50 protein-coding genes and 1 pseudogene (2 of these 51 cut by a window edge) are annotated in these 57,671 nt (G+C 66.4%); 35 read left to right on the top strand and 16 right to left on the bottom strand.

The genetic code is table 11. From position 1 onward, the window contains the following. The 3 genes from ACWDUM_RS26355 to ACWDUM_RS26345 form a co-directional block, all read left to right on the top strand. Window positions 1-791, top strand: partial view of an alpha-ketoacid dehydrogenase subunit beta gene (locus ACWDUM_RS26355; RefSeq protein WP_450136280.1) — the 3' portion only. It extends 187 nt beyond the left edge of the window; only the last 791 of its 978 coding nucleotides appear in the window; its start codon lies off the left edge, out of view; the stop codon is at window positions 789-791. Window positions 792-802: 11 nt separating this feature from the next. After that, window positions 803-2,074 (top strand): dihydrolipoamide acetyltransferase family protein, encoded by a 1,272-nt coding sequence (locus ACWDUM_RS26350; protein ID WP_450136279.1) that lies wholly within the window; start codon window positions 803-805, stop codon window positions 2,072-2,074. 156 nt (window positions 2,075-2,230) lie between these two features. Continuing rightward, window positions 2,231-3,406, top strand: coding sequence for an MFS transporter (locus tag ACWDUM_RS26345; protein WP_450136278.1), 1,176 nt, complete (start codon window positions 2,231-2,233; stop codon window positions 3,404-3,406). A gap of 162 nt (window positions 3,407-3,568) precedes the next feature. Here the strand turns inward: ACWDUM_RS26345 and ACWDUM_RS26340 are convergent, their stop codons facing one another. Genes ACWDUM_RS26340 through ACWDUM_RS26330 form a run of 3 tightly spaced genes read right to left on the bottom strand, consistent with a single transcriptional unit; the run spans window position 3,569 to window position 6,440 of the window. Continuing rightward, window positions 3,569-4,993: an NAD(P)(+) transhydrogenase (Re/Si-specific) subunit beta gene (locus ACWDUM_RS26340; protein WP_450114173.1), complete on the bottom strand. Its 1,425-nt coding sequence runs from the start codon at window positions 4,991-4,993 to the stop codon at window positions 3,569-3,571. Then, on the bottom strand, window positions 4,993-5,325 hold the full coding sequence (locus ACWDUM_RS26335) for an NAD(P) transhydrogenase subunit alpha (protein WP_378427185.1): 333 nt from the start codon (window positions 5,323-5,325) through the stop codon (window positions 4,993-4,995). The genes ACWDUM_RS26340 and ACWDUM_RS26335 overlap by 1 nt, the downstream gene beginning before the upstream one ends. Further along, on the bottom strand, window positions 5,325-6,440 hold the full coding sequence (locus tag ACWDUM_RS26330) for a Re/Si-specific NAD(P)(+) transhydrogenase subunit alpha (RefSeq protein ID WP_450114174.1): 1,116 nt from the start codon (window positions 6,438-6,440) through the stop codon (window positions 5,325-5,327). Before ACWDUM_RS26330 ends, ACWDUM_RS26335 begins: the two co-directional genes overlap by 1 nt. Window positions 6,441-6,821: 381 nt before the next feature. Here ACWDUM_RS26330 and ACWDUM_RS26325 point away from each other — a divergent pair, with 381 nt between their 5' ends. The 4 genes from ACWDUM_RS26325 (at window position 6,822) to ACWDUM_RS26310 (ending at window position 9,000) form a co-directional block, all read left to right on the top strand. Then, a complete protein-coding gene (locus tag ACWDUM_RS26325; protein WP_450114175.1) occupies window positions 6,822-7,196 on the top strand; it encodes a DUF488 domain-containing protein in 375 nt (124 codons plus the stop codon). Window positions 7,197-7,267: 71 nt separating this feature from the next. Beyond that, window positions 7,268-7,417: a hypothetical protein gene (locus tag ACWDUM_RS26320; RefSeq protein WP_450136277.1), complete on the top strand. Its 150-nt coding sequence runs from the start codon at window positions 7,268-7,270 to the stop codon at window positions 7,415-7,417. 45 nt (window positions 7,418-7,462) lie between these two features. After that, window positions 7,463-8,359, top strand: coding sequence for a maleylpyruvate isomerase family mycothiol-dependent enzyme (locus tag ACWDUM_RS26315; protein ID WP_450136276.1), 897 nt, complete (start codon window positions 7,463-7,465; stop codon window positions 8,357-8,359). Next, window positions 8,359-9,000: a Type 1 glutamine amidotransferase-like domain-containing protein gene (locus tag ACWDUM_RS26310; RefSeq protein WP_450136275.1), complete on the top strand. Its 642-nt coding sequence runs from the start codon at window positions 8,359-8,361 to the stop codon at window positions 8,998-9,000. The genes ACWDUM_RS26315 and ACWDUM_RS26310 overlap by 1 nt, the downstream gene beginning before the upstream one ends. Before the next feature lie 53 nt (window positions 9,001-9,053). Here the strand turns inward: ACWDUM_RS26310 and ACWDUM_RS26305 are convergent, their stop codons facing one another. Beyond that, window positions 9,054-9,377: a hypothetical protein gene (locus ACWDUM_RS26305; protein WP_450136274.1), complete on the bottom strand. Its 324-nt coding sequence runs from the start codon at window positions 9,375-9,377 to the stop codon at window positions 9,054-9,056. Window positions 9,378-9,593: 216 nt separating this feature from the next. After that, window positions 9,594-9,908, bottom strand: a complete 315-nt coding sequence (locus ACWDUM_RS26300) for a hypothetical protein (RefSeq protein WP_450114180.1) — start codon at window positions 9,906-9,908, stop codon at window positions 9,594-9,596. A gap of 425 nt (window positions 9,909-10,333) precedes the next feature. Here ACWDUM_RS26300 and ACWDUM_RS26295 point away from each other — a divergent pair, with 425 nt between their 5' ends. From ACWDUM_RS26295 to ACWDUM_RS26275, 5 genes are read left to right on the top strand one after another with little or no spacing between them, the layout of a single operon-like run. Further along, a complete protein-coding gene (locus tag ACWDUM_RS26295) occupies window positions 10,334-11,815 on the top strand; it encodes a wax ester/triacylglycerol synthase domain-containing protein (protein WP_450136273.1) in 1,482 nt (493 codons plus the stop codon). A gap of 40 nt (window positions 11,816-11,855) precedes the next feature. Further along, window positions 11,856-14,141: a glycerol-3-phosphate 1-O-acyltransferase gene (locus tag ACWDUM_RS26290; protein ID WP_450136272.1), complete on the top strand. Its 2,286-nt coding sequence runs from the start codon at window positions 11,856-11,858 to the stop codon at window positions 14,139-14,141. Then, a complete protein-coding gene (locus tag ACWDUM_RS26285) occupies window positions 14,138-15,571 on the top strand; it encodes an HAD-IB family hydrolase (protein ID WP_450136271.1) in 1,434 nt (477 codons plus the stop codon). The genes ACWDUM_RS26290 and ACWDUM_RS26285 overlap by 4 nt, the downstream gene beginning before the upstream one ends. After that, window positions 15,568-16,185 (top strand): DUF4232 domain-containing protein, encoded by a 618-nt coding sequence (locus tag ACWDUM_RS26280; protein ID WP_450136270.1) that lies wholly within the window; start codon window positions 15,568-15,570, stop codon window positions 16,183-16,185. The genes ACWDUM_RS26285 and ACWDUM_RS26280 overlap by 4 nt, the downstream gene beginning before the upstream one ends. A gap of 10 nt (window positions 16,186-16,195) precedes the next feature. Beyond that, window positions 16,196-16,546 carry an iron chaperone gene (locus tag ACWDUM_RS26275; RefSeq protein ID WP_450136269.1) on the top strand — a complete coding sequence of 117 codons (351 nt, stop codon included), beginning with the start codon at window positions 16,196-16,198 and terminating at the stop codon, window positions 16,544-16,546. Between the two features lie 235 nt (window positions 16,547-16,781). Here the strand turns inward: ACWDUM_RS26275 and pip are convergent, their stop codons facing one another. From pip to ACWDUM_RS26260, 3 genes are all read right to left on the bottom strand, one after another. After that, complete coding sequence (gene pip, locus ACWDUM_RS26270) at window positions 16,782-17,792, bottom strand: prolyl aminopeptidase (RefSeq protein WP_450136268.1); 1,011 nt, start codon at window positions 17,790-17,792, stop codon at window positions 16,782-16,784. A 378-nt stretch (window positions 17,793-18,170) separates the two neighbouring features. Beyond that, the gene (gene thrS, locus ACWDUM_RS26265) at window positions 18,171-19,406 is read right to left on the bottom strand and encodes a threonine--tRNA ligase (RefSeq protein ID WP_450136267.1); all 1,236 of its coding nucleotides are present in this window, start codon (window positions 19,404-19,406) and stop codon (window positions 18,171-18,173) included. 320 nt (window positions 19,407-19,726) lie between these two features. Beyond that, a complete protein-coding gene (locus ACWDUM_RS26260; RefSeq protein WP_450136324.1) occupies window positions 19,727-21,265 on the bottom strand; it encodes a DUF222 domain-containing protein in 1,539 nt (512 codons plus the stop codon). 368 nt (window positions 21,266-21,633) lie between these two features. Between ACWDUM_RS26260 and ACWDUM_RS26255 the strand changes: the two genes are divergently transcribed. Continuing rightward, a complete protein-coding gene (locus ACWDUM_RS26255; RefSeq protein ID WP_450136266.1) occupies window positions 21,634-21,948 on the top strand; it encodes a hypothetical protein in 315 nt (104 codons plus the stop codon). Window positions 21,949-22,174: 226 nt separating this feature from the next. Next, window positions 22,175-23,026, top strand: a complete 852-nt coding sequence (locus ACWDUM_RS26250; protein ID WP_450136265.1) for a PHP domain-containing protein — start codon at window positions 22,175-22,177, stop codon at window positions 23,024-23,026. Window positions 23,027-23,412: 386 nt separating this feature from the next. Here the strand turns inward: ACWDUM_RS26250 and ACWDUM_RS26245 are convergent, their stop codons facing one another. Further along, window positions 23,413-24,159, bottom strand: a complete 747-nt coding sequence (locus ACWDUM_RS26245) for a DUF429 domain-containing protein (RefSeq protein WP_450136264.1) — start codon at window positions 24,157-24,159, stop codon at window positions 23,413-23,415. Between the two features lie 61 nt (window positions 24,160-24,220). On the opposite strand from ACWDUM_RS26245, the gene ACWDUM_RS26240 reads away from it, so the two are divergent. After that, the gene (locus tag ACWDUM_RS26240) at window positions 24,221-25,615 is read left to right on the top strand and encodes an FAD-binding oxidoreductase (RefSeq protein ID WP_450136263.1); all 1,395 of its coding nucleotides are present in this window, start codon (window positions 24,221-24,223) and stop codon (window positions 25,613-25,615) included. A 3-nt stretch (window positions 25,616-25,618) separates the two neighbouring features. Here ACWDUM_RS26240 and ACWDUM_RS26235 read toward each other — a convergent pair whose 3' ends face one another. The 5 genes from ACWDUM_RS26235 to ACWDUM_RS26215 all read right to left on the bottom strand — a co-directional run bounded on the left by ACWDUM_RS26235 (window position 25,619) and on the right by ACWDUM_RS26215 (window position 29,159). After that, on the bottom strand, window positions 25,619-27,124 hold the full coding sequence (locus tag ACWDUM_RS26235; RefSeq protein ID WP_450136262.1) for a hypothetical protein: 1,506 nt from the start codon (window positions 27,122-27,124) through the stop codon (window positions 25,619-25,621). 185 nt (window positions 27,125-27,309) lie between these two features. After that, a complete protein-coding gene (locus ACWDUM_RS26230) occupies window positions 27,310-27,696 on the bottom strand; it encodes a hypothetical protein (protein ID WP_450136261.1) in 387 nt (128 codons plus the stop codon). 11 nt (window positions 27,697-27,707) lie between these two features. After that, complete coding sequence (locus ACWDUM_RS26225; protein ID WP_450136260.1) at window positions 27,708-28,235, bottom strand: DUF3558 domain-containing protein; 528 nt, start codon at window positions 28,233-28,235, stop codon at window positions 27,708-27,710. Window positions 28,236-28,249: 14 nt separating this feature from the next. Then, window positions 28,250-28,627, bottom strand: coding sequence for a hypothetical protein (locus ACWDUM_RS26220; protein ID WP_450136259.1), 378 nt, complete (start codon window positions 28,625-28,627; stop codon window positions 28,250-28,252). A 7-nt stretch (window positions 28,628-28,634) separates the two neighbouring features. Next, a complete protein-coding gene (locus ACWDUM_RS26215) occupies window positions 28,635-29,159 on the bottom strand; it encodes a DUF3558 domain-containing protein (protein ID WP_450136258.1) in 525 nt (174 codons plus the stop codon). 166 nt (window positions 29,160-29,325) lie between these two features. On the opposite strand from ACWDUM_RS26215, the gene ACWDUM_RS26210 reads away from it, so the two are divergent. From ACWDUM_RS26210 to ACWDUM_RS26185, 6 genes are all read left to right on the top strand, one after another. After that, the gene (locus ACWDUM_RS26210; RefSeq protein WP_450136257.1) at window positions 29,326-30,396 is read left to right on the top strand and encodes a TY-Chap domain-containing protein; all 1,071 of its coding nucleotides are present in this window, start codon (window positions 29,326-29,328) and stop codon (window positions 30,394-30,396) included. 34 nt (window positions 30,397-30,430) lie between these two features. Then, on the top strand, window positions 30,431-31,369 hold the full coding sequence (locus ACWDUM_RS26205) for a GTP pyrophosphokinase (RefSeq protein ID WP_450136256.1): 939 nt from the start codon (window positions 30,431-30,433) through the stop codon (window positions 31,367-31,369). A 136-nt stretch (window positions 31,370-31,505) separates the two neighbouring features. Then, window positions 31,506-34,736, top strand: a complete 3,231-nt coding sequence (locus ACWDUM_RS26200; RefSeq protein WP_450136255.1) for a DEAD/DEAH box helicase — start codon at window positions 31,506-31,508, stop codon at window positions 34,734-34,736. 375 nt (window positions 34,737-35,111) lie between these two features. Continuing rightward, window positions 35,112-35,243, top strand: a complete 132-nt coding sequence (locus ACWDUM_RS26195) for a hypothetical protein (RefSeq protein ID WP_450114201.1) — start codon at window positions 35,112-35,114, stop codon at window positions 35,241-35,243. 463 nt (window positions 35,244-35,706) lie between these two features. Then, window positions 35,707-35,985 (top strand): GNAT family N-acetyltransferase, encoded by a 279-nt coding sequence (locus ACWDUM_RS26190; protein ID WP_450136254.1) that lies wholly within the window; start codon window positions 35,707-35,709, stop codon window positions 35,983-35,985. A 78-nt stretch (window positions 35,986-36,063) separates the two neighbouring features. Next, window positions 36,064-36,633 carry a DUF4334 domain-containing protein gene (locus ACWDUM_RS26185; RefSeq protein WP_450136253.1) on the top strand — a complete coding sequence of 190 codons (570 nt, stop codon included), beginning with the start codon at window positions 36,064-36,066 and terminating at the stop codon, window positions 36,631-36,633. Window positions 36,634-36,722: 89 nt separating this feature from the next. Here the strand turns inward: ACWDUM_RS26185 and ACWDUM_RS26180 are convergent, their stop codons facing one another. Together ACWDUM_RS26180 and pnuC are read right to left on the bottom strand one after the other, a co-directional pair. Next, window positions 36,723-37,796: an AAA family ATPase gene (locus ACWDUM_RS26180; protein WP_450136252.1), complete on the bottom strand. Its 1,074-nt coding sequence runs from the start codon at window positions 37,794-37,796 to the stop codon at window positions 36,723-36,725. Next, window positions 37,796-38,425 (bottom strand): nicotinamide riboside transporter PnuC, encoded by a 630-nt coding sequence (gene pnuC / locus ACWDUM_RS26175; protein WP_450136251.1) that lies wholly within the window; start codon window positions 38,423-38,425, stop codon window positions 37,796-37,798. Before pnuC ends, ACWDUM_RS26180 begins: the two co-directional genes overlap by 1 nt. A gap of 180 nt (window positions 38,426-38,605) precedes the next feature. Here pnuC and ACWDUM_RS26170 point away from each other — a divergent pair, with 180 nt between their 5' ends. The 14 genes and pseudogenes from ACWDUM_RS26170 to ACWDUM_RS26105 all read left to right on the top strand — a co-directional run. Next, the gene (locus tag ACWDUM_RS26170; RefSeq protein WP_450136250.1) at window positions 38,606-39,310 is read left to right on the top strand and encodes an SIMPL domain-containing protein; all 705 of its coding nucleotides are present in this window, start codon (window positions 38,606-38,608) and stop codon (window positions 39,308-39,310) included. 61 nt (window positions 39,311-39,371) lie between these two features. Further along, entirely contained in the window at window positions 39,372-40,142 is a 771-nt protein-coding gene (locus ACWDUM_RS26165; RefSeq protein WP_450136249.1) for an 8-oxoguanine DNA glycosylase OGG fold protein, read from the top strand. Between the two features lie 231 nt (window positions 40,143-40,373). After that, window positions 40,374-40,670: a WXG100 family type VII secretion target gene (locus ACWDUM_RS26160; protein ID WP_450136248.1), complete on the top strand. Its 297-nt coding sequence runs from the start codon at window positions 40,374-40,376 to the stop codon at window positions 40,668-40,670. Window positions 40,671-40,674: 4 nt separating this feature from the next. Further along, window positions 40,675-41,070, top strand: coding sequence for a hypothetical protein (locus ACWDUM_RS26155; protein ID WP_450136247.1), 396 nt, complete (start codon window positions 40,675-40,677; stop codon window positions 41,068-41,070). A 298-nt stretch (window positions 41,071-41,368) separates the two neighbouring features. Beyond that, window positions 41,369-43,000, top strand: a complete 1,632-nt coding sequence (locus ACWDUM_RS26150) for a DUF5677 domain-containing protein (RefSeq protein WP_450136246.1) — start codon at window positions 41,369-41,371, stop codon at window positions 42,998-43,000. A 150-nt stretch (window positions 43,001-43,150) separates the two neighbouring features. After that, a complete protein-coding gene (locus ACWDUM_RS26145) occupies window positions 43,151-43,783 on the top strand; it encodes a DUF1819 family protein (protein ID WP_450136245.1) in 633 nt (210 codons plus the stop codon). Further along, window positions 43,780-44,403, top strand: a complete 624-nt coding sequence (locus ACWDUM_RS26140) for a DUF1788 domain-containing protein (protein WP_450136244.1) — start codon at window positions 43,780-43,782, stop codon at window positions 44,401-44,403. The genes ACWDUM_RS26145 and ACWDUM_RS26140 overlap by 4 nt, the downstream gene beginning before the upstream one ends. A 2-nt stretch (window positions 44,404-44,405) precedes the next feature. After that, window positions 44,406-47,930 (top strand): BREX system P-loop protein BrxC, encoded by a 3,525-nt coding sequence (gene brxC / locus ACWDUM_RS26135; RefSeq protein ID WP_450136243.1) that lies wholly within the window; start codon window positions 44,406-44,408, stop codon window positions 47,928-47,930. Between the two features lie 43 nt (window positions 47,931-47,973). Continuing rightward, window positions 47,974-51,528 carry a BREX-1 system adenine-specific DNA-methyltransferase PglX gene (gene pglX, locus ACWDUM_RS26130; RefSeq protein WP_450136242.1) on the top strand — a complete coding sequence of 1,185 codons (3,555 nt, stop codon included), beginning with the start codon at window positions 47,974-47,976 and terminating at the stop codon, window positions 51,526-51,528. Between the two features lie 32 nt (window positions 51,529-51,560). Further along, window positions 51,561-51,794 carry a DUF1016 N-terminal domain-containing protein gene (locus ACWDUM_RS26125; protein WP_450136241.1) on the top strand — a complete coding sequence of 78 codons (234 nt, stop codon included), beginning with the start codon at window positions 51,561-51,563 and terminating at the stop codon, window positions 51,792-51,794. A 3-nt stretch (window positions 51,795-51,797) separates the two neighbouring features. After that, complete coding sequence (gene pglZ / locus ACWDUM_RS26120) at window positions 51,798-54,302, top strand: BREX-1 system phosphatase PglZ type A (RefSeq protein ID WP_450136240.1); 2,505 nt, start codon at window positions 51,798-51,800, stop codon at window positions 54,300-54,302. Next, window positions 54,302-56,449, top strand: coding sequence for a BREX system Lon protease-like protein BrxL (brxL, locus tag ACWDUM_RS26115; RefSeq protein ID WP_450136239.1), 2,148 nt, complete (start codon window positions 54,302-54,304; stop codon window positions 56,447-56,449). Before pglZ ends, brxL begins: the two co-directional genes overlap by 1 nt. Window positions 56,450-57,075: 626 nt before the next feature. Then, window positions 57,076-57,290, top strand: a pseudogene (locus ACWDUM_RS26110) (3'-5' exonuclease); the annotation flags it as partial. A gap of 80 nt (window positions 57,291-57,370) precedes the next feature. Next, window positions 57,371-57,671, top strand: the 5' end (the start) of a protein-coding gene (locus ACWDUM_RS26105) for a GmrSD restriction endonuclease domain-containing protein (protein ID WP_450136238.1). It continues 1,490 nt past the right edge of the window; only the first 301 of its 1,791 coding nucleotides appear in the window; the start codon lies at window positions 57,371-57,373; its stop codon lies beyond the right edge, outside the window.

The raw sequence follows: 57,671 nt of genomic DNA, 5'->3' as shown, positions 1-57,671 counted from the left end.
TCGTCGGCACCGCATTCGGACTCGCACTGCGCGGCTACCGCCCTGTGTGCGAGATCCAGTTCGACGGCTTCGTCTACCCGGCGTTCGACCAGATCGTCTCGCAGGTCGCCCGGATCCACTACCGCACCGAGGGGCGGGTCCGGGCACCGTTGACCATCCGCATCCCGTTCGGAGGCGGAATCGGTGCGGTGGAACACCATTCGGAATCCCCCGAGGTGTACTTCGCGCACACCGCCGGACTGCGCGTGGTCAGCCCGTCCACCCCGTCCGACGCCTTCACGATGATCCAGCAGGCGATCGCCGACGACGACCCGGTGGTGTTCTTCGAGCCGAAACGCCGGTACTGGGACCGCGGCGAGGTGGAGCCCGACGCTCCGCCCGCGCTCGACCTGTATTGCGCCCGCGTCGCCCGCCCCGGCACCGACGCCACGATCGTCGCGTACGGACCGATGGTGGCGACCGCACTCGCCGCGGCCGCCGAGGCCGAGACGGAGGGGCATTCGTTGGAGGTGATCGACCTGCGGGCACTGTCCCCGATCGACTTCGACACCGTCGAGGCATCGGTCCGCCGCACCGGGCGGCTCGTGATCGTGCACGAGGCACCGGTGTTCGCCGGACTCGGCGCCGAGATCGCCGCCCGCATCACCGAACGCTGCTTCTACCAACTGGAGGCGCCCGTGCTGCGGGTCGGCGGGTTCGCCACCCCGTACCCGCCGGCGAAACTCGAGAAGTACTACCTGCCCGACCCCGATCGCATCCTCGATGCGGTCGACCGGACGCTCGCCGCCTGACGGGGACCACCGTGACCGGCGAGGTGCACGAGTTCCGGCTGCCCGACCTCGGTGAGGGCCTGACCGAGGCGGAACTCATGTCATGGTCGGTGGCCGTCGGCGACACGGTTGCACTCAACCAGGTGATCGCCGAGGTCGAGACCGCGAAGGCCGCCGTCGAACTGCCGTCGCCGTTCGCGGGCACCGTCCTCGCCCTGCTCGCCGCCCCCGGTGACACGGTTCCGGTCGGTGCGCCACTGATCCGGATCGGGGACGCAGGCGCCACCTCCGAACCCCTTCCTCCCGCACAGGGTTCGGTGCTGGTCGGGTACGGCCCCGCCGCCCAGCCGGCGAGCCGACGACGCACACGACGGCGCGACGGCGGCGCCGTCACCGCGGACACCGACGGCGGCGCCGTCACACCCGGTGGCACCCGGGACGAGGCGGCCCGGCCGGACGCGAAACCGTCCGCTCGTCGACTCGCGCGCGAACTCGGCGTCGACCCGGCGACGGTGCCGGGCACCGGTTCGGGCGGGGCGATCACCGTCACCGATGTCGAAGCTGCCGCGACCGGGGGCGGCCGGGATTCCGCGCCTCAGGCGGGCCGGGAGTCCCGGACCCCGATCCGGGGCGTCCGCAAGCAGACCGCCGCGGCGATGGTGCGCAGCGCGTTCACCGCACCGCAGGTCACCGTGTTCGTCACCGTCGACGTGACGGCGTCGATGGAACTGCTCGACCGGCTACGGAAAACGGCGCCGTTCGCCGGCCTCACCCTGACGCCGCTGTCGCTGGTGGCGAAGGCGATGCTGGTGGCACTGCGGAGTCGCCCGGAGCTGAACGCGAGCTGGGACGAGGTCAGGCAGGAGATCGTCACCAAGCACTACGTGAACCTCGGTGTCGCGACCGCGACGGAGCGGGGGCTGCTCGTGCCGACGGTCAAGGACGCGCACGACATGACCCTCGTCGACCTGACCCGCGCGATCGGTGAGTCGACGACCACCGCCCGAGCCGGGCACGCGACGCCGGCGGACCTGACCGGCGGCACGATCACGATCACCAACGTGGGGGTGTTCGGAGTCGACGCGGGCACGGCGATCCTGACGCCCGGGGAGGCGGCGATCGTGTGCCTCGGCGCGATCGCCCGCCGTCCGTGGGTGGTCGACGACGAGGTGGTCCCCCGCTGGGTGACGACGCTGGGGTTGTCGTTCGACCACCGTCTCGTCGACGGCGAGCAGGGTTCGCAATTCCTCGCCGATGTCGCCGCGATCCTCACCGACCCCCTCACCCTGCTGGCCCGGAGCTGAGCGACTCTGCCGGCCCGGAGCTGAGCGACTCTCCTGGCCCGGAGCTGAGCGACTCTCCTGGCCCGGAGCTGAGCGGCTTCGCCGCCCGTGAGTACTTTTGGCCCGGCTGGGGACCAAGAGTGCTCACGGGCGGCGGTGCCGCCACAATGGGACCCGATGCTGCTGACCACGCTCGACGCCGCCCGTCTCCGCCGTGCCCGTGCCGCCGTCTTCGGCGTGTTCGCCGTCAACGGTTTCCTGCTCGCCGCGTGGGTGGTGCACATCCCCGCCATCTCGGAGCGGACCGGCATCAGCCACGCCACGTTGGGCTGGTTGCTGCTGGTCCTCGCCGGCGGCGCCCTGATCGGCATGCAGATCGCCGGACCGCTCGCGGACCGGTGGGGCAGCCGACGCATGATCGCGGCGGCGGGCCTGCTGCTGTCCGCGGGTGCCATCGGGCCGGCGCTGGCGTCCGACGCGGTGGGCCTGGGCGTGGCACTGGCCATATTCGGGTTCGGCAACGGCGCGCTGGATGTGTCGATGAACTCGCAGGCCGTGCACGTCGAGCGGGCCTACGGCCGACCGATCATGTCGGCGTTCCACGCCCTGTTCTCCCTCGGTGGGGTCGCCGGGTCGCTGCTCGGTGCGGCGACGCTGGCCGCGGGCGTGGCGCCGTCGACGGCGCTGCCGGGGGCGGCCGCGGTCGGCGCCGTCACCATCCTCGCCTGCCTGCCTGCGCTGCTGCCGCACGAAGTACCCGATGAACAGACGGCGGCCCCCGGTTCGGCGAGTTCACCCGAGCGACCGGCGACCGCGAAGGTCCTGGCCCTCGGCGCGATCGCGTTCGCAGTGTTCCTCGCCGAAGGGGCCGCGAACGACTGGAGCACGCTGCAGGTCAAGGAACACCTCGGCACGTCCGACGCGACCGCGGCACTGGCATTCGGCGCGTTCGCGGTGATGATGACCGTCGGCCGGTTCACCGCGGACCGGGTCGCGGCGGCGCTCGGACCGGTCGCGGTGGTGCGCTACGGCACCCTGATCGCGGCTGTCGGGATGGGCGCGGTGATGGCGTCGAGTTGGGTCCCGCTCACCCTGCTCGGGTGGGCGCTGTTCGGACTCGGGCTGTCGGGCTGCATCCCGCAGATCTTCACCGCCGCGGGCAACCTGAACGTCGGCTCCCCGGGCGTGAACATGTCCCGGGTGGTGGGCATGGGGTATCTCGGGTTGCTGGCCGGTCCGGCACTGCTGGGATGGTTGACGCAGCTGATGCCGTTGACCGCGACGCTCGCTGTCCCACTCCTGTGCGTCCTGCTGGCGTGCCGGTTCGCCGGACTGCTCCGGCCCGCACCGTGATCCGGCCCCCCGACGAGGCACGGGCACCCTCGCGCGGTCAGCCGCGCCAGAGTGCCCGTGTCATTGCAGAGCCCGTGTCATTGCAGAGCCCGTGCCATTGCAGAGCCGGTGGTGTCACAGCGCCGTTGATGTGACACCACCGGTGGTGTTGCAGCGCCCGTGTTACAGCGCCTTGAGTTCCTCGGTGACCTCGGAGACCATCTTCTTCGCGTCACCGAACAGCATCGAGGTCTGATCCGCCGTGAACAGCGGGTTGTCGATGCCGGCGTAGCCGGACGACATGGACCGCTTGAGCACGATCACCGACTTCGACTGGTCGACGTTGAGGATCGGCATGCCGTAGATCGGGCTCGACGAATCCTGACGCGCGGCCGGGTTGGTGACGTCGTTGGCGCCGATAACGATGGTGACGTCGGTGCGAGAGAACTCACCGTTGATGTCGTCCATCTCCTTCATCGCGTCGTACTCGACGTCGGCCTCGGCGAGGAGGACGTTCATGTGACCGGGCATGCGGCCGGCGACCGGGTGGATCGCGTACTTGACCTCGACACCACGCTCCTCGAGCATGCTGGCCATCTCCTTGACCGCGTGCTGCGCCTGCGCGACCGCCAGACCGTAACCCGGCACGACGATGACCTGGTTGGCGTACGCCATCTGGATCGCCGCATCGGAGGCGGAGGTGGCCTTGACGGTGCCGCCCGCGGCGGAGCCCGCGGCGCCACCCTCGTCACCGCCACCGAACGAGCCGAAGATGATCGCCGGGATGGACCGGTTCATCGCCTTCGCCATCAGGTTGGTCAGAATCGAGCCGGACGCGCCGACGATCATGCCCGCGACGATCATCGCCTGGTTGTTCAGGGCCAGACCCGCCGCGGCGGCGGACAGGCCGGTCAGGGCGTTGAGCAGCGAGATGACGACGGGCATGTCGGCGCCGCCGATCGGCAGCACCACGAACAGGCCCATCACACCGGCCGCGACGAGCAGCCCGACGATCAGCCACGGCGACTGCGGGTCACCGTCGGCGCCCACACCGATGTAGATCGCGAGACCGATCGACACCACCGCGAGGACGATGTTCGCGAGCTGGAACAGCTTCGCCGAGGCGACGACCTTCTTTTCCAGGTTCTTGTTGAGCAGTTCCTGCAGCTTGGAGAACGCGACCAGCGAACCCCAGAACGACACCGAACCGATGATCGCGGCGAACAGCGACCCGACGATGAACGGCGCCGACGGCACCGCCTCGACAGCGGTGAAGCCGTCGGAGTTGAGGAACTCCGCCCACGCGATCAGCGCGACCGTGCCACCGCCGACGCCGTTGAACAGGGCGACGAGCTGCGGCATCGCGGTCATCTTGGTGCGCAGCGCGGGCGGGACACCGAGTATGACGCCAACGGCCAGGCCGCCGATGATCAGGCCCCAGTTGTCGGTGTCGCGGATGTCGATCAGCACCGCGATCACGGCGACGAGCATGCCGACCGCGGCGATGTAGTTGCCGCGCACCGCGGTCTTCGGGCCGGTCAGACCCGAGAGACCGTAGATGAACATCGAGAACGCGACGATGTACAGGATCGTGACGAGGTAGCCCATCAGGCGTCAGCCCCCTTCTTCTCGACGACCTTCTGGGCGTCCTTCTTGGGCTTGAACATCGCGAGCATGCGGTCGGTGACCACGAAACCGCCGACGACGTTCAGGGTGCCGAACACCAGCGCGACGAACAGGATGATCTTGATCGACCACGGCGCGTCGCCGGGCAGATGCCCGAGCACGACCAGCGCGCCGAGCACGACGATGCCGTGGATGGCGTTGGTGCCCGACATCAGCGGCGTGTGCAGCGTGTTCGGGACCTTGGAGATGACAGCGAATCCGACGAACCCGGCCAGGACCAGGATCGCGATGTTCGCCAGCAGTTCGTTGTACATCAGGCGTTCGCCCCCTCACGGGTGACGCAGGCGGCGGCGAGGATCTCGTCGTCGAAGTCGGGCGCGAGCGCACCGTTCTCGTCGAGCATCAACTCGATGACGGCCTGCAGGTTCTTCGAGTACAGCTCCGAGGCGTGCTCGGGCATCGTCGCGGGCAGGTTCAGCGGCGAGCAGATCGTCACACCGTGCTTGACGACCGTCTGACCGGGCTCGGTCAGCTCGCAGTTGCCACCGGTCTCACCGGCCAGGTCGACCACGACGGAGCCGGGCTTCATGCCCTGCACCGCGGCGGCGGTGACCAGACGCGGCGCCGGACGACCCGGAACCAGCGCGGTCGTGACGACCACGTCGAAGCCCTTGATGGCGTCCTCGAGCGCCTGCTGCTGCTGCGCGCGCTCGTCCTCGGTCAGCTCGCGGGCGTAGCCGCCCTCACCGGCGGCGTCGATGCCCAGGTCGAGCCACTGCGCACCGACCGAACGCACCTGGTCCGCGACCTCCGGACGCACGTCGTAACCGGTGGTCCGGCCGCCGAGCCGCTTCGCGGTCGCGAGGGCCTGCAGGCCGGCGACACCGACACCGAGGACCAGCACGGTCGCCGGCTTCACGGTGCCCGCGGCGGTGGTCAGCATCGGGAAGTACCGGGTGGACTCCGATGCCGCGACGACGACGGCCTTGTAGCCGGCGACGTTCGCCTGCGACGACAGCGCGTCCATCACCTGGGCGCGGGAGATGCGCGGAATGGCCTCGACCGCGAACGCGGACACGCCCGCGGCCTTCAGTGCGGCGATCCCGTCGGGGTTGGTGCGCGGCGCCAGGAAACCGATCAGGACGGATCCCGACTTCAGCTTCGCGGTTTCGGCGTCGGTGGGCGGCGCGACCTTGACGACCAGGTCAGCCGACCACGGGTCGCCGATGGTGGCACCGGCCTCCTTGTACAGCTCGTCCGGGATCAACGCCCCGAGACCGGCACCGGCTTCGACGACGACGTCGAGGCCCTTGCCGATCAGGGTCGTGACGACCTTCGGGACCAGCGCCACCCGCCGTTCACCGTCGTTCGTCTCTCGAACGACGCCGACCGTCGGGCGCGCCTGGGGCGTGCTCTTCGATGTGTCCAATGTGACTACTTCCTGCGATTGGTGGTTGTCGGGCCGGGACGGGCGGCGGCCCGCGTGCGACGAGTGGACGATGGTCCGGGTAGCACGAAGTAGCCAATGCTGACACGCTTTCGCTCACGGATACATCTCAAAATCCCCAAAACAGGCACTGAATCGAATCCGATCAAGGGCAAGTGGCGTAGATTCCGACGGAATTGTGTCACCGGTCACAGCGATTTCGGGTGCCTCCGCGGGGCGTCAGCGGCGTTCCACGGCGCCCGTGAGGCCCGAATTCCCGCACGCGCCGACTGCCCACCGCTCGTTCATCCCGCCTCGCCGACCGTCCGTCGAACCTAGACTGGGCCACAGGGCCGGGTCACTGCTTCTGCCGCGGAGGTGACGATGACCAGTCGGACGACACCGGACGTCACGGTCGAGCGCGTGTACGACCACCCCGAACCGGAACCGGGCGCGGTCCGCGTCTTCATCGACCGCCTGTGGCCGCGGGGCGTCCGCAAGGACGATTTCCACTACGACGACTGGGCCAAGGACCTGGCACCGTCGACGGAACTGCGGCGCTGGTACAGCCACGACGCCGCGCATTTCCGCGAGTTCCGGGCCCGCTACCGTGCCGAACTCGAATCCGACGAGGGCCGCGAGGCCATCGCCCGCGTCACTGCGCTGGCGAACGGCAGGCCGCTGGTGCTCCTGACCGCCACCCACGATCTGGAACACAGTCACGCGGACGTGCTGGCCGAGGTCCTGAACGAGGCGTGAGCACCCGCCGCGGGAAAGACGAGCGCAGCAGCGAACAAGAAAAGTGGCGAACAAGAACAGTAAGGAGAGACGTGGGCGACGACGTCGGGGGCGACCCGGTCTGCTGGCTGGACCGGGTGTGCCCGGAGTGCGGCGCGTTCCTGCCCGACGGCCCCGACCACGGCTGCCCCCGCTGCGAGTTCGGGACCGCCGAGATCGGCGATCGCGAGATCGGCACCTGAGCTCCCCCACGCCTCTACAGTGGCCGAATGAGCGACAGTGGCCGAATGAGCGACAGCGACCGGAAGAGCGAGACCAGGACCCCGACGCTGCTCGACCGGGAGCCGCTGACCGCAGCCCTGATCGAACAGTGGGACGTGATCGGCGCCCTGCTCGCACGGTTGACGCCGGAGCAGTGGGCGCAGCCGTCGGCGCTGCCGGGCTGGTCGGTGCATGACGTCGTCGCGCACCTCATCGGTACCGAGTCCATGCTCGAGGGCATCGACCCGCCGGTCGAGGCGGACGCGGTCCCCGACTCCCCGCACGTGCACAACCCGATCGGCGCCTTCAACGAACGCTGGATCCACGGCCTGCGGGACCGATCGCCCGCCGAGATGCTGGCCGCGTACCGGGACATCACGGCACGCCGGGCCCGGGCCCTGGGTGCGATGTCGCAGGACGATTTCGACGCGCCCGCGATGACCCCGGTCGGGCCGGACAGTTACGGGCGGTTCATGCGTACCCGCCTGTTCGACTGCTGGTTCCACGAACACGACATCAGGGACGCGCTCGACCTGCCCGGCGACGAGGGCGGTCCCCGCGGCGAGTACGCGTTCGCCGAACTACTGAACGGTGTCGGGTTCGCCGTCGGGAAGAAGGGCCGGGCGCCGCAGGGTTCGTCGGTGACGTTCGCACTGTCGGGTCCCCTGGCGTTTGCCGACGACCGTCCGCGGGAGGTCCACGTCGTGGTCGGCGACCCCGCGCACCCGGAGCGCGGCGGCCGCGCGGCGGTGGTGCCGACTCTGCCCGGGCCACCGACCGTCACCCTCGGCCTGGACTCGCGGCTGTTCACCCGGTTGTGCGGCGGCCGGGTCTCGGGCGCCGACCGGATCGACGAGATCACCTTCGTCGGGGACGAGGCCCTGGGCAGGCAGATCGCGACGAACCTCGCGTTCACCATCTGATGCGGCTGTTCCTCGCGTCGTACCGTTTCGGCGCCGACCCCGACCGACTGCTCCGGTTGGTGGGACGCCCGGGCCGCGTCGCCGTGATCGCGAACGCCGCCGACTCGTGGGGATCCGCGCGGAAGTCCGCGGTGGTCTCGGACCTGGTCCCGTTGCGACGGCTGGGTTTCGACGCGCGGGAGGTGGATCTGCGGAAGTTCGTCGGGGCACCGGACCGGCTGCGGGCGGAATTGTCCCGCCACGACCTGGTGTGGGTGCGAGGAGGCAACACCTTCGTGCTGCGCGCCCAGTTCGCGCGCAGCGGCGCGGACGAGGTTCTGACGGATCTGCTGCGCGAGGACGCTCTGGTGTACGCCGGCTACAGCGCGGGGGCGTGTGTGTTGACGCCCAGCCTGCGGGGCCTCGAACGTGTCGACGACCCGGCCGAGGTCGCATCCGCGTGCGGGGTGCCGGTCATCTGGGACGGCCTCGGACTGGTGGACCACGCGATCGTCCCGCACTACCGGTCACCGGGATACACCGCGACCGAGTCCGCCCTGATCGAGGAGATCGCCGACGGCTACCGGCGCGACGGTGTGAAACACCGAACCCTCACCGACGACGAGGTGATCGTTGTCGATGAGGGTTCAGCGGAAGGGTGACTGTGTCCCGAGGGTCCTTCAGCGTGGACTCCGCGTTCCGGCGGAGAACCGGCTCAGCCGAAGACGACCCGGCGGTCGGACCGCAGCGCCGGCAGGAGCGAGAGCCGGCGCGGCGTCTTGAGGCGACGCCGCGAGACCTCGTCGGCTCCGGCGAGGAGGGCGTCCACGAGCAGCTCAGGGTCACGACGCCAGGCTCCGACGATCGCGACCAACGCCTCGTCGGTGAACAGGCCGCTCTCCGAAAGGGCTTCTTTCCACTCGGCCATCTCGCCGTCGCGCACCTGGTCGATGGCGTGGACGTCGATCTCGCCACCATCCCATTCACAACACAGCACCGCGTTGACCAGGTCTTTCGTCGGGGATGCCAGATCGTTCATGGTGCCGGTCCCTCCGTCGGGTGCGACTTCTCGCGCCGGTGTAACACTTTGGTGCGCTCGAGCGATTGGAGCCCAACCTAGCCGGAATCGAGGGCGGTGGCGAGGACCAATCACCACAATCAGGTAACAGAGTGACAGTTGTGACTGCTGTGACAAACGAGACGACGAGTGGCGCCCGGATCGGACACCGGGCCGACGTGCTCCGTCACCCCACGGTCAGACCGCGGACACCCGTTCCGCCGCGACAGGCAGGGACGCCACGCGCGAGGCGGTCAGGCGACGGCGGGTGATCTCATCGACACCGTCGAGGAGGGCGTCGACCAGCAGTTCCGGGTCCGCTCGCCAGGCCGACTCGAGGTCGCGGACGGCACCGGCCGACAGCATCCCGGAGTCCGCGACCGCGGACACCCAGTCACCGAGTAGTCCCGCGCGGATCGCGGCGACGGCGGCGGCGCCGTCGGTGTCGAGGTCATCGAATTCGTACGCGAGGATCGCGCGAACCATGCCGTCTGCGGCTGTGGGGTCGCTCATCTCGTAACTCCGTTCACGCATGCCGTGCGCGCACGCCCGGCGGTAACACCCTGTCCGTCACTCGACGGACATGCCCGCTCGACCTGTAACGCCTCCGCGATGTCGAGCGATAGACGCGAATCTAGCCCCTGGCGAGGGATGTTTGTATAGCTAGGAGCGAAACATCGCGTTAACTCGCCTGTGGGTTGCCCCACATTGACGTGCCTGGAAATGTAATCTGCGTCACTACCAGCACCCTTGCGATTCCGCTTCACTCTCGGGCGTGTCGCCACCCGTCCCGCCCCCGGTCCCGCCCAGTGGGACCGGGGGCGGGACGCCACGACACGACCGCGACCCCGATGCCGGAAACGACCCCGACAGTCAGGGGCCGGGTACAGACTGGGAGCCGACGACCGCGGGCAGTGGACAACCGTAGGGAGTGCGACATGGGCAGCGTTGGCGACACCGGCAGCCAACCCCTGGTTCCACCGAGTGCGGTCGACGTCGACCTGTCCGGGCTCGCGCAGGGCTGGAACCGCACGATGTCGGACCTCGAAGCCGGCATGTGGCGGATGGAAGAGGCACAGCCGAAGCTCCGCTCCCCGATCGTCGCCGTGGACGTCCTCGACGGCCCACCGGACTGGGATCGCCTGGTCCGCGCGCACGAATGGGCTTCGCACATCGTGCCCCGGATCCGCATGCGTGCGGTGGAACCCGTGTTCGGACTGGGCAATCCGGTGTGGTCGGTGGACCCCGAGTTCGATCTCGACTACCACCTGCGGCGGGTGCGGTTGCCCGAGCCCGCGACGTTCGACCACGCGCTGCGGATCTGCAGGCACCTGGCGACCGAGCCGTTCGACAAGGCCCGTCCACCGTGGACGGCGATGCTGATCGAGGGCCTCGAGGACGGCCGAGCCGTGTACGTGGTCAAGACGCACCACAGCATGACCGACGGCATGGGCGGCATCGGCCTGATGACGCTGCTGCACAGCCGGCGCCGCGAGCCGACCCCCGACAAGCCGGACCGCCTGCCCGCGCCCCCGGAGAACCTCAACACCGTCACCGCGTTCGGTGAGGAGGTCGCGACGCAGCTGCGCCGGGCCCCGGGCCGGATCGCCGGACTCCTCGGCGGGGCGGTGCGGACCGCCACCGCGACCGTGACGAACCCGCTCGGTGCAGCCGCCGAGGCTTTCGAGTACGCGAACTCGCTTCGGCGGGTGGTCACTCCCCCACCCGCGACTGGGTCGCCGTTGCTGCGCGACCGTGGGCTCGGCCGCTGGTTCGGTGCGCTCGAGGTGGGCCTGGACGAGCTGAAGGCCGGCGCGAAGGCGGCGGGCGGGTCTCTCAACGACGCGTACGTCGCGGCGTTGCTCGGCGGCTTCGCGCGCTACCACGACCGGCACGGTCAGCAGATCGGCGCGGTCCCGATGGGGATGCCGGTGAACATGCGGACCGCGTCGGATCCGTCCGGGGGCAACAGGTTCACCGCGGTGCGGTTCGCCGGCCCCGCCGCCGAACGTGATCCGGTCGCGCGGATCGCGAAGGTCCGCACGATCGTCCTCGGGCTGCGGGAGGAGCCGGCGCTGGACGCGCTCGACCTCGCGGCGCCGCTGCTGTCGCGGCTCCCGACGTGGCTGCTGGCGAACTGGTACCTCTCGCAGTCCACCGGACTGGACCTGCAGGCGAGCAATGTCGCCGGGGTGCCGGTCCCGGTGTATCTGGCCGGGGCCCGGATCGAGCGGATGTTCCCGTTCGGTCCGGCACCGGGATGTGCGGTGATGGCGACGCTCGTCTCGCACAACGGGGTCTGCTGTATCGGCGTCAATCTCGACACCGCCGCGGTCACCGCGCCGGCGATGTTCATGGAGTGTCTGCAGGAGGGGCTCGACGAGGTGGTGGCCCTGGGCACGGCGAAGGGCTCCGAGTGACGGTGACGGGCGTGGTCACGGCGAGGATGGGAGTGTCACGATGACGGCGAACACGGCACGGCCCCGGGTGTACCTGACCGAGGCGATGACCGAGACCGAGTCGGGGGTGCTGCACACCTGGCTCGGTGAGCGGATGAGCACCTCCTCCGTGCCGGCGAGCGCGGTGACGATCACCGATCAGGCCCTCGCCGAACTGACGACGCGGGAGGACGACCCGCTGCTGACGCCGGTGCGGGTGGTGTGGCTCCCCCGCGACCCGAACGAGCCGGGATCAACGCGGCTGCGCGAGGCGCTGTCGCCGCGGGATCCTCTGCACCCCGGCCGGGGTGCGCAACGTCGGGTGCTGCGCACGGACCCGTCCCGCTGCCGGGTGATCGAGGGCGAACCGGCGCCGCTCAGCGACCTCGAACGCCGTCTCTCCGAGGGCGGCGGCGGGTCGTTGCCGGAGTTCATCCGCCGCCAGGCCGCCCTCGCCCTCGAACGCGCGGAGCGCACCCTGCTCGGCGACCAGTACAAGGTGTCCCGATTCGTCGTCGACGAGATCACCGACAGCCGGCGCTATCGCGACGGCATCCGAAATCTGGCTTCGGACCTGCGTACCGATGTCACCCAGGTGGACGAGCAGGCCCGTGAGGCACTGGACGAACTTGTCGCCACGCAGAGCCGACGGGCGATCGCGGTGTGGGATCGCTTGGGGCGCTACTTCTCCCGCGCGTATCGGCTCGACGTCGACGCCGCCCGGTTCGACGAGTTGCGCGAACTGAACCGCAGGCACTCGCTGGTGTTCCTGCCCAGCCACCGCTCGTATCTCGACCCGCTGGTGTTGCGGCCTGCGTTGCTGGCCAACGATCTTCCGCTCAACCACGTGATGGGCGGCCTGAACATCAACTTCTGGCCGATCGGCCCGATCAGCAAGCGCAGCGGCACCGTGTTCATCCGCCGCAAGTTCGGCGACGACGAAATCTACAAGTGGACGTTGCGCGAGTACATGCGCTATCTGGTGACCAAGCGGTTCAACCTCGAGTGGTACATCGAGGGTGGCCGCACCCGCACCGGGAAGCTGCGGCCGCCGCGGTTCGGTCTGCTGACCTACCTGGCGCAGGCGTTCCACAGTTCCGTCGCCTCCGACGTGTACCTGGTGCCGGTGTCGATCACGTACGACCAGTTGTACGAGGTGAAGGCGATGGCCGCCGAGGCGCACGGCGAGGTCAAGCAGAAGGAGGGACTGCGCTGGTTGGTCGGATACGTGCGCGCGCAGGGCAACCGGCGCGGCGTCGCGCACGTGACGATCGGCCGTCCACTGTCGCTGGCACAGTCCCTCGCCCAGGATCCCGACCAGCGTCTGGCGATCCAGAAGACCGCGTTCGAGGTGTGCCACCGGATCAACGAGGTCACCCCGGTCACCGCGTCGTCGCTGGTGATGCTCGCGTTCCTCGGCATCGAGGACCGCGCGCTCACGGTCAATGAGCTCGAGTTCATCCTCACCCCGCTGATCGAGTACATCCTGGTGCGCAAGCTGCCGACCGCAGGCGATGTCGACCTGACCAACCCGCAGGTGATCCGCACGGCACTGCAGACGCATCTGGACTCGGGAGTGCTCCGCCGCTTCGACAAGGGCGACGAACGCGTCTACTACCTCGGTTCCGACCAGCATCTCGTCGCGGCGTTCTACCGCAACAACAGCATTCATTTCCTGATCGTGAGGGCGATCGCCGAACTGGTGCTCGAAGCGGCGGTCGAGGAGCGGTTCACCGACCCTGTAGCGGACGGGTGGGCGGAGGCGCAGCGGATCCGAGACCTGCTCAAGTTCGAGTTCTTCTTCTCGGACAAGGACACCTTCCGGCAGCAGCTGCGGGACGAGCTGCAACTGATCTGCCCCGGATGGGAGGACCTGCTGAAGGACCCTCACCAGGTGGAAACCATTCTCGGCGCGGTGCGGCCATACCTCGCGCACCGGGTGCTGCAGCCGTTCCTGGAGTCCTACGAGGTGGTCGCCGACCGGTTGATTCTCGCCCCGGTCTCACCCACCTTCAACGAGAAGTCGTTCGTGACGGACTGTCTCGCGATCGCCAAGCAGCGCCGGTTGCGACAGCAGATCTCGAGCAGCGAATCCATCTCGGGTGAACTGTTCGGCACCGCGCTGGCCCTGGCGCGCAACCGCGGCCTGGTGGAGGCCGACGACGGCGACGTCGCGCAGCGCCGGGCGCGGTTCGCCGCGGAGATCGGGGTCCTGGTCCGCCGGGTGCGCCGCATCCGCGATCTTGCCCACGACCGCCTCGACAGCCTCGCCGAACCGGTCATCGAACAGAAGGGCCCGGAGCGGTGAACGCCCTCGACGCGCTGTACCGGTCCATCGCGGAGGCGCCGCCGGGACCCGGCACCCTCGCCGCGTTCGACCTCGACGGCACCCTGATCGCCGGGTACTCGGCAACGGTCGTGTACCGGAACCGGTTGCGCACCCTCGACATCAGCGTCGGCGAACTGCTCAGGACGACCGGCGCGGTGATAGACACCCAGTTCCGCGGCGCCGATGTCGGCGGGCTGATGGACATCGCGGTGCGGGCGCTCGCCGGACGCCAGGACGACGAGCTGCGAGAGTGGGGGCTGCGCCTGTTCCGCCAGGAGATCGCGGGCATGATCTACCGTGACGCACGCGCCATCCTCGCCGCGCACCGCCGGGCGGGGCACACGGTGGTGATGGCGACATCCGCGACGCCCTATCAGGCCCAGTTCGTCGCCGACGACCTCGACATCACCGACGTGCTGTGCACCCAGCCCGAGGTCCGCGACGGCATGCTCACCGGGAAGCTGGCGACCCCGCCGCTGTGGGGCGCGGAGAAGGCGAAGGCCCTCGCCGCGTACGCGACCGAGCGTGGCGCGGATCTGGCCGACGCGTTCGCGTACTCCAATGGCGCCGAGGACGTTCCGATGCTCGAGTCGGTGGGGTACCCGGTGGCACTGAACCCGGACGGCGAACTGACCAAGCAGGCGCGCAGACGCGGATGGCCCGTGGTGACCCTGCCGAAACCGCAGCGCGGCGCCACCCCGCTGTCGACCGCGCGGACTGCGACCGCGATCGGCGCGCTGATGACCACGGCGGCAGCCGGGGTGGGTGCGGGACTGCTCACCCGGAACCGGCAGACGGCCGCGAACCTGGTGGGCTCGGTGGGTCCGGACGTCGCGTTGGCGATCTGCGGGATCACCGTCGATGTGCAGGGCCGGGAGAACGCGTGGCGCCAGCGACCGGCGGTGTTCATGTTCAATCACCAGAGTTCTCTCGACGTCCTCGTGCTCGGCAACGTGATTCGCCGCGACGTGACCGGGGTCGCGAAGCAGGAGGCCTCGCACGATCCCCGGTTCGTCCCGGTCGGTGCGTTGCTGGACGTGGCGTACATCGACCGGTCGAACACCGTGAAGGCGAAGGCCGCGCTGGCGCCGGCGGTCGAGAAGCTGCAGTCGGGGACGTCGCTGGCGATCGCACCGGAGGGCACCCGGTCCCCGACCCCGAAGCTCGGCCGGTTCAAGAAGGGCGGGTTCCACCTGGCGTTGCAGGGGCAGGTGCCGATCGTCCCGATCGTCATCCACGACACCGGCGAGCTGATGTGGCGCAATTCCCTTGTTGCGCACCCGGGCACGGTACACGTCGATGTGCTGGAACCGGTGCCGACGGACGGCTGGACCGTCGAGACGCTCGACAAACACGTACAGGAGGTGCGCGAACTGTTCGAGGCGTGCCTGCACCGGGGGCCGCAGTGACGCGAACGCTCCGGACGTGGCCCGTACTGGTGACGGTGGGCGCTGCGGCGATGCTCGCGGCGTGCGGTTCCCCCGGTGCCCCCGACTCGCCGACCACGGTGTCGCCGCCGGCCGCGACGACGGCAGGGCCGACTACCGGGGGCGCCGCGTCCGGAGGCGCCACATCCGGAGACACCGCGGCTGCGGTGGCCGACCAGGACCGGTGCACCACCCAGGAACTGTCCGTGAACGAGGGCCGGGTGGAAGGTTCGGCGGGATCGGTGACGATTCCGCTGGTGTTCACCAACACCGGGAGCCGCACCTGCACCCTGTACGGGTTCCCGGGGGTCTCGTACGTCGACGGTGCGGACGGCATCGAGGTCGGAGCTGCCGCGACCCGGGCCGGCGGCAGTGGCGAACCGGTCGTCCTGGCGCCGGGCGGACGCGCGACTGCCACGGTCCGGGCGGTCCAGGTGCTGAACTATCCGGCGGAGCAGTGCAACCCGACACCGGTCGCGGGTCTGCGGGTGTACCCGCCGAACGACACCGCCACCCTCTTCGTGTCCCGCGCGGGCACCGGCTGCGCGCAGCACGGGGTGGACCAACTCGAGGTGACCGCGGTCGACGGTCGATGAAAGGATCATCATGGCAGCCGATTTCGAGTCCGTGGACGCCTATCTGGAAACGTTCTCCGGGGAGACGCGCGCCGTCCTGGACAAGGTCCGAACCACCCTTCACGACGCGATTCCCGGCGCAGGCGAGAAGATCAGCTACCAGATTCCCACCCTCACGCTCGACGGTAAGAATGTCGTGCATTTCGCCGGGTGGGCGAAGCACGTCAGCGTGTATCCCCTGCCCGCGGGCGACGAGCAGTTCGCCGCGGACCTTGCGCCCTACCGGTCCGGGCCGGGCACCGCGAAGTTCCCGCTGAGCAAGCCGATCCCGTACGAGCTGATCGGACGCATCGCGTCCTTCCTCGTCGCCGAGCGGGCGTGACGGTGGCACGTGGGCCCTGGCCCGCACGACGGATCCATCGGCCGGGCACGCTCGATCCGTGCGCCGTCCAGTCGACGACAACTCCCGGTCGGAGGGCTTCCCCGCCTCTCCCCATCTCCTCCGCGCATGTGGGACAGCGCTCCCGATAGTGCGTGCCCGGTCAACGCTGCGGACCTCGGGTTCCGCTGCGTCGATGGGCTGAATTCTCCAGCAGGTTGACGGCTGTTGTGCGCGGTCAGCCCAGAGGGTCCGCCCTCACGCATTCGGCTCGATCTGGAACGGCTTGGTGTGTCGTGGCCGTCTCAGCGAATGAGTTGATCGCTTCGACGAGCCGGCCGGTGAAGCTGCCGCCGCCGTGGCCGGCGTCGTCGATGACAACGAGGCGGCTGCCTTCCCACCGGCGTGAGAGTTCCCACGCGGTGTCGAGCGGACCGGAGACGTCGTATCGACCGTGAACGAGAATCGCAGGGATTCCCGCGAGGCTATTCATGCCGTCGAGCAGTTGGTTTTCGGCAAGGAAGTGGTCGTTGCCCCAGTAGTGGGTGACCAGGCGCGCGAACACCATCCGGAACGTGGGGTCCTGGTATCTGCGGGAGGGCGCCCATCCGGGAACGAGCGAGACGTGGGTGTCTTCCCACTCGCACCAACGTAGTGCCGCGTTCTCACGGACAGCGGTATCGGGGTGTGCGAGTAGGCGTGCGTACGCCGACGCCAGGTTTCCGTCGCGCTCCGCTTCCGGCACCGGTTCGACGAACCGCTCCCACTCGCGTGGAAATATGCGCCGCATGTCGCGGGTGATCCACTCGACTTCCATGCGGCGACCGGATGTGATTGCACCCAACGCCATTCCGACAACCCGGTCGGGGTGTGCTTGCGCGTAGGCCAAGCCGAGACACACGCCCCAGGACACACCAGCCACGACCCATCTTTCGATTCCGAGGTGTTCGCGAAGGCGCTCGATGTCGGCGATGAGGTGGTCGGTCGTGTTCGTGGAAAGGTCGGTGGCCGGATCATCAGCGCGGGGCGTGCTGCGCCCGCAACCACGCTGATCGAACAACACAGCGCGAAACACGCGCGGGTCGAAGAACCGGCGCATGCCCAAGGTGCAACCCGACCCCGGACCGCCGTGGAGATACACGACTGGAAGGCCCGTCGGGGTACCGATGGTCTCCCAGTACACAGTGTTTCCGTCGGATACCGCGAGATGGCCCGACTCGTACGGTTCGATCACTGGAAACAGATCCATTCGGGTGAGTTTGTCACGGCCACACACCCCATCGAGAGACCGGCAAGCAACGGTCCTCATATGCGAGAGATCCGGCGGTCTCGGATGAATCGGGCGAGTGCGGCTCGGGTAGCTGTCGCGACGACCCCGTGTCCGACGACAGCAATGTTCAGCCAGGTGCATGCGGCCATGACGCTGGTGACACCGGTCGGGTCGTTGACGGCCGGTTCCCGGCGGCAGTGGGCTGCCGTCTCGCGATCGAACGCCATGCGACCCTGGCCGGAGGTGCTGGATTCGAGGGTTCCGGGCGTCTTCGATGATGTCGGTGGATGCACGCGAGCGTGTGGGGTTCTTCTCGGCGTACTCGCTCGGCACACCGCCGAGCGAGTACGCGACATTTCAAAGCGACCAGTCGAGGGCTGTTCGGCGGTTGCGGTGGGCGTCATCCATCAGCTCGAGAAGACGTTCCGGCGTGACCTCGGTGCGGATGCCGCTGGCGATGTCGGTGATCTGAACACTGTTCCGTGCGATTTCGGTCGGACCGATGGCCGCGATGAGGTGGTCTCGCGTCTTGCGAGCGTTTCGAACGCGCGCTCCCAATGACCCGTCGTGGTCGACTCGGCTGCGAAGTCCTAGGTGGCGAGCCCTTTCGGCGAGTGTGCGCGCTGCTCCGTCCTGGTCGGGACTTACGGGCAGGACTGTGATGTGGATCGGAGAGAGCCAGAACGGGAGGCGACCTGCGTAGCGTTCGAGTAGTGCTGCAGTGACGCGCTCCATCGACCCCACTGTCCCTCGATGGATCATGACGGGGCGGTGTTCGCCGCCATCTGCGCCGACATAGGTGAGCCCGAATCGTTGGGGCTGATTGAAGTCGAGTTGCACGGTGGCAATGGTTTCCTCGCGGCCGCGTCCGTCCTGAACTTGCAGATCGAACTTGGGGCCGTAGAACGCGGCTTCACCCGGGGCTTCGACCAATTTCAGTCCGCGCTCGGCGAGGACGGACTGCCCGGCGGTGCGAAGGTTCTCCTGGGCGTGCTCCCACTGTGCGACGGTGCCGAGCCATGTCGAGGAGTTGTCTCTCGTCGACAGTCGGACGTAATCGACGGGAAGCCCCAAGATTTCCTGAGCACGCAGTGCTGCACGCAACCCAAGTTCAGCTTCGTGGAGGACCTGGTCCGGTCTGCAGAAGACGTGAGTGTCGTCGAGGTTGATCTGCCGGACGCGACTCAAACCAGAGACAACACCGGAACGTTCGGCCCGGAACATGGAGGCGAGTTCGTTGAATCTGAGAGGCAGTTCACGATATGAGCGTTGAGTCGATGCGTAGATCAATGCGTGATGAGGACAGTTCGCTGGCCGCAGCATCAGCTCGTCGTCGCCCATACGCATGGCGGGGAACATGTCCTGGCTGAACTTGCTCAGATGACCGGAACGCTCGTACAGTGCCCGCTTCCCGAGCACCGGCGAGAACACACCGAGGCAGCCATCGGCTGATGCGAGTTCCTTGGCCAGCTTCTGCAACTCCTCCCGAATTACGGCCCCGGCGGGGAGCCACATCGGAAGACCGGAACCGGCAAGCGGATCGGTGGCGAATATGTCCATGTCGAGATTTAGATCTCGGTGGTCGGCGACCATAGGTGTCTGCTCCTGTTGGTTTGTACCGGAACAGATGGGGGAAAGAACGAAGCCCCGGAAACTGTTCCGGGGCTTGAGATGTCTGAGGGAGGTCAGTCCATCGCGAAGGCGCCGGAAGTGTCCGGCGTCGTCGTGGAGATGCGGCGGCCCTGCATGGGGCAGGAGTCTACCTGATGGGCGCACGGTTGCGCGTTCAGTTACAACGTCATGACCCGCAACAGCCAGGCACGGTTATTGATATGTGCACGTTTCAGCGAGCGGGCACGCAGGGACCCGGCAGGGTGGTGACCAGCATTTGCTGTGAATGACACACTGCGGCGTCACGGGACGTCGTCGCCCGGCTCTCGCTTTCCGCGCACTTTGCCGTGGTTCGCTTTCGCTCCCTTGCGGTTACGGCTGCCGTCGAAGGTGGGATCCCACTTCGTCCGCCACTCATGCAGTTCTCGTTCGTCGCGGGCGCGGATCATGCCGTGCAGGATCCCGAACAACTCGTCCAGGTGATGGCGGTGATTGATCCGCGGCGTGCGGGTGGGGTCGATGTGCGCGGGTGGCATCCACTCCGTTCGACCGGCATGCGCCGAACCATCAGGGACGACCGTGGTTTTCCAGCCGCCAGGCCCGTCGTGGATCAGGGCGTGACAACTGTCGCACGCCAGATCCAGGCCGGCGATGTCGGTGCGGCCACCCTTGTCCCACTCACGAATGTGATGGACCGCGGTCATCGACGCCGGCGCTTCACACCCGGGTCTGGTGCAACCCTTCGATGCCGCGATCAACGCGAGGCGTTGATCCGCCGACGCGAGGCGCTTGGTTCTGCCGAGATGCAGCGGTCTGCCACGGTGATCGAATACGACGAGCACCGGATGCGCCCGCTGCGCCAGGCGAAGCGCGTCGCCGATCGGAACGATCCCACCGGACGCCGTCGTCACTACACCGGAAGCCTCTTCGAGCTGGGACAAAGTCATGGTGATGATGGCAGTCACCGGCAAACCCCGATGCGAACCGAGGACCCCGGAGCCCAGCAGGTGCCGCAGCCCGACCTTGAGCGCATCATGGTTACGCTGCGCCGTCGTGCGAGTGTCCCGGGCCGCGGCCTTCGCCAACGCGTCTCGATCGACGGCCGCGGATTCGCAGTCCCCCGACGGCGATTCCGGATCATCCGGATTGTTCATCCCCGGCCGCGCCATCTTCGCCAACAACGGCTCCAACAACGCCCGCGTCTCCGGATCCAGCAACCCCGACACCGGCGACATGAGATCCGCCCGCTGGCGGCCGATCCGTAAACCCCGCTGCCTCCGCCGATCCGACTCCGAGAAATCGCCGTCCGGATTCAGGTACGCCAACAGGTCGAGGCCGGCGTTGATCACGCACTTCGGATCCGCGTGCCGAGCCAACAACGCCAGGATCGACTCCGCCGTCTCCCGCTGAGCGTTGTCGACGTGGGCGGGAATCTGCCGCATGATCTCTCGCACCGCCTCCACATGCTTGAGCCCGATCGCGCCCTCCCGCAAGGCTTTCGCGGTGTGGGGATGGTCCGCGGGCAGATCCTCACCACGAAAGTCGTGCCACGTGCCGGTCCGCTTCGCCGACCGCAACCGTGACTGTGCCTGCGCCTCCGAGATCCGCACCGTCTTCACCAGGAACTCGACTGGCGACTTCAGATCGAACACCCCGTGCAACGACCGCTCCACGGATTCGACGACCACTTGCTGGTCGACCGCCACCAGCTTCCGCATCGAGCACTCGAGGCGCTGCAACACCTCCACCACGTCATCGTTCGACAGCCCGCCGAGCCGATCCGAAAGCAGGGCATCGACGGCAGCATCCAGGGCGGTCAGGTGCTCGTCCACCAGCGTCATTCCCGCCGCTGCCGCATGACCCATCCCCGTCACCCCCGTCGCATCCTCAGTCACCCCAACTTCGAATGGTTGTTCGAATTCTACTACCGGCCGCCGACAAGTTTCGGAGAATTGGGATCAGGCAACGAGTTGCGGTCCACCCACCGCTCGCACCATCTACACCGGGTGGCCACCCACCCTCACCGCAGTCGCCGATCCGTCAGCGGCGCGCGCCGCCAGCGCCTGAAGGTGGGACAGAAATCGGACGTCGTGAGATCTTGAGATCGTCAAACAGGACAAGCCCGAGTGAACATCCGGTCTCGCTGGTAGCCGAACGTCGACCTTCTCCTTCAGTCGGAGTGGACAAACTCATCGGTATGCTCGCGGACATGGGTGGGGACCTGGTACTTCTGCTCGTTACGGTCGGACCGCTGATGGTGTTCGGGTGGGCGGCTCTCCGGGCGAAGCACCGTGGGCTCGGGGGGTCGTTCGTCGGGCCGTTCCAGGAAATGTTTGATCCCGGTGGGGCGCGCGCACAGATCGTCATCGAGGAGATGGCGGAACTGCCGGATCCTTCGGATTCCGGCGATCCGGATAACGACGACAATGTGCCCTATGTCGTGGTGTATGACACCGTTCGGCTGTACATCGGCCCTGGCAAGAATCGACGGCGCGAAGGTGGCGGGACCATCGGCCGTGCCTGAGTGAGCGCCCACCTGGAAGCCCCGGCAATACCGACCCTGACGCTCTCACAGTTCTTGAAGACCCCTGCCAGCCTGAACCTCTGTCCTCGACCGCGAACCGTCCAACTCAATGATCCCTCAAACAGGACACGCCCTGTATGTCGCGGCAAGCGTCTATCCATGAAGATGAACCGGCCAAGGACTCCGGGAGATCCGCGAACGAGTTCACACATGCAAGCATCGAGCCATGCCCCTGCCTGCAGACAGCCACGTCCACAGCGAATGGTCCTGGGACACCGGCGGCCCGACTTCGTTCGCCGCCGGCCGGATGGAGCTGATGTGTGAACGTGCCGTCGCGATCGGCCTCCCAGCAGTGGCCTTCACCGAACACCTCGACTTCGACGATGCGTGGCGCACCACACCCGACGACCTCATGTCCCACCAACAAGCGATGCTCGATCCCGACGGGTACCTGCGGCCACCACCGCTGGAAGTGGCCGGCTACCTCGCGAGCATCGATCGATGCCGTCATCGGTTCCCTGACCTGACAATCCTCGCCGGAGCCGAGTTCGGCCAACCCCACCTGTTCGGGCATCAGGCATCGATGCTGGTCGACCTGTCAACCCTCGATCGGATCAACGGGTCCCTTCACACCCTGAAGGTCGGTGACGACCGCTACGAGCCCAACACCCTCTTCCGCATGTGGCCTGCCGACGAGGTGATGTGGGCGTACCTCGAGGAGATCCCCCGGATGGTCGCTGGATCCGATCAGTTCGAGGTGTTCTGTCACATCGACTACGCGGTCCGTGCGTGGCCGAGTGTCACGGAAGGCCCGTTCGATCCCCGACGCTTCGAGGAGGGATTTCGAGCGGCGATGCGATCACTCGCCAACAGTGGGCGCGCTCTGGAAATGAATACTCGCAGGTTGTGGCCGTGGATACCTCAGTGGTGGACCGAGGAAGGCGGACGTGCGGTCACTTTCGGTAGCGATGCGCACGTGCCGGAGGCTCTTGCCGAGAACTTCCCCGAAGCTGCAACGATGGTGGAGCACTTCGGGTTCCGGCCCGGAGGGCGCCCAGAAGACATCTGGACCCTATAGCGAGATCCGTCCGTCTCAACCATCCTCCTGCAGGAAGGATTTCCGGCACTCGGCTCGATACTCGACGGCACGACTCGAGGAGATCCCCGGATGAATCCAGCCTCTCGGGCGATCCGCACCGTCTCCGCCCGTCAGAGGGAGCACCACGTCGGTGGTGGTGTCGGGGCCGAAGGCGCCGTCAGAAAGTTCGGCGGCCGCACCGAGTTCGAGCCGGGGTCGAAGAGGCCACTCTGACTGACGTGCTTGTCCACGCCCCGGCCGTACGCCCCGAGGCCGAGCATCAGCGCGACCATCACCCCGATCACGGTGAACGCAGTCGGTAGGTTGTCAGTCCAGGCACTCGTCTCAGATGTCCACGCCAGAGGCAGCGCGCGGTTCGAATCGCATCAGCCCGACACGAGGTCGCCGAGATCCCCTGTCGGGAAGTGGATCCACCCCTCACGCTCGGCGAGGTCCCGCTCCGCCGGGTCTGGGGGTGCGGTCAGATCGAGTGCCGCGGCCCGCGCGATCACGGCTGCGATGACGGCATCGAACGCGTCGTCCGACACGACGCAAAGCCCGCGGTGCACGCCGAGGTCCACTCCCGGCGCATCCTCCTCGAATCTCCGCACCAGCGTGGCCAGACCTGGCGCATTCACCATTCCCTTGTATCCGCGGAACGGCAGGCCCCAGCACTTCAAGGCCGCCGCGGGGTACACCTCGACCACCGTTCCGTCGACGCGACCGACGTCGTGACCCGCGTCGCCGAGGTCGGCGAGCAGTCCGGCGCAGCGCATCGCCACGTGCGCGATCAGATCCGCCGAGACGCTCAGCGGGACCAGACCCGTCGCGGCGTGCACCACCCGATCCGTGTGGCGGCGCACCAGCGGCAGCCGCCCCGCCCTGGTGTCGAGGCCCAGGTTTCGGACGTGATCGCGCCGATGGTGTGCGGCGATGAAGTCGACGAAGGCGTCCGGCCATCCGAACGGGGCGTCGATGCCGACGCGGTCCGCGCCCGCCGCGGCCGCGACGATGTCGGCGTCGGCGGCGCCGAGCCGCAGGTCGACCAGACGGGCCGAGCCAGCGCGCCAGTCCACCGTCGCGACCGCCGTCTTGCCCGGCTCGGCCGCGAGATCGACCCCCACTGTTCGCATTGGTGCACCGTACGTCGCGCGCCTCGTGGTCGCGTGGCGCCGACGGGCGAATGATGGGGGCATGACCGCCGATCTCACTGCGCTCGCCGCCGAACTGCCCGACGGCGCCCTGCTCACCGACCCCGACATCGTCGCCGGGTACCGCCACGACTGGGCCGCCGACCCCAACGCGGGCACCCCGCTCGCCGTGGTCCGCGCGACCCGCACCGAAGACGTGCAGGCGGTGTTGCGCTGGGCGAGCGCACACCGGGTTCCGGTGGTGCCGCGCGGCGCGGGGTCCGGGCTGTCGGGCGGCTCGTCGGCGGTGGACGGCGGGATCGTGCTGTCCACCGAGAAGATGCGCGCGATCGACGTCGATCCGGTGACGCGGACCGCGGTCGTGCAGCCAGGACTGTTGAACGCTGAGGTGAAGATGGCCGTCGCCGAGCACGGGCTCTGGTATCCGCCGGATCCGTCGTCGTTCGAGATCTGTTCGATCGGCGGCAATGCCGCCACCAACGCGGGCGGCCTGTGCTGCGTCAAGTACGGCGTCACCACCGACTACGTCCTCGGGCTGCAGGTGGTGCTGGCGGACGGCACCGCGGTCCGGCTCGGCGGTCCGCGCCTGAAGGATGTCGCGGGTCTGTCGCTGACGAAGCTGTTCGTGGGTAGCGAGGGCACGCTCGGCGTGATCACGGAGATCACCCTGAAACTGATTCCCGCGCAGCCGCCCGCCTCGACGATGGTCGCGTCGTTCACCACGGTCGACGCGGCCGCGGAGGCGGTGCTGGCGATCACCCGGACGATGCGGCCGGCGATGCTGGAGTTCATGGACCAGGCGTCGATCAACGCGGTCGAGGACTCGCTGCGCATGGGTTTGGACCGGGACGCCCGCGCGCTGCTGCTGGCGCAATCCGACGCACCCGGCGCGGCGGCGGAGCAGGAGATCGCGGCGATGGTCGCGGCGTGCGAATCCTGCGGCGCCACCGAGGTGTTCGCCACCGACGACCCCGCCGAGGGCGAGGCGTTCACCGCGGCGCGGCGGGCGGTGTTCCCCGCGGTGCAGGCATTGGGGACGCTGTTGCTCGAGGACGTCGGGGTGCCGATGCAGGCGCTGCCGACGCTGATCTCCGGGGTCGAGAAGATCGCCGCCGACTGCGGGGTGCGCATCTGCGTGGTCGCGCACGCCGGCGACGGCAACACCCATCCGCTGATCGTCTTCGACCAGAGCGACGCCGACGAGACGCAGCGGGCGCACCGCGCGTTCGGTGCGGTCATGGACCTGGCGATCGGGTTGGGCGGCACCATCACCGGCGAACACGGCGTCGGTCGGCTCAAGCGGGACTGGCTGCCGAATCAGCTCGGCCCGGACGTGATGGAGTTGACCCGCCGGATCAAGTCCGCGCTCGATCCGGACGGGATCCTCAACCCCGGCGCCATCCTCGCGGACGTGCCGTCGCCCCCGGTGAAGCAGTGACCGTCAGGCCCCGAGGACGGGCGGCGCGACCAGCGGCAGATTTCCGACCAGGTCGTTGCCGTTGTCGACGTTGACCAGGTAGCCGGGAGTGGCGTGTTCGGTGTCGTCGTCACCGCGACCTCGCGCGCCGGCGGGCATCATGCCCGCGCCCGGCATTCCGGGCCGGCCCGCCGCGCCCGCGGCTGCGGCCGGGGCCGCGGCGCTACCCGCCGCGGCTGGGCCGCCCGGGACGCCGACCGTGCCGGTGCCGCCACCGAACGATCCGCCACCCGTCCCCGAACCGACCCCACCGGAGCCGACGCCTCCCCCACCGACGCCACCCGACCCGACACCCCCGTGAGCACCGCCCGATCCCACCCCAGCGGCCCCCGGTGTTCCCGTTCCGGCGCCGTACCCACCGGATCCGGGCACCGCACCGTCCACACCGGCCCCGGCGGGGCGCGTCCACACCGACGACGGATCCGTTTGCGCGAAAGCAGAATCCGCGCCTTGCCCGGCAGCAAAGGAGTCGGCGTTGCCGGGATTCGAGGAGGATTCGTCGTACGGATCGGATGCGGCGGCATCCGCGGTCTCAGCGCCAGTGCCAGCGCCAGTGCCAGTGCCAGTGCCAGTGCCAGTGCCAGGCGTCGTACCTCCGGCGGGTGCGAACGTTTCCCCGGCGTCGGCTGCACCGGGAGTGCCATAGCCGGTATCGCCGTAACCGGCGGAACCTTTCGTGTCGGTGACGTCCCCGCCCGAGTTGCCGGTGGCAGCCCCGTCGGTGACGCTCGTCGGTGACGGCAGCGTCGGCACTTGGGTGTCCGCCTGCCGCATGACGGGGCTGTAGACGGTCTTCATGATCTGCACGGCCTGTTCGCGGGCCTCATTGCGCTCGTGCAGGAGACCCTTGATCATCGCGGCTTCGGGGCTGACGAAGTTGAACACCTTCTCCGCCAGCGACGTGTGCTCGGGTGGCGGCACCGTCGCCTTCACCTGCGTGATCCCCGTCGCGGCCTCGGCGACCTTGGAACCGACGAGGCTCCCCGCGGCCGCCAACTGGTCGGACGCCTTCACGTAGGCATCGGTCGCCTTGGCCGCGCTGGCCGCGGCGACGCCTTCCCAGCCGGCCCCGATCTCACCCAGGATCGCGGATTTGAATCCGGCGAGGCCTTCGGCGAGCGCGGACCCGATCGCGGTCCATCCCTGCGCGCTCGCGCTGACGGCTGCGGGATCCATCCGGTCCACCGACGCCATGATCTGCTCGTGGGACATCGAGTCGAAACTCTCCTCGACGAACTGCTGAGCGTCCCAACCGCCGGCGAACCTGGTCCGCAGATCGGCCTGCTCGCCGTAGATGCCCTCACGCTGCTCGTTGCCGAACGCCTGCGCATCACCCACCCGGCTGCGCTCGGCGAGGTCGAACCCGGTGGACAGTTCGATCACCGAGTTGCCGACATTCAGTGCCGCGTCCCCGAGCCCGTCGGCGATGCTCCCCAACTTCTCCGCGACCTCCTCCAGGCTGATGCCCATCCCGATCCCCCCATGTCATCTCGAAAGTCCAGCCATCCCGGCAGTTCAACCATCCCGGCGGTTCAGCCATCTCGGCAGTTCAGCCATCCCGGCAGTTCAACCATCCCGGCAGTTCAACCATCCCGGCAGTTCAACCATCCCGGCAGTTCAACCATCCCGGCAGTTCAACCATCCCGGCAGTTCAGTCATCTCGGCCAGTCCAAGCCGGAGCCCACACTCGTGATCCCCTGCACCGCAGAGTCTTCCGCGGCGCCGTACATCGCCTCGATCTTCTCGAACAACTGCTGCATCCGCTGCACTTCCACAATGTGATCGGCCAGCGCCTGATCCATCGAATACGACCCACCCGACGCCTTCTGACCGAACTTCTCCGCCAGCGCGATGCCGGATGGAAAGGTCCCGAACCCATCCATCCTCGACAACCTCCTGACCACTATCCGCAAAGCGTCGAGCTGTCCCACGAACTCCGCACAGCGCTGCGCACATCGCGACGCGACGCCGGGCTCTAGGTACAAGCCACCCGATTCAACCTGGGCGCCGAGTTCCGCCCAGCGCATGGCGTGTTCGTTCACCGTCGACCCTCCTACTCGGGAATCATCGCGTTGAGCCCACGGGCCGTGCCCATCGCTATTTCGCACGGCTCCTGGGCATCACGCGGACTCGTCAACGTGTGGAAACTGATCGAGAGCATCACGGCCCCACCTCGGGACGCGACTGCAACATCGCAGCTTTCCCTCTTGCGGTCAGCCACCTCGCGATACTCAATTCCGGCGCGACCGTCCACATCGACGTCGGAGAACTCCTCGAACTTCTCATTGGCACGGATGTCGTCGAGGGTATGAGTCGTGGCGAAGACGCTGACCGTATATCGATCTCCCCGCCATCCACAGACACTCCACCCTGGCTGCTTTACCCCGAGGATGTCCCGATCCTCGGTCGCCGGATCGACCCCGATCTTCCGCAGCGCCTCGTCAGGAATGTCGTCACACGGACTGAACGCCGGCTCTTCCGCCACCCCCTCGGCCCCGGCCTGCCCCGATACCGACTCCGAACCGCATCCCACGACGGACAACGCAGCAACCACGCCCGCCAGCGCCGCCGCGAACCGCACCCCAGTCCTGCTCATCAGAACCCGGCACCCGCGCTCACGATCCCCTGCACCGCAGACTCTTCCGCGGCGCCATACATCGCTTCGATCTTCTCGAACACCTGCTGCATCCGCTGCACCTCCGCAATGTGATCGGCCAGCGCCTGATCCATCGAGTACGCCCCACCTGACGCCTTGAGCCCGAATTTCTCCGCCAGCGCGATGCCGGATGGGAATGTCCCCATCCCGTTGATCTTGCTCATGTACCGGACCGACTTCTGTATGTCTTTCAAAACCGCCTCGAACTCACGGCAGTGCTGCGCGCATCGTGCCGCTGCACCCGGCTCGAGGTAGAGGACTCCCGATTCGACGGCAGTCGCCAGCTCGCCCCACGACTCTTCACCAAGCTCGATCATGTTTTGCCTACTCCGGTATGTACGAATCGAGTTGATTGGCGGTTCGGACTGCGATCGCACACGGGTCCTCGACAATCGGGTCCACGCCGGCGAACATGATCGTCACCAACGTGACCCCGCCGCTAGCGTCGACCGCGACGTCGCATTGCCTGCGGTCCCTGTCTGTGACCTCTCGGTATGACAGCGCAGAGCGCTCACCGACGGTCACCTGCACGAACTCTTCGTTGCGTGTGTTCGCTCGAATGTCATCCATCGTCTTCGTGGTACCGAAGACTCCTACGAAATAGCCGGGCCCGTCCCAGCTGCAGATCTGGAAGCCGGGTTGCTTCACCCCGAGAATCTCCGGCGACTCGGTGGACGGGTCAACGCCGACACCGCGCAGCGCCTCGTCCGGAATGTCATCGCACGGGCTGAAGGCCGGCTCCCCTGCCGCCGCCCCTTCGGCCCCGGCCTGCCCGGACACCGATCCGGACCCACAACCTGCGGCGACCAGCGCCGCGCATGCCATCCCCACCGCTACGCCGATGCGCATGCCACCCCCTACTGTCGCCCGGCTCACCCTGGTTTGGACGCACCGGCTCCGCCGTCGGTTCCACCTCCGGCGAATCTTCCCTCGAACACCCCGTCCGGCTCCCAGCTTGTGGGCCTTCTGCGCGCTAGCGTGGAGTCGACAGGCGACACGACGGATTGGGGGGAGTATGTCCGACTTCGAGGACTTCGACGCCGGCGTGGATCGTGCCTGGTCCGAGCACCAGCAGCGGCTGGCGGACGTGATCGCGGCGATGCGGGAGGACGACCTGCTGGCGCTGGAGTTGGGCGAGGAGTCCAGCGTCGACGGGTTCGTGCCGTGTGTGCAGTTCCTGGCCTGGGGTGACGGGCAGATCCGCTGCGAGGTGCCGTCGAACGACTACCTCGATCCGCGGTACCAGCTGTCGGCGTCGGATGAGGCCCGGCTGGTCGGGCTCGGCTGGCAGCGTCCCACCCGAACCCCGGACGACGAACCCGACGCCGGGTCTCCCGCGTTTTTTGTCGACAAGCCCTCGAACTGGGCGGATCAGCTGGCGGCGATGGCGGTCGCGGCGTTCCGCGAGGTGTGGTCGGTGCCCCACCCCACGTTCCTGCGGATCGACGCGTCGGAGGCGAGCACGCACGACACCCTGGCGCCGACGGAAGACGAGGGCGACGACGGGTACACCCTGGACCTGCAGCGGGCGGTGACGCCCCGCGACGACGCGCACCTGCACGACCTGGTGGCGTCGACCCTGTCGGAGCTGTTCGACGAGCCGAGCGGCGTGGACGACACCGGCGACGAGGACGACGACTTCATGCTGGCGATCGGGCCGCTGGTCGGGTTCGTCGGTCCGCATCTCGACGGCGGCGAGGTGCAGGTGCGGATGCCGCTGCTGCGCGACATCAGCGACCGGACGCGGGCCAGTGAACTGCTCAGCGACCTGAACCGGCGCTGGCCGCACCTGAAGTTCACCCTGGTCGCGGACCGGGTGGACGTGTGGGCGGCGGTGCTCGCCAACCCGTACGTGCCGCAGCACCTGGTCGACACGCTGCAGCAGTTGTTCGCGTTCGTGCGGACCATCGATCCGCGTTTCGCGTCCCGGTTCGGTGGGCATCTCGACGGGTTGGCCGACGACGATCCCGATGTCGTCGAGGTGGAACGCGGCGAGTTGCTGCCTCCCCCGTCGTCGGCGCCGCGGCGACAGCTGGAGTTGTTCACCGATCCGGGCGAGCAGACGCTGTTCGACGACCCGAGCTGAGCCGCGGGCGCGATCGGGTCGTATTCGAGTGGTCATGCGGAGATCGAAGAGGGCGGACGCCGTCGAGACGCTGGTCGACAGGCTGTACGACCAGCGCGAACGGGCGTGGGCGGCGGCACTGGTGACGACGCAGACATTCCTCGACACCCTGGCCGATTCGGTTCTCGAGGGTCAGGATCGGGACCGGTTGAATGCCGAGTCGGCGCGCATCAAGGACCGGGCGCGCACGGTCGACAAGATTCTCCGCAAGGTGGCCTCGGGGCAGATCACCCGGCCCACCACGCCAGAGGGGGTCGCCGAGGCGATCCACGATCTGCTTGGCGTCAAGGTGCTGTGCAAGACCCCGCGGGACCTGACGGCGTTCACGGAGAAACTGCAGCGGGCGTGCGTGTCTCCGGCGTGTTCGGTGCGGTTCGCGCATCCGCCCACCGACTACGTGGCCGACCCCAAGGACAGCGGGTATCGCGCCTTCCACGCGGTGCTGCTGGTGAACGTCGCCACGCATGAGGGCGATCTGCCCGTCAAGGTCGAGGTGCAGGTCAAGACGCGATTGCAGGACGCGTGGGGTGAGCTGACCCACGAGGACATGTACAAGCCGGGCAAGGCCCTCAAGCCGAACGAGTTCCACCGCGACGTGGCGCGGCGGATGGCCGAACTGCTCGACAACGTCGACACGATGGCGGACCTGCTGGCGGCGGAACTCGACCGGCAGACCGCGCCCGAGAACGACATCGGTCCCGGGCCCGACGCGTCGACGGTGTACGCGCGGGTCACCCGGACCGGCCGGCGGTACGCGCTCGCGATCGCGCCGGACGGGCGGCAGGGTCTGATTCCGGCGCGCTCGGTGCGGGCGGCGCTCGGGTCCAGCACCCGGATCAACGTCGACGATCATCTGCATGTCGGGGACACAGTGGACGTGCGGATCGAGGAGACCGACTCCGCGCTGTACTTCCACCCGGCGGCGCTGGGGTGAGTGCAACGGCCCGGCCGCGCAGCGGAGCCCCTACCAGCGGCGGGGCGCAGCACCCCGGCCGCCGGGAACGCTCCGTGCCCTCGCCCGTCCGTCGGCGCCGACCCGTGTCCCGAGGCCGCCCCGGTACCGTCGACTCATGAGCTCCGATGCCCATTCCGCGTACACCCTCGCCTCGTTGGCCCGGGTGGTGGGGCAGGCGGCGTTCGAGCGCGGCTCCCGGTACGCGCGGTCGGGGGCGGTCGCGGGCATCGACTGGCATGCGGACGACCTGATGGCCGTCGGGACGGTCGAGGGCACCGAGTCGTACCAGGCGATCGCCCACTTCCAGCAGTTCGGGGAGGAGCTGGAGTTCACGTTCGGGCGGTGCTCGTGTCCGGTGCGGATGAACTGCAAGCACGTGGTGGCGTTGACGGTGGTGCTGATCGAGTCGGCGGCCTCGGACGCGGTGACGGCGCCGCCGAATTGGGAGTCGGTCCTCGACGCGGCGCTGCCTGCCGACACCGAGCCGACCGCCTCGATGCCGTTGGGTGTGCAGTTGTCGCTGCTGCGCGGGCCGCGGTCGGATCGGTGGGGGCTCAGCGCTCGGCTGGTCCGTCCCGGCAAGACCGGCTGGGTGAACGGCAACATGACGTGGTCGAGCCTCGGGCACCAGCCGGGAGCCGACCCGCGGCACCTGCTGCTGCTCTCGGAGCTGTGGTCGACATACCAGGTGGGCCGTCGCGGCTACTACGGATACGGCAACGACAAGGACATCGACCTCACGTCGGTCACTCCGGCGCGCCTGTGGTCCCTGCTCGACGAGATACGCGGCGCGGGAATCGAATTCCTCTACGCCCGCAAGGGCATGGGCGCGGTGCCGCGGCCGTCGGAGGCGGAGCTGGTCGTCGATCTGGACCGCACCGACGGCGGTCTCGAGCTCACCCCGACGGTGCACGCGACGGACTCGGAGCGGCCGGTGGTCGTGCTGGGGTTCTTCGGGTCGGACCCGCACGGCGTGCTCTACCTGCGGCCCGAGGACGCCGGCGACGCGGACCCGGACCGGTGGCCGTTCAGGATGGCCAGGCTCTCCGGTGATGCGCCGCGCGCGATGCAGGACCTGCTGATCGGGAACGGGTCGGTGACGGTGCCGCCGCAGGACGCCGATCGCTTCGCCGCCGAGTACTACCCGCGGCTGCAGCGCGCGGCGACGATCCGCTCCGCCGGGGACGGGTTCACCCCGCCGACGGTGGAGGGCCCGGACCTGGTGCTCGAGGTCACCTACTCCCCCGATCACCGCGCCGACCTGGCCTGGTCGCTGCGCTACCACATCGACAGGGCCGAGCGGTTGTTCCCGCTCGACGGCACGGTCCGGGCGGCATACCGGGACGCCGACCGCGAGCACGCCCTGTTCGCCGGCCTCGACGCGCCGCTGGAGGACTACGGCCTGCGCGGCGGTCCGGACGGTCGCCCACACCCGAGGGTGACGCTGCACGGTCTCGACACCGCCCGGCTGACCGGTGAACTGCTGCCTCTGCTGCGCGGCCGCGACGACGTGGAGGTGCGGGTGGTCGGCACGCCCGCCGAGTACCGCGACGCCGGCGAGTCGCTGCAGATCGGTGTCGGCACGGACTCGACCGACGACGGCGACTGGTTCGACCTGTCGATCACCGTCCGCGTTGAGGACCGGCCGGTGCCGTTCAAGGACGTCTTCACCGCGCTCAGTGCCGGTGACTCGCACCTGCTGCTGCCCGACGGCGCGTACCTGTCGCTGGACAAGCCGGAGCTGCAGCGTCTCAAGTCGCTCATCTCCGAGGCCCGCGACCTGCACGACCAGGACCCGAACCGGCTGCGGCTGAGCCGGTTCCAGGCCGGCCTGTGGGAGGAGCTGGCGGCGCTCGGGGTGGTGGAGCGGCAGGCCGCGCGGTGGCGCGAACAGGTGCAGGGGCTGCTGGACCTGACCGAGACCGCCGAACTGGACCCGCCCGCCTCCCTCGGGGCGACGCTGCGGCCGTATCAGCTCGACGGGTTCCGCTGGCTGACGTTCCTGTGGTCGAACCGGCTCGGCGGCATCCTCGCCGACGACATGGGTCTCGGCAAGACGGTGCAGTCACTGGCGCTGATCTGCCATGCGCGGCAGGAGAATCCGGCGGACCACCCGGTGCTGATCGTGGCACCGACGTCGGTGGTGCCGAACTGGGCGTCGGAGGCGGCCCGATTCGCGCCGCACCTGCGGGTGGTCGCGATGTCGGAGACGGCGATGAAACGCGGTGCGGCGCTGGCGGAGTCGATCGACGGCGCGGACGTCGTCGTGACCTCGTACACCCTGGCCCGCCTCGACGCCGACGAGTACCAGGCGCTGCCGTGGTCGATGCTGCTGCTCGACGAGGCGCAGTTCGTCAAGAACCATCGCTCCAAGGCGTATCAGGCGATGCGGCAGATCGAGGCGCCGACCAAGGTCGCGATCTCCGGCACCCCGATGGAGAACACCCTGATGGAGCTGTGGTCGCTGCTGTCGATCACCGCGCCGGGGCTGTTCCCGAACCCGACGAGGTTCCAGGAGTTCTACCGCACCCCGATCGAGAAGAACGGTGACGCCGACCTTCTCGCGCAGCTGCGCCGCCGGATCCGGCCGTTGATGTTGCGCCGCACCAAGGAGCAGGTCGCCGCGGACCTGCCCGCCAAGCAGGAGCAGGTGCTCGAGGTGGAGCTCTCGCCGCGGCACCGCCAGCTCTACGACACCCGCCTGCAGCGGGAGCGGCAGAAGATCCTCGGCCTGGTCGAGGACCTCGACTCCAACCGGTTCACGATCCTGCGGTCGCTGACGGTGCTGCGCCAGCTGAGTCTGGACCCGGCGCTGGTGGACGACGGGCACGGTGCGGTCGGGTCGGCGAAGGTGGACGCGCTGCTCGAGCAGCTCGAGGACGTCGTCGCCGGCGGACACCGGGCGCTGGTGTTCAGCCAGTTCACCAGCTTCCTGGACCGGGTGCGCCAGCGGCTGGACGCCGAGGGAATCGGCCACGCCTACCTGGACGGCAGCACCCGCGGCCGCGCGAAGGTGCTCGACGACTTCAAGAACGGGGACGACCCGGTGTTCCTGATCAGCCTCAAGGCGGGCGGGTTCGGGCTCAACCTCACGGAGGCGGACTACTGCTTCCTGATGGACCCGTGGTGGAACCCGGCGACCGAGGCGCAGGCCGTGGACCGCACGCACCGGATCGGGCAGACCCGCAACGTGATGGTGTACCGGCTGATCGCGAAGGACACCATCGAGGAGAAGGTGATGGCGCTCAAGGCCCGCAAGTCGGAACTGTTCTCCTCCGTCGTCGACGACGGCGGCGCGTTCACCACCGGCCTGACCGCGGACGACATCCGCGAACTGCTGGACTGACCGACCCCGAAACCTGGCGTCCCCACCCGGACGATCAACCTGTTAGCATGCCCTTAGTTCCCGGGCACCCCGCGCGAGAACACCCCGAAAGCCTTGCCGCTCACCGTATTCACGGTGAGCGGTAGCTCTTCATGCGAAGGAGAACAACATGGGATCGGTCACGGACCTCCTGGAGCAGAGCGAGACCCTGTCGGCGCTCGAGTACCTGCTCGGCGTGCTGTCCGGCGTCTTCGGCAGCTGATCACCCCGCCGCTCCCTCGATTGAGCGGCTCGCCGCGGCGCTGACGTCGCGGCACCCGGCCCGAACGACCCCACGTCGGGCCACATACTCGCAGGGCTCGCCGTCGCGCCCTGCCACTTCACGGAGGTTCTTCCATGGGTTCCCTCGAGACTCTCGTCATGATCCCCGTCGGCAGCGCCGACCTGGTCGGCGCCGGCGTCGTCAAGTCGATCACCAACACCGTCAACAGCCTGGTGCTGATCGTCGGCGAGCTCGGCCTGAGCTGATCCGATCGAGCGAGAGCCCGTGCGTCCCCCTTGTGCCGCACGGGCTCTCGCCGTATTCGCTTCACCCGGCCGCGCGAGCCCACCCGACCGTGCCGACCCCGCGACGACACCGCCGGGCGGGACAGCTCCCGGTGCGGAGTGTCGCCGACATGCACTCGCCACAAGCCTGAGCCGCATCTCCCTGTTCGCGGGCGCCCTGCAGGTCAACGGCTTCGCCGATGTCGACGACGGCGACCGGGTCCCCGTCGCGGTCGCGGTGCACCGACCGCGGGTCGTGCTGATGGACCTGGAGATGCGCCGAGCGCATCTCGTCGCTGTTCACCACGATTGGGGCACGGAAACGTGGAGGCCGCGCGGGGCTGGTCACCTGACCGGAATAGCGGCGCCTGCCGGGCGGTTGGACCGGGCAGTGCTTCGCATCGGTAGCGTGCGGGGCAATCACGCAGACGAAGGGACACAGGCCGTGGCGCACACCATCGAGCACAAGCCGGAGCAGAACCGTTTCGAGATCCTCGTCGACGGCACCGTCGCCGGGCACGCCGACTACACGGTGATCGGCAATGTCCGCGACTTCGACCACACCGTCACCGATCCCGCATTCCGCGGTCAGGGCCTGGCCGGCAAGCTCGTCGCCGCCGCATTGGACGCCACCCGCGCCGACGGCGTGCAGATCGCCACCTCGTGCTCGTACGTGGAGAAGTTCGTCGCACAGAACCCCGAGTACCAGGACCTGGTCGCCTAGTTTCGACCGCTCGATCCCTTCCGCCGAGCCCCACCGCTGTGGAGAATGGCCGTTAACTACGGCCAGGAGGACAACAGCATGTCGGTAGCGGAACGGATCATCGCCGAGCAGCGCGCAACAGTCGACGAGGCACGCGCCGTGTTCGACGACGCCGCCCCCGCCACCCCGGATTTCATGATCGGCACGTGGCGGGGCGCGGAGCTGCGGACCGGCAACAAGATGGACGGCATGCTCGACGCCAGCGGCTGGTGGGGCAAGCAGTTCGTCGACGCCGAGACCGTGCACCCGCTGCTCTTCCCCGCCGCGGGCGGTGCGTCGCTGTGGGCGCTGGATCCGCGGCGGGTCCCGTTCAACCTGCTGATGAGCCGCGCCGTGCCGTCGTTCGAGGGCCGCGACCTGTCCCGTCTCGTCACCACTGCGCGTCCGCTGGTGGCGACGCGGAAGCCGAAGGCGCGGCTGCGCAACACCAGCTTCCGCGGCGTCGACACCGCCACGATGATCTACGACGCCCACCCGATCAACGACGTGTTCCGCCGGATCGACGACGACACCGTCATCGGGTGGATGGACCTGCGCGGCTCGGATCGCCCCTACTTCTTCTCCCTGCGCCGCGACGAGTCGCTGCCCGTCACCGCCAGGACGCGCTGACCGCTCGCCTACTTCTGACCGAATGTGGGATCCGGCCATTCCGACTGACCGAATCCCACATTCGGTGAGCCCGTGTGGGATCCGGTCGGTCACATCGGGTCCGCGAACGTAGAGTTCAGACGAAGGGCCTGGTCGACCACCCGCACCGCCAGCGCCACCCGCTCCTCCAGCGTGCCGGTGAGCAGCACCCACGACCGCTCGGATCCGGTGAGGGCGTCCTCGAACCAGCCGGTCATGTCGGCGCGCAGGTGTTCCCCGTCGCGAATCCCGTCCTGCACGAACGGGACTCCCACGTGGTCGGTCAGCAGGTACAAAGCCCGGCGGTCCGGTGCGACGGCATGTCCGTGCGCGGCGCCGAGGTAGCGACGCTCCCACACTGTCGTCGCGAACGCGTCGGTGTCGCAGATCAGCACCGGCGAGCCAGCCCGTGCGGCCCGCTCCTCCAGTTGCGTCTGTCTGGCCGCAATGGCGGCGAAGTCGGCTCCCGTCCAGACGATGTCGTCCACCTCGGCGTCGGGTCGACGACAGCGGAGGGCGTCGAGCCTGTCGACAGTGGCCTGCCTGCCGTACTCGGGCACCCACCGCGTCCGCTCCCACACGCCGCCGCGGTCGCGATAGTGGTGGGCGACGGCGCGGCTGACGGTGGTGGTGCCGGTGGATTCCGCGCCGAGGAAGACGACCCGCGTGGTCAACCCGGTGCGGGTGGCGACTGCGAGGTCGTCCCAGTGGCCGGCGAGTTCGGCGCGGCACGCGGTCCCGGAGACGGGGTGCGCGACGCGCCCGGGGTCGACGCACACATGGGTCGCACCCATACGTGCGGCGAGTTCGTCACCGTACTTCTCACTGGAGACCACCGCGTCGACGGGGACGTCGGTGACGCGGCGGACGGCGGCCTTCATGCAGGCGACCTGCGCCGCCCACACGGTCTCCGACTCGAGGTCCATCGGCGCGTCGCACGCGACACCGGTCACTGCGACACCGGTGTCGGCGCGGTGGGTCTCCCGCATCCAGGACACCCTGTCCGCCAACGGGATCGACTCCGCCGCCGACGCCATCACGAGGACGGTGACCCGGTCCGCGACCGCGGCCGCGGAGCGCACCAGGTGGCGATGTCCGACGTGCGGTGGGTAGAACTTGCCGATCACCAGGGCATGCCGGTACATCAGATCACCTCCACGAGAGCCGGTTCGGCGATGAGGCGCGCGCGGCGCCAGGCCAGCAGGCCGCGCACGCACAGCAGCAGGAACGCGGCGTACAGCAGCGCGGTCAGCGTCAGGCCCTTGTGCAGGTAGAGCGGGACGTAGATCAGGTCGGCGGAGATCCACAGCAGCCACGACTCCCAGCGCTTCGTCGCCTGCCCCCAGGTGGCGAGCAGTGACAGCACGGTGGTGACGGCGTCCCAGAACGGGACGGTCGAGGAGGTCGCGGTGTCCAGCAGGACGGTCAGCGCGGCGGTTCCGGTGACGCCCGCGGCCGCGAGGCACGCCCATTCGTGCGCGCTGGTTCCGGTGACCGGCAGCGTCGCACCGCCCGTACCGCGCACCCAGTTCGACCATCCCCACACGGCGAGAGCGATGTACACGATCTGCAGGCCGGAGTCCGCGTAGAGGCCGGCGGTGGCGAACAGCAGGATCCACACCAGGTTGTTGGCGATGCCGATGGGCCAGTTCCACGCCGACTGCCGCGCCACCAGCCAGACGCACACGGCGCCGGTGACGAAACCGAGGACCTCCGCCCACGTGGTCGGTGCACCGAACGCGGTGAACGCCGTCGAGTTCAAGAAGGTGATCATTGCGGCCCCTTTCCGTTGCGACCCTAATTAGATCATTTATGCGCTAATCAACACAATCGGCGGGACTCATGCCGGGCGGGAAGGCCTCCCCGGCTGCGGACCCGCTCCCCCGCGCCACCGGACCCGCGCGACGCGCCCGAGCGACACCGGAACGCCCGGCCTGCCTGGCACACTTCCCCCATGACCTCTCACTCCGTGACCATCACCGTCACCGGCCACGCCGAACGCGAGTACGTCCCGAACCGCTGCACGGTGATGCTGCGGGTGCACGCCGACGGCGCCACCCGCGAGGCGGCGGCCGAGCCGGCCCAGACGGCGATCACCGCGGTCACCGACCTGATCACCGCGCTGCGCGAGCACGAGAACAGCCCCGTCAAGCGGTGGACGCTGGACCAGGTGCAGCACAACCGGCACCGGCCCTACAACCCGGAAGGCAAGAAGCGGCCCTGGCTGTACCAGTCCTCGGCGGCGATCACGGTGACGTTCACCGACTTCCGCGCCGTCGGCGCGTTCGTCAATCGGGTCACGGAGGTGGAGGCCGTGAGCGTCGAGCACCTGCGCTGGTGGATGAGCCGCAAGGCGGAGGCGAAGCGCGTCGCGAAGGTCCGGCACCTCGCCGTGCTCGACGCGCTCGCGAAGGCGCAGGGGTACACGGAGAGCCTGGGTTTCAGCATGTTTCAGGCCGTCGCGATCGCCGACCCCGGCATGCTGGGTGTGCCGACTCCTCCGACCCCGGTCGGCAGCGGAATGCTGCGGTCCGCGATGCCGATGAAGGCGATGGCCGCCTCCCTCGACGGTGCCGACGGTGCCGGCCCCGAACTCGTCCTCGAGCCCGATCGGGTGACGATCAGCACCGACGTGGAGGCGCGGTTCGAGGCGTCGTAACAGTCGGGATTCTCGCCGCGCCTCCCCGATCCTGTCGACACGCGCTGCCATCATGAGCGGCATGCATTCGTTCGACGAGGGGTTCGAGCCGCCCGAGGACTGCGTGCTGTGGTGCAAGTCCCGGACCTACGACATCCACATCCTCGACGACGGCGCGCTCGTCGACCTGGACTGGTGGAACCGGCACCTCGAGGAAGACGAGCAGGAGATCCGGCTCAAGGGGCGCGACCTCGACGGCCGGATCGTCGAAGGCGGCAAGGCGACGGTCCTGCGCAACGACCTGTGCCTCGGCAGCGATCTCGTGGACGCCGACCACAAGGGCCTCGGCCTGCTCTATCTGTGCGCGGCGTGGCGGAGTGGCCACGCGAAGCGTCGTGCGGCGAAACGGTTCCCGGACGTGTCCAACCGGTTCACCGCACCGAACGTGCATCGGCACGCCGCGGTCAAGGCCACCATCGACCAACTCGTGCACGACAAGCGTCTCCCCAACTACGACTACACGTCGGGCACCGGCTGGCCCGAGCTACCGAACGTCGGGGTCCCGCTGACGACGGTGTTCCTCTGGGCCGCCGGCGTCAAGGTCTCCGGCATGCGCGCCCAGATTCTCGACCAGTACGGCGTCTCCACCCTCATCCACCAGGGTTGGCTCGAGGATCCGGCGGTCAGCAGCTTCACCCGCCGCCGTTACGACCGCTACCTCGAGCTGATCCAGCACTGGGCCCACACCGCCGAGACCTCCCCCGAGCTCGTCGAACGCTGGTTGGTGGAGCGCTGGAACGCCCGGGTGGAAGAAGCGCGCAGCGGGGCGCTGGCGGAGCCGACGCTATTCTGACGCTGCTCCGCTGAACAGTCTGGTCTCTGAACGAAACCTCCTGCACACACTTGCCTGCCAAGTTCCGATGCGCCGCGTCGACTCAGCACTTGGAGCCCCGCCGGCCCTACGATCATCTGCATCGCCCCGCGATCAGGCGGATGCGCGACACATTGCACGCCCCGACCCGCACCGCTAGCCTTCCCGGCCGGGGGGTCGAAATTGACTGCGGGAATCTCTGACGGCACCGTCATGTCCGTCAACACCGATGCGGTGAACGAGGCCGGGCGGATGGCGCACGCGTTGGCGTGCGAGCTGATCGACGCATTGAAGGCTGCCGACGCCGATGTGGACGCGCTCCTCGCGAGCGGATGGAGCGGGCATGCCGCAACTTCGTACGAAACGGCGTGGCGGCGCGTCCTTGACAGTGGCATCGACCTGATCGGGGCGCTCGTGGACTCGGCCCAGCTCCTGGGCGTCGCGGCCACGGACTACGCGACGCAGGACGACGCGAGCGCGAACCGCCTGTCCGTCCTGAACCTCGGCTGACGCGATGTCCTCACGCCTGCTGGACCCTACGGCCGTCACCGCGGACGGCACATTCACCAGGGACGACGTCGCGACGCCGTCGACAGCGGAAGATACTGTCGCGCAGGAACTCTCGCAGAACTGGCCACACCCGCAGTCGGGACGCTCCCCACACTCGGGTGAGACGGAGGCCCTGTTCCCGTGGACCTCGCGAAGGCGTTCCTGTCCTCCCACCCCCGCCGAGCCTGTCAAGCAGCGACGCAGCAAGCTGGACGCGTCGACACCAAAGCAAGCCGCCGAGCTGACCGCGTTGAACACCCTCGACGAGTTGAACGCGGTGATCTGCATGCGGCGAGAAGTGAACTGTTTCTCGTTCGTCGTGTCATTCGTGACGCTGGCGACGGCGATGATCATTTCGTAGTCATGCCGAGGGGGCCTTACCAAGCCCGTGTAGTACTTCCTCATCGACGTACCTCTGCAGATATCACCGTGGCGCGGTCCTCTGCTCCAGGGGTGCCGTTGGTCAACGTCGCCACGGAGCAGGCGGGAGGTTCCTGCTAGTGACTTGTTCTTCGTCTGAAGCTAAATAGTTCAATCGCGCGAGAAGGGGCGGGCAGGCTTCCGGCTGGATCCACCAGTCCGCTGGTGGCACCGGAATGCCCCAGTGTGCGGACTTGCGTTCAGCCAGCGTTGTCGGGCCCTGAAGGTACATTCTGGAGGTGAACTTCCCGAAGCCAAACCAGCACTCAGGCCCCCTGGCGGGCCATGTGAGAAGGGGACGCGTTTACAAGTCCCCGCTTGCTGCTACGGGTGGGCTGAGCGTCGCGAACTGGCTCAAGGACGATCTTCCCGATCTCATTTGGCCTGCACTCGTCCTGGCCGAGTTGGGTAACGACGGTGCCCGGCAGTTCGTGAAGTGGCAGGAGGCTGTGCAGGAGCGGCTCGCTCACCATGACGAGGGCGGATGGGTAGCGGAGTTGCTCGATGGACGACTCACTCATCTAGCCGTGCTGGTTGATAAATTCCCCGACGCATCTGCGATTGCCGTGGACGAAGCGAGACGCCACGGCCTTCTTCCTGAAGGGGTTCGAGGTGCGCTGGTGTCCTATCCGTACCTGCCTGCCCGGTGGCTTGTCGGCGACGTCGAGGTCACACCACCCCATCAACAGGACCTCGAGCTCATCCGGGATGCGGTGCTCGGTGTCATGCAGGATGACCATCGCGAGGCGCTGCTGAAGTGCTTCCGCACGTGGAGCACCGTCCAGGCCGGAACGTTCAGCTCGAGCGCCGACACGATCGAGCTGCTCAAGGACTATCCAGTCGTGCCAACCAAACGTGCAGCGGCTGACTCGGTCGTGCGGGCAATGTGGGGCGCACACAAGGCGATGGTTCAGGTCGATGATCCAAATCACTTCGATGCAGCGACCGAGTGGGCGCGCGTGTTCTGGGGAGTTAACTCGATGACGTCGAGATGTATCCGAAAGCGGGAGATCGACGACGCGCAGGACGCCGGTGCCGAAGTGTTGGACGCTGGGCAACTTTCTGGCCGTCCGGCCCAGCCAACGCCGGTGCCCGAGGGCGGCGAAAACCTGCGTCAGTTCACCATGGATTTGCTGAGCAGCTTCGTCGAGGCGCTGGAGACCGCCCCGGCTGACCTCTACGCGAATGAGCGGCAGGAGGTTGTTTCGGGGCTTGTGACCCGCGCCGGGCGTGATGTCATCGCGGTGCTGGGCGCTCCAGATCTGTGGTGCGTTGAGCACGGTGCGCACATCGGGCGCATGTTGGTGGAGACGAAGATTTACCTCCACTGGATGGCGCAGCAGGACCCGGCCATCTATCGACAGTTTCAGGAATACGGAGCCGGCAAGGCGAAGCTCTACTCGCGAATCGCGGATGAGCTACCCGACGAAGCGAGAACGGCTGGCTTTCACGAGAGTATCGACGAACTCAAGCGGCTGAGTCATAACGATGACCTGCTCGATCACCGGATCGTCGACACCCGCGACACCTTTGCGGAAGGCAAGTCGATTCGCGTGATGGCCGAAGAAGCCGGCCTGCTGGATTTCTACCGGCAGGCATATTCGCTCGCCAGTGGCGTCGCTCATTCGGAATGGTGGTCGGTTGAGACACATGCGATGGAACCGTGTCTGAACGTGCTTCATGGGATGCATCAAATCCCCAGCCTCTCGCTGAACTACGGAGGCAACGTCGAGCTCGCAAACGCATGGGTCGATCAGCTCTATTCGCTCGTGCGAGCGGGGCTGCAGATCCTTGGGACTGACGAGGGCGCAGTGGACGCTGCCTTCGCTTGGATCAGCGAAGGCGAGGGCAGTGAGGAGCCTCCGACCTGACGGAACGTATGTGGCGACGTGGCGTGACCACGACTGGAAGCGCAGCGGTGCGGCTGCAAACCTCAGTCAGCGGAACCACTGCCAGAAGGGTCGTACGTTCCCGATAGTCTTAGTGCCGCCCAGCACACAGAAAGGGAGGCCCAGCGCCAAGTGACCGACGAAACGCAATCGCGCTATGCATTGTCGTTCACCAGTGGCGGCCTCCTGGCCCGCGAGGGTGAGATCGTCGCAGCGAAATACCTCGACTCTCGGAACTGGCAAGCGACCCGTGCCCACGTTGTCGACGACAACCTCCTGCAGGCCCGCACCACCTCATCGCTGATCAGACTCGCACGCGAGACCGTTCAACGACTCGCGGCGCTGGGCGATGACGAGATCGAGCTGCTTGTCGAGGGCAGTCCGACGGAGCAGCGCCATCTGATGTGGACCGCGGCTTGCCGCCGCTACACGCTGATTGGCGACTTCGCTGAAGAGGTGCTACGCGAGCGTTACCTTCTGTTGACGCCGACGCTCGACACCGACCATTTCGACCGGTTCATCACCGGTAAGAGCCTGTGGCATCCCGAACTCGACGGTCTGAAGCCGTCGACGCGGGAGAGGCTTCGGCAGACGTTGTTCCAGATGCTCCGCGAGGCAGGGCTGCATACCGACGCCGGCGATATCGTCCCCGCTGTGATTTCCGAGCGTGTCGCCGAGGTGTTGGACCGCCGCACGCCCAGCGACCTCCGATTCTTCCCGACCACCACACCATTCATCTCCTCAGGCAACCAGGTGCAGCGATGAGAACAGCAACCCGAAACCTCGCTCACGACGAGAAGCACGTCTACGACGTGTTGCGCAGTGACCGGTTCTTGAGGATGGAGGGCCTCTCCAAGGAAGTTCCCTTCTTCATCTACCACTTCCCGCCTGCCTGGGCCCTTGACGTCGACGGTATGCGGGATCGGGTCACCACGAAGCTTCAGAGTGATGACGGGATCAGCGTGGTCACGATCAATCTCTACGATCTCGCTGTCGACCTTCTCACCGAGCGGGGTGTCTGGGACCGCGTTCTCCACGCGGAGCCGACGATGGACAAGACCGATTTCCGCGAGATGCTCCAGGGCATGCTCGATCCTCACGACCACCTCGCTCCGGCAATCCGCGCCCGGCTCGCCGCCGAGCCGAGAACTGAGCCCAACCGAACCGTGGTCTTCCTCACCGGAATCGGTGAGGTGTTCCCGTTTATCCGCACGCACACGGTTTTGGAGAACTTGCAGAGCGTGGTGGTGGGACGCCCGATGTTGGCGTGGTTTCCGGGGACCTATGAATTCACTCAGTCGGCCGGACACCAGCTCCGCGCGCTGAACCTTGGCGCGAGTGACAGCTACTACCGAGCCAAGGACATTCTCGAGCAGGAGGCATGAGCATGACCGCGATCAACGAGATCTTCGTCAAACCGATCGACCGCTCGATCGAGGGTGTCATCAAGGCCGATGACACCGACCACCTCGCGACCGAGATCGAGGAGTATGTCCTCACCAATGAGGCCGCCAAGGGCGTCGAGCAGGTGCTGGAGGCGTACACGAACTACACGAACGCCAACGGCGTCTGGATCTCTGGCTTCTTCGGCTCCGGTAAGTCGCACCTGTTGAAGATGCTGGCACACCTCCTCGGCGACATCGACGGCCACGACTACCCGCGCGCGCAGGTTTGTGCGCAGTTTCGCGCGAAGGTCACCGATGACGAGCTCCTGACCGGGTCGATGGACAAGGCCGAACGAATCGCGGCGAAGAGCCTGCTGTTCAACATCGACCAGAAGGCGACGCTGATCTCTAAGGATCAGAAGGACGCCCTGCTGAAGGTGTTCGTCAAGATCTTCGACGAGTCTCGCGGTTATTACGGCAATCAGGGACACATCGCCCGCTTTGAACGCGACCTCGACTCCCGAGGCCAGTACGCCGCCTTCCAGGTGTCCTTCGAGCGGATCGCGGGAGTTCCGTGGCCCCAGGGCCGTGAACAGGCGGCGCTCGAAGCAGGCAACATCGACGCGGCTTTCGCCGAGGTCAATGGCTCGGAGAGTCCCGGCATCATTCGCCAGTACAGCGCGAGCTACTCGGTCTCGATCGAAGACTTCGCCGACGAGGTCGCGGCCTGGCTCGACCGACAGCCTGACGGTTACCGGTTGAACTTCTTCGTCGACGAGGTCGGCCAGTTCATCGGCACCAATACCCAGCTCATGCTGAACCTCCAGACCATCGCCGAATCGCTTGCCACCAAGTGCCGTGGGCGGGCGTGGATCTTCGTGACCTCCCAGGAGGACATGGAGAAGGTCGGCGGCGACCGCACCAAGCAGCAGGCCAACGACTTCTCCAAGATCCAGGCGCGATTCAAGAACCGGGTCAAGCTCACCAGCCAGGACGTCGAGGAGGTCATTCGCAAGCGTCTCCTGGCCAAGACCGATGGTGCGAGCACCGAGGTCGAGGCGATCTACGACGCGGAGCATGCGAACTTCAAGACCCTGTTCGATTTCGTCGAGGGCCGCCACTACCCGAACTACCGCGACGAGCGGCACTTCGTCGGCACCTACCCGTTCGTGAGCTACCAGTTCCCCCTGTTCCAGGCAGCAATCGAGTCGATCAGTGACCACAATATCTTCGAAGGCCGCAACAGTTCGGTCGGTGAACGCTCGATGCTCGGCGTCGTCCAGGAAGTCGCTACCGGCCTCGCCGACCAGCCACTCGGTACCCTCGCGTCCTTCGACCGGATGTTCGAGGGCATCCGGGCATCGCTGAAATCCGCGAACCAGCGCGCGATCATCAACGCCGAGAACGCCCACGGCAGCGGCAAGCTCAGCCCTCTTGCGGTCCGGCTGCTCAAAGCACTGTTCCTCGTGAAGTATGTCGACAGTTTCAAGGCCACGCCCCGCAACCTCACTGTGCTGGTCTACGACCGCTTCGGCACCGACCTGACACAGCTCGGCAAGGATGTCGTCGAGGCGCTGAACGCGCTGGAGGCGCAGACCTATATTCAGCGCAACGGCGACTTGTACGACTACCTGACCAATGAAGAGCAGAAGATCGAGCAGGAGATCAAGGATGTCGACATCGACAGCTCCGACGTCTCCGCGAAACTCAACAAGCTGCTGTCCGAGTCGGTCGTGAAGTCCACGAAGGCCACCGCCAAGAACGGCCAGATCTTCCCCATCGGTTACAAGCTCGACGGTGTTCCCTACGGCAAGCAGTACGAGCTGTCGCTGCACTTCATCAGCCCCGAGACGGATTTCAGTCTGGAGCAGATCAAGATGCAGAGCGCCGGCCTGGACGAACTCCGAGTGGCGCTCCCAGCGGAAGCGAACCGAATCCTCGCCGACCTGCGTCTCCTCTTGAAGACGGAGAAGTACATCAAGCGCGCACAGGGGTCCAGCCGCACGGCGATCGAGACGCGGATCCTCAGTGAGAAGGGCTCCCAGAACGCCGAACGGGAGAAGGAAATCGTCGAACGTCTCCGGGCAGCCGTCGGGGCGGCGCCCTTGATCCACAATGCCGGGGATCTCGACGTGACCGCCACGGATGCGCAGACTCGGATCAATGACGGCTTCAGCAAGGTCATTGCCGCCACGTACACCAACCTCAGCATGCTCGGCGGAAATACCTTCAGCGAGCAGAGCCTGAACGGACTGGTGAACCCAGCCGAGGGGATCGTCGACGAGACCGGCAGCATCCTCGAGGTGCCCGCGGGCGACCTTCTCGGGCATCTGGAGTTGCGTGGCAAGCGGCACGAGATGGTCACGATGAAGCAGCTCGTCGCGCGTTACACCGCCAAGCCGTATGGCTGGGACCAGTGGTCCGTCGCCGCCGTGGTTGCCTATCTCGCGGGTCAATCGAAGATCGAGATCCAGTTGAACGGCAAGACTCTCACCCGGACGGAGATCTCCGCGGCGCTGCGTAACACCCAGCAGTACCCGAATCTGATCGTCGCACCGCAGCGTGTCTACGACCAGAAGATCGTGAACCAGTTCCGCAAGTTCGTCATCGAGTTCACCGATGACGGCGGCATCACCAAGGATTCCGCCGAACTCGGCCGCGTCGGCAAGGAACATCTCGAAGTCAAACTCGCCGAACTGAAGGCGCTGCGCTCGGGTGCCGCCATCTACCCGTTCATTGATCAGCTCGACGAACCGATCGGGTTGCTCACCGAGCTGAGCAGCCATCCTGCGGCCTGGTTCGTCGAGTATTTCGGCGGCGCCGACGATCTGCTCGACGCCAAGGACAACACGATCGACCCGATCAAGGCTTTCCTCAACGGCAATCAGCGCACGATCTACGACGGCGCCCGCTCGTTCATGCAGACGAACAGCACCAACATCGCATACCTTCCTGCCGGAGTCGCCGACGGGATCGAGGCGGCGCTCGACGACGTCCAGATCTTCCGTGGCAACAAGACCACGCAGCTCGGCAGTGCGGTCGCGGCCGTGAAAGAGCAACTAGATGGCGTCATTGCTACTGAGCGGGACGACGCTATAACCAAGATCGACGACTACTGGGAGCAGGTGCCTGCCAGCGCATCGTACGACGCCGCGACCGAGGCGGCCCGTCAGTCGGTGACCCACCAGGCCGAGCAGGTGCGGGCGCGCGTCCAGCAGGAAACGCAGATTCCAACGATCCGCAATCTCGCTGCGCATTTCGTCGACACCGTGTATCCCGCGATTCTCGACGAACTCGAAGCCGCGCGCTCTGTTCCGGCTCCCAAGCCGGAGACCTCCAGCGGTGACGAACCGAAAGTTCCGAACCCGCCTGCCACTCCGGCGAAGCAGAGCATCTCGATCAAGAAGCTCTCGTTGCCGGGAGCCGGTGGGGTGCTCGAAACCGAGGAGCATATCGATGCCTATCTGGATCAGCTTCGCGCCACGTTGGTCGCCACAATCAACGACAACAAGCGCATCACCCTCTAATAGACCCGAACCTCTTCACACAACATAGGTGTAAGGACGCTGCATGGATACCAAGCCACTGGAAAGTTTCGCGAAGGCTGCCCGACGCGAACTGATGGTCGCTGTGGAGGCGAGGGTTTCGGCGGTGCTTGCCGCCGGATCCGTTGCGCGTAGTGAGCGCGCCGATACTGTGCGCCACCTCGAGTCCGACATCGCAGAGCACGGGCGTGGGCATGTGGTCGACAGGGTCGCCTACACCTGGTTCAACCGTCTAATTGCGTTGCGTTTCATGGATGCCCGGGGCTACACCGACGCCGGGGTCGTGTCGCCGGCATCGGGCCAAGCCCACGGTCAGCCGGAGATCCTCGCCGACGCGAAACGGGGCGTCCTCGACTCGGAGGTTGTCACCAAGGCTGGTGCTCACGACGCGATTTTGGGTCTGCTGGACGGTACCCGTCGCAGCACCGACGCCGAGGGCGAGGCCTATGCGCTGCTGCTCACCGAGTACTGCCGACATTGGCACAAGACGATGCCGTTCATGTTCGAGGCCGAGGGTGCTTACACCGAGTTGCTTGTGCCCGCTGGTCTGCTCGCCGATGGAGCCCCCCTGTCCCGTGCTCGCGAGGTGCTCACCGAGGACGTCTGTGACGACGTCGAGGTGATCGGGTGGCTGTACCAGTTCTACATCTCCGAGCGGAAAGACGAGGTCTTCGCCGGGTTCAAGAAGAACAAGAAGGCCGGGGCCGACGAGATCCCCGCTGCTACTCAGCTGTTCACCCCGCACTGGATTGTTCGTTACCTCCTGGAGAACTCGCTCGGCCGTCTCTGGATGCTCAACCGGCCCGCATCGCGCCTGGCCGAGCAGATGGACTACTACATCGCACCGGTCGACAAGGAGACAGACTTCCTGAAGGTGTCGGGACCAGAAGAGTTGACGGTGATCGACCCGGCCTGCGGCTCGGGGCACATGCTCACCTATGCCTTCGACCTGCTGTATGCGATCTACGAGGAGGAGGGCTATGCACCGTCCGAGATCGCGAGGCTGATCCTCACCCACAATCTCCACGGCACCGAGATCGACCCCCGCGCCGGGGCACTTGCGGCCTTCGCGCTCACGATGAAGGCGCGGGCGAAGGATCGCCGCTTCTTCGCCCGTTCGGAGGTTCAGCCGAAGATCTGTGTGATCGAGCCGATCTCATTCACGCCGGATGAGCTGGGCCTACTCGTCACGAAGAGCGGGGACAGCGCTGCCGAAGAAGCGTTTTGGAATCAGTTCCGCGATGCAGACGTCCTGGGTTCGCTGATTCAACCGGACGCGGATGCGACCGCACAGGCCGCAGTGGTCTTGGAAGGACTCAAGGACGAGGAAGAGACTCTCTACTACGACACGCTTCTTCGCGCGCGTAGGGCTGTCGCGCAGGCCGAGGTGCTTAGTCGCCAGTACTCGGCGGTCACCGCGAACCCGCCCTACATGGGCAGCAAGAATATGAATGCGCGACTCGTTGACTTTGCCAAGTCCGAGTTCAAGGGTTCGAAATCTGATCTTTTTGCGATGTTCATCCAGCGGTGCTTGACCTTTGCCGCAAGACACGGCGCCACCGCCATGGTCACTATGCAATCTTGGATGTTCATCTCGTCCTACGAAGAACTCCGCGAAAAAATCGTACACTATAACCCACCGGTTTCGATGGTTCATCTTGGTGAGCGAGCGTTCGACTCAATTGACGGTGCCGTGGTCTCGACGACGGCCTTCGTGCTCGAACCAGGCCGAAGCGCTGGGCGCTCAGCGAGTTTCATCCGTGTGGTTGATGGAGAGAACGAGGCTGCGAAACGAAGCGCATTGCTTAAGGCTGCACAGCACACCGACTGCGAGTGGCGGTACACGGCATCCCCTGAGGACTTCGCCAAGGTGCCCGGCACACCGATCGCGTACCGCCTCTCCGACGCCCTTCGTGCCACCTTTGCGACGGGAACTCCGCTGGCTGGAATCTCTTCACCAAAGGCCGGTATGCACGGCGGCGATGTGAACCGATTTGCGAGGATGTGGCATGAGGTTTCTAGGGCCGCGAGCGAATATTCAGCCCCAACGACGTCCTACGTTCATGAAAACGGGAAGAAATGGGTCGCTCTTAATAAGGGCGGAAAGTTCAGGAAGTGGTATGGGAACCAGGACTATGTCATTGCATTTGATCGCGACACGTATGCAATTCTTGCAAAGTCTGGGAACAAACTCCCTTCCCGGGACTATTACTTTCGTCCATCGGTCTCGTGGTCCAAGGTTTCAAGCGGAGCTCCATCCATTCGGTACTATCCTGAAGGGTTCGTTTTTGACGTAGCGGGCACTCCAGTTTTTTCTTCAGAAGAAGATCGACTGTCAATCATGGCCATCCTCAATTCCGAATTGGCTAGCACCTTGCTGGCCGCGATTGCCCCCACCTTGAATTTTGAGATCGAGCAGGTTGCATCACTGCCAATTGCAGATCTCCAGGTGAACAGTGCGGAACGAGTGCGAGAACTCGTAGCGACCTCGAAAGAGGACTGGGATTCGTTTGAAACCTCATGGAATTTTTCCGCCAACCCTATCGTTTCAACCTATTGCCACGCTGAAACCACCCTATCTCGCGCCGTAGATAGCTTTTTGCTCGACTGGGAGGTTAGGTCGCAGGAGCAACTACAGGCGGAAAGAGAAAACAACAGGTCTGTGGCGTCCGCATTCGGTGTCGAAAGCGAAATTTCGCCTCAGGTCGCGCTCGAACAGGTCTCCCTGACGCGTAATGCGGCATTTCGTTGGCCAACTCGCACGCCACAAGAACGGAAGGACGTTGGAACTCAAGAGGTCGTGAAAGAACTAGTTTCCTTTGCTGTGGGGTGCATGTTCGGCCGTTTCAGCCTCGACGCCCCGGGCTTAATCCTTGCGAATAAAGAAGCCACGCTTAAAGAGTATCTTGCTAAAGTTCCGGATCCAACATTTAGGCCAGACGTCGACAATGTAATTCCTTTCGTTGACGATGACTGGTTCGAGGACGACATTGTCGAACAGTTCCGACACTTCCTGCGGACCGCGTTTGGCACCAAGCATTTCGAGGAGAACCTAAGCTTCGTTGAGAGTTCTCTGGGCGTGAAAAACCTACGCGATTACTTCATGACGAAGATTGGGAAGTCGCCATTCTATGACGACCACTTGCAGCGCTACAAGAAGCGGCCAATCTACTGGATGTTCTCCAGCCCCAAGGGATCGTTCAACGCGCTGATATACCTACACCGTTACACGCCGTCGACGGTCTCGACTGTGCTCAACGAGTACCTGCGGGAGTACGAGAACAAGCTGCGGAAGGCCCTCGAACGGGCAGAGGTGGCGGCCGCCGGAGGGAAATCGGCGAAGGACCAGGCGGAAGCCGACCGGCTGCGTAGGGTGCTCACGGAGTTGCGCGACTACGAGCACGACGTACTCTACCCGCTCGCCACCCAGCAGATCGAGATCAACCTCGACGACGGTGTGCTGGTGAACTACCTCCGGATGGGATCGGCACTTCGGGTGGTCAAGGACATCGAGAAGGACCGCCAAAAGGTTGGGGGCTGGACCTGGCCGACAAATCCCCTGGAGACGAGCGATGAATGACGAGATGCGCCGAGAGGCGAAACTGCAGTCTCATGGCTGAGTTGCAGCGCCCAGACGACACAGGCGACCTGCTTGAACGGGTGTCGGCGCTGATCGAGGAGACCCGCGCTGTCGTCGCCGCGCGCGTGAATGCGGCACTGACACCGATGAACTGGCAAATCGGGCATCTCATTGATTCCGAAGTGCTCGGGAAGCAGCGTGCTGGATACGCAGAGGAGATTGTGGCCATGCTGTCGCCACAATTGACGAAGCGATACGGAGGATGAGGAATGAGTAAGATTCCCGCGATCGCCGACCACCTCGCGGATCGCTGCGACTCCAGACGCATCGTCGTATGGCACGACTCTGACGGCGGCTATGCAACTGAGCTCGACACGCTGGCTCCGGGTGACGTGACGGTGCTGCGCGTCGTCGATAACGAGTTCGCGATCAAGCATCGGGTGTTGCGCGAAGAGCCGGCAGCGAAGTTCTTGATCTACCGTTCCGGCAATGTGCCCGAGGGCGTCGGGAACTGGCTGCTCGACATCGAGCTGGCCTACGGCCCGGTGTTCACCGCCGATCGTGGCACGCTCATGCGGTCCGACCTCGGGCTCACCGCGCAGGGCTCCGAGGATTTGATCGCCCAGTACTCATCCTTCTTCGATGACGCGAAGCTCGTGACGAGACTCAAGGCGATGCCGTTGATCGGCGACGACTTGACGGTGGTGCAGGCGCAGATGTGTGCGGTGCTTCTGAACCAGAAGGAACACAGTTTCTCTGAACTCACCCGCACGCTGTTGATTCAGCATGCCGAAGGCGACACCACCGGATTCGATGCGTTCGCCTCGCACGGCGTCGCGGACTTCTACTGGGCCGGCGCCTCGGGCATCTATGGGTTCACGTCGCAGACGCCGACAATGGCGGGGTTGGTGCTGTGGATGTTCCAGCGTGCCATGGAGGGATTCGACGTCAGCGAGTCGAACAAGGTACGGAACCTGGCGCTCGACTTCCGTGGCTTCCGCGACTCAAAGCGCAGCAACGCGGCGATGAAGTCGCTGGCCAGCACCGTCGAGCGCAACCTCGACTACGCCGATCGCGTCGGTGAGATCGCGTGGGAAGCGCTGAAGGAAACCGACCTCTTCGACGTCAGTGAGCGTGAAGTGATCCGGCGTCTGGTCGAAGGAATCATGGCGAAGACGATGTCGTACCGCGCCATCGCCGACGCGATCAGCGCCAGGCGCCGCGACAGCTTCTGGTTCGACGACTACGCGACTCTCTACGAGGGGCTGAGCGCGGCAGCCGAGCTGATTCCGGCGATCCGGAACGCCGCGCTTCACGTCGCCAGCTTCGACGAGGGCCTGACGCGGTATCGCGACGAGTGGTTCCGTATCGACCAGCGGTATCGACAGTTCACCCAGGCCTATTTGACGGCCGAGTTCAAGCAGCCGATCGAGGCGCTGGCCGAGCTTGTCGAGAAGGCCTACGTCACCGATTTTCTCGCCCCGCTCGGGGTGGCGTGGCAGCAGCAGATCGAAACGGTCGCCCAGTGGCGCACCGTCGGTCTGACCTCCCAAACGTCGTTCTACGACCACTTCGTCGCCCCAACTCTCACCGGCCGCAAGAAGGCCGTCGTAATCGTCTCCGACGCACTCCGCTACGAGGTGGCCGACGAACTGAGCACCAGAATCCGCGGAGAGAACAAGTTCTCCGCCTCGATCGACGCCATGCTCGGAGTGCTGCCGTCGTACACGCAACTCGGTATGGCGGCACTGCTTCCGCACACCACACTGGCGCATTCAGCGGAAGGTGATCCGGTACTGGTCGACGGGCAGAAGTCCGACGGCACCGCGAACCGGAGCAAGATTCTCAGTGCGGTCGGCGGCACAGCGGTCCAGGCCAAGGATTTTCTCGAGATGAAGCCGGCCGACCGTCGTGACCTGTATTCGTCGAATCAGGTGCTGTACGTCTACCACGACACGATCGACGCGACCGGCGACAAAGCCGTCTCCGAGCATCGAACATTCACGGCGGCAGCGGACGCGGTCCGCGAACTGATCGACATCGTCAAGAAGCTCGCGAGTGCGAATGCGACGAACATCATCGTCACCGCCGATCACGGGTTCCTCTATCAGCGTTCCAAGCTGGCCGAGCAGTTCAACCTCACGGTGAAACCGCAGGGCGAACAGATTGTGAAGTCGAAGCGTCGCTACGTGCTGGGTCGAGGCTTGAAGAAGGATTCAGCATTCACGACCTTCCAGCCCGATCAAGTGGGTCTGTCGAGTGATCTGGAAGTGCAGATCCCGAACTCGATCCAGCGGATCGTGCAACCCGGGGCCGGATATCAGTTCGTGCACGGCGGTGCCTCGCTGCAGGAGATCGTGGTACCGGTGATCCAGATCAACAAGAGCCGCAGCGACACCGTGGAGCCGGTGAACGTCGATATCCACCCCGAGTCGGATCGGATCACGACCGGGCAGATCGTCGTCAAGCTGTACCAATCGGCCAAGGTGGAGCCGCACAAACCCGCGCGACGCCTGCGTGCCGGCCTCTATTACGGAGACACGCTGATCTCGGACGAGCAGGAGATGACCTTCGACTCGAACAGTGATGCGGGACGCGACCGATTCCAAAGTGTGACACTGCTTCTCAGTAAGGCTGCGGACGAGGCCAACAACCACAGCGTCGAGTTCCGGCTGTCCGAGCCGATCGAGGGCACCGACCAGTGGAAGAAGTACAAGAGCGCGCCGTACACGATCAAACGGGCCTTCGCGAGCGACGACGGATGGGATTTCTGATGAGCGACCACATCGACCTGACGACGGATGTCCTCACCGAGCAGGCGCCCGACGAGGGGCCTGCGGACGCCGTGTCGGAGCCGACTGCGTTGGACCGCAAGATCAACGCTCATTTCGCCGGAACGGTCGTGCGCAAGGACCTTGTCAAGGCCGTCAAGGGCAATGCGATCGTGCCGTCGTACGTGTTGGAGTACCTGCTCGGGCAGTTCGCCGCGACCGACGACGAGGCGACGATCCAGGAGGGCATCGAGAAGGTGCGCCGGATCCTCGCCGAGCATTACGTGCACCGCAACGAGTCGGAACTGGTGAAGTCGAAGATCCGCGAGAAGGGCCGCTTCCGGATCATCGACCGGGTCAGCGTGACGCTCAACGAGAAGGACGACGTCTATCAGGCGTCGTTCGCGAACCTCGGCATCAACGGCGTGCTCGTGGATTCGACCACAGTGACCGCGAACCAGAAGCTGCTGGTGGGTGGAGTGTGGTGTCTGTGCGACATCGAGTACTTCCACAGTGACGACTCCCGCGTCGTGCCCTGGATTCTGGGCCGTTTGCAGCCGATCCAGATGTCGAGCTTCGACTACGCCGGCTATCTTGCCGCTAGGGCCGAACTCAGCACCGATGAGTGGATCGACCTGCTGATCCAGTCGATCGGATTCAACCCCGAGATGTTCGGTCGACGGGCGAAGCTGCTCCAGCTGACCCGGCTGATCCCATTTGTGGAACGCAACTACAACCTCGTCGAACTCGGCCCGAAGGGCACGGGCAAATCGCACATCTACTCCGAGTTCTCGCCGCATGGCATGCTGATCTCCGGCGGCGAGATCACCGTGCCGAAACTGTTCGTCAACAACGCCAACGGGAAGCTCGGCCTAGTCGGCTACTGGGACGTCGTCGCTTTCGATGAGTTCGCGGGCAAGAAGAAGCGTACTGACAAGGCGCTGGTCGACATCATGAAGAACTACATGGCGAACAAGTCGTTCTCCCGCGGCGTCGAAACGCTCGGCGCGGAGGCATCGATGGTGTTCGTCGGCAACACATCGCACACCGTGCCGTACATGCTCAAACACTCGGATCTCTTCGATGAACTTCCCGAGAGCTACCACGACTCGGCCTACCTCGACCGGCTGCACTTCTACATTCCCGGCTGGGAAGTCGACACGATCCGCGGCGAGATGTTCTCCAGCGGTTACGGTTTCGTCGTCGACTACATCGCCGAAGTCCTCAAATCGATGCGAAATCTCGACTACTCCGACCGCTACAAGCGGTACTTCAGCCTCGGCTCGGACATTTCCACTCGCGACCGCGACGCCGTCCACAAGACATTCTCCGGCCTGATGAAGCTGCTCTACCCGCACGAGCAGGCCTCCGCGGAGGAGATCGAGGAGATCCTGCGCTTCGCGATCGAAGGCCGCAAGCGCGTCAAGGACCAGATCCTGCGCATCGACAGCACCATGGCCGCGGTGAACTTCGGCTACCAGTCCCTCGCAGGTCAGTGGACAGCCGTCACCACACTGGAGGAAGACGAATACCCCAGGCACTATCACCGCGGCCGTCCTGGCGCTGTGGATGAAGATGAAGAGCGCATCGATCCGACTGGTCCCAGGTCGAGTGCGGCCGGCTCCGCAGCGGCGGCTGTCCCGGCTCCGGTCAAGGAAGAGCTATTCCAGGGGCACCGGGATTTCGTCGAGAATCAACGCGGCATCTCCTTCGAGACCCTGGTCATGCCGTACCTGCGCGGCGCGTCCGAGATCGAGTTGCACGACCCGTACATTCGGGCGAATCACCAAGGGCGGAACCTTGTCGAGTTGTTGGCCCTGATCGCCGCAGCCAAGGATCCCGCCGACGAGGTGACAGTCAAATTGTTCACCGTGCTCGAATCCGATCCGGATTACCAGAAGAGGCAGTTGCAGATGCTCAGTCAGATCATTCAGGGAGCTGACCAACAGGGCATCAAGGTTGAGGTGGCCAAAGACCCGGGCGGTCACGACCGGTGGATCCGCGCGGACAACGGCTGGCGCATCAACCTCGGCCGTGGCCTCGACATCTTTCAGAAGCAAGAAGGCGGCTGGTTCGACTTCGGCAGTACGCGCCAGGAATTCCGCCAGGTGCGGGCGTTCGGCGTGACGTACATCCAGGAAGCGAAGTGACCGTGGACGACTGTGGGCGCGAGACCGCCGTCGTCGCCCGTGAGTGGATGGTGGCGAAGGATTTCGCCACCATTTGACGGAATCGACAGTCTCCGCGCTGTACATGGCCGCGACCGGTGCCCTCGCGACCATCACCGCGTCACGCCCCTGAGGTTGCTCGACGCCGACAGCAGCATGCCTGTCGCTCCGCCGGTCTCGGAGACCGTCGAGTTGTCCGCCGCGTGGCAAGACGTGTTCGACAGCGCGGTCTCCGACGCGGAGAGGGCACTCGTGCTGGCGCTGGCCGAGTCCGGCATCGAACTGCCGGCACCGGCGCTCGGCTACGAAACCGAAGATGGGCGACGTGATCGATCTCGCCTGGGCCGACATCCGCGTCGGCAAGGTGCCGGAAGGACAGTCGGAGCTGACCAATACGATGTCCCAGCTGGGGTGGACGAAAATGCCCACCGGGTGCGGGGCGGATCGTGGAAGCACTCAAGAGGATCGGGGTGGTATAGGTGGCGAATCTGGTCATTGCATCGAACGGCAAGGCGATGCCTCGGTCCGCTCCGAGCGGGCCTGTATTCGGCGGTGGACTCGTCGTCTTGTTCGAGGTCCTTGTACTCGGCTCCGCTGAGGATTCTGACTCCAAAGGGACGGAGTCCTCCCGCGTCATCCTCGCCGCCGGCGACGACGCCCACGTTCCCTCCGCTGCCTCGCTCAAGTCCGTTCCCGGAGGAACAGGCAGAGGCGCTGCTGCGGGAGCGGTCGCTGCTGTACGTTGCTGCAAGCCGGGCGGGACGAGCTCGTCGTGACGTGGAGTGGGAAGAAGTCGGAATTGTTGGGTGGCTCGGCTACCTGAATCGGAACAGGAATAACTGAGTCTTGCAGCGTCAAACTTCCGGAGCATGCAGCACCAGCTCCAGACAGGGGTAGGTCACCGTGACGAAATATCGCGTTACCCAATCAGCGGTCACCCAGCTGCTGGAAGACGTCCGCCGCGAAAGCATCGCGATTCCGGAGCTGCAGCGCCCCTTCGTGTGGGACAGCGTGAAGGTTCGCGACCTTCTCGATTCTCTGTACAAGGGCTACCCCGTTGGCTACCTCATCACTTGGCAGTCTGTCGGCGCGCATCTCAAGGGTGGCCAGACCGCAGCGCATCAACAGATCCTTATCGACGGCCAGCAGCGGATCACTGCGCTTCGCGCAGCGATCGCAGGTCTCCCTGTCATCAACAAGCGAT

The organism is Rhodococcus sp. NPDC003322, from assembly GCF_053589555.1.
The sequence above is the reverse complement of the archived record's forward strand: the minus strand, read 5'-3'. Positions and strand labels throughout refer to the sequence as shown.

Bases quoted from the DNA above. Each gene is read 5' to 3' on its own strand.
- ACWDUM_RS26345 (WP_450136278.1), top strand. From the start codon at position 2,231: ATGCTGCTGACCACGCTCGACGCCGCCCGTCTCCGCCGTGCCCGTGCC.
- ACWDUM_RS26340 (WP_450114173.1), bottom strand. From the start codon at position 4,993: ATGGGCTACCTCGTCACGATCCTGTACATCGTCGCGTTCTCGATGTTC.
- ACWDUM_RS26335 (WP_378427185.1), bottom strand. From the start codon at position 5,325: ATGTACAACGAACTGCTGGCGAACATCGCGATCCTGGTCCTGGCCGGG.
- ACWDUM_RS26325 (WP_450114175.1), top strand. From the start codon at position 6,822: ATGACCAGTCGGACGACACCGGACGTCACGGTCGAGCGCGTGTACGAC.
- ACWDUM_RS26315 (WP_450136276.1), top strand. From the start codon at position 7,463: ATGAGCGACAGCGACCGGAAGAGCGAGACCAGGACCCCGACGCTGCTC.
- ACWDUM_RS26310 (WP_450136275.1), top strand. From the start codon at position 8,359: ATGCGGCTGTTCCTCGCGTCGTACCGTTTCGGCGCCGACCCCGACCGA.
- ACWDUM_RS26305 (WP_450136274.1), bottom strand. From the start codon at position 9,377: ATGAACGATCTGGCATCCCCGACGAAAGACCTGGTCAACGCGGTGCTG.
- ACWDUM_RS26300 (WP_450114180.1), bottom strand. From the start codon at position 9,908: ATGAGCGACCCCACAGCCGCAGACGGCATGGTTCGCGCGATCCTCGCG.
- ACWDUM_RS26295 (WP_450136273.1), top strand. From the start codon at position 10,334: ATGGGCAGCGTTGGCGACACCGGCAGCCAACCCCTGGTTCCACCGAGT.
- ACWDUM_RS26290 (WP_450136272.1), top strand. From the start codon at position 11,856: ATGACGGCGAACACGGCACGGCCCCGGGTGTACCTGACCGAGGCGATG.
- ACWDUM_RS26275 (WP_450136269.1), top strand. From the start codon at position 16,196: ATGGCAGCCGATTTCGAGTCCGTGGACGCCTATCTGGAAACGTTCTCC.
- pip (WP_450136268.1), bottom strand. From the start codon at position 17,792: ATGGATCTGTTTCCAGTGATCGAACCGTACGAGTCGGGCCATCTCGCG.
- thrS (WP_450136267.1), bottom strand. From the start codon at position 19,406: ATGGTCGCCGACCACCGAGATCTAAATCTCGACATGGACATATTCGCC.
- ACWDUM_RS26260 (WP_450136324.1), bottom strand. From the start codon at position 21,265: ATGACGCTGGTGGACGAGCACCTGACCGCCCTGGATGCTGCCGTCGAT.
- ACWDUM_RS26255 (WP_450136266.1), top strand. From the start codon at position 21,634: ATGGGTGGGGACCTGGTACTTCTGCTCGTTACGGTCGGACCGCTGATG.
- ACWDUM_RS26250 (WP_450136265.1), top strand. From the start codon at position 22,175: ATGCCCCTGCCTGCAGACAGCCACGTCCACAGCGAATGGTCCTGGGAC.
- ACWDUM_RS26245 (WP_450136264.1), bottom strand. From the start codon at position 24,159: ATGCGAACAGTGGGGGTCGATCTCGCGGCCGAGCCGGGCAAGACGGCG.
- ACWDUM_RS26240 (WP_450136263.1), top strand. From the start codon at position 24,221: ATGACCGCCGATCTCACTGCGCTCGCCGCCGAACTGCCCGACGGCGCC.
- ACWDUM_RS26235 (WP_450136262.1), bottom strand. From the start codon at position 27,124: ATGGGCATCAGCCTGGAGGAGGTCGCGGAGAAGTTGGGGAGCATCGCC.
- ACWDUM_RS26220 (WP_450136259.1), bottom strand. From the start codon at position 28,627: ATGATCGAGCTTGGTGAAGAGTCGTGGGGCGAGCTGGCGACTGCCGTC.
- ACWDUM_RS26215 (WP_450136258.1), bottom strand. From the start codon at position 29,159: ATGCGCATCGGCGTAGCGGTGGGGATGGCATGCGCGGCGCTGGTCGCC.
- ACWDUM_RS26210 (WP_450136257.1), top strand. From the start codon at position 29,326: ATGTCCGACTTCGAGGACTTCGACGCCGGCGTGGATCGTGCCTGGTCC.
- ACWDUM_RS26205 (WP_450136256.1), top strand. From the start codon at position 30,431: ATGCGGAGATCGAAGAGGGCGGACGCCGTCGAGACGCTGGTCGACAGG.
- ACWDUM_RS26200 (WP_450136255.1), top strand. From the start codon at position 31,506: ATGAGCTCCGATGCCCATTCCGCGTACACCCTCGCCTCGTTGGCCCGG.
- ACWDUM_RS26195 (WP_450114201.1), top strand. From the start codon at position 35,112: ATGGGTTCCCTCGAGACTCTCGTCATGATCCCCGTCGGCAGCGCCGAC.
- ACWDUM_RS26185 (WP_450136253.1), top strand. From the start codon at position 36,064: ATGTCGGTAGCGGAACGGATCATCGCCGAGCAGCGCGCAACAGTCGAC.
- ACWDUM_RS26180 (WP_450136252.1), bottom strand. From the start codon at position 37,796: ATGTACCGGCATGCCCTGGTGATCGGCAAGTTCTACCCACCGCACGTC.
- pnuC (WP_450136251.1), bottom strand. From the start codon at position 38,425: ATGATCACCTTCTTGAACTCGACGGCGTTCACCGCGTTCGGTGCACCG.
- ACWDUM_RS26170 (WP_450136250.1), top strand. From the start codon at position 38,606: ATGACCTCTCACTCCGTGACCATCACCGTCACCGGCCACGCCGAACGC.
- ACWDUM_RS26165 (WP_450136249.1), top strand. From the start codon at position 39,372: ATGCATTCGTTCGACGAGGGGTTCGAGCCGCCCGAGGACTGCGTGCTG.
- ACWDUM_RS26160 (WP_450136248.1), top strand. From the start codon at position 40,374: ATGTCCGTCAACACCGATGCGGTGAACGAGGCCGGGCGGATGGCGCAC.
- ACWDUM_RS26155 (WP_450136247.1), top strand. From the start codon at position 40,675: ATGTCCTCACGCCTGCTGGACCCTACGGCCGTCACCGCGGACGGCACA.
- ACWDUM_RS26140 (WP_450136244.1), top strand. From the start codon at position 43,780: ATGAGAACAGCAACCCGAAACCTCGCTCACGACGAGAAGCACGTCTAC.
- brxC (WP_450136243.1), top strand. From the start codon at position 44,406: ATGACCGCGATCAACGAGATCTTCGTCAAACCGATCGACCGCTCGATC.
- pglX (WP_450136242.1), top strand. From the start codon at position 47,974: ATGGATACCAAGCCACTGGAAAGTTTCGCGAAGGCTGCCCGACGCGAA.
- ACWDUM_RS26125 (WP_450136241.1), top strand. From the start codon at position 51,561: ATGGCTGAGTTGCAGCGCCCAGACGACACAGGCGACCTGCTTGAACGG.
- pglZ (WP_450136240.1), top strand. From the start codon at position 51,798: ATGAGTAAGATTCCCGCGATCGCCGACCACCTCGCGGATCGCTGCGAC.
- brxL (WP_450136239.1), top strand. From the start codon at position 54,302: ATGAGCGACCACATCGACCTGACGACGGATGTCCTCACCGAGCAGGCG.